Below are 43,958 nucleotides of genomic sequence, written 5' to 3' on the forward strand. Positions count from 1 at the left end.
GTTGACGAAAAAGGAAATATTATAATACCAGCCGACAAGGTAAAAGATGGTACAGAAGTAAGTGCAAAAGCTAAAGACGATTCAAACAAAGAATCCGATCCAGCAAAAGCAACTGCAACCACCCCATCAACAGAAAAACCAGCTGCACCAACAGTAAAAGCAAACGATGATGGAAGCGTAACAGTAACTCCACCAGCAAATGCAAAAGAAGTTGAAGTAACATATACACCAGAAGGTTCAGACACACCAGTAAAAGTTACAGCAACAAAAGACCCAGAAACAGGCAAATGGACAGTACCAGCCGATAGCGGTCTAAGCGTTGACGAAAAAGGAAATATTATAATACCAGCCGACAAGGTAAAAGATGGTACAGAAGTAAGTGCAAAAGCTAAAGATAAATCAGGCAATGAATCAAAAGCTGGAACAGCTGATGCCAAGGCTCCAAAAACACCAGGTAGCACTGGTGGCTCAACAGGTGGAATTACTATTCCAAGTACACCTACAAATCCAATTGATGGTGACAAGGAAGATGGAAAGACTGATGATAAGACCGATGGAAAAACTGATGGTAAGAATGACAGAAAACCAAATATTCCAGATGACAAGATTAAGGTTAAGGATGATAGCAAGTTAACTGATGATGAAAAGAATAAAATCATCGATGAGGTTAAGAAGGCTAATCCAGATGCAAAGAAGGTTGAAATAGACGATAAGGGTAATGTTGTCCTAACCTATGATGACGGTTTTGAGACAAGTATTCCTTATAAGAGTTTAGTTGAGAAGGTTGAGAAAGGATCTGTTGTGATTCCTTCTAGGGATAAATCTCATGCCCAAGATCCATTTAAGGGTAATAAGCAAATGAATCAAGAACCAAGTAGGGACAGACGCAACCTAGCAGGTGCTAAGAATGTGAAAACAGGCGTTGGCTCTGTTAGTGGTTTAGCAGGACTAGCAGGCGCTGCTCTAGCAGGATTATTTGCGACAAAGAAAAAAGAAGACGAGGAAGAAGATAAGTAAGATTTGACTTATTTTACCTCTCTTGAAAAACTCAAGGTTTTAGGACCTTGGGTTTTTCTTTTGGGGATTTTGGAAGGCGCTCTTCGAATATTCTGCTCCCCAATATATACGGTCTCTCGTCAAAGTCCTTCGGACTTTTCTGTCGGGATGAGCGTGGGAGTTGGGGATTCATATTATTTTTTTAAAAAAATCGTGTAAAACTTTGACTTTTTTTACAATATTTGTTGCAAAGCTTAGAGATTAGTGTTATAATTATATCAGGAAAACGTAATTTAAAGATACTGGCAAAGTTGCTGGTTGATAATAAGGACTTTTGTTGGTAGATTTACCAACATCGGTCCTTTTTTTCAGAAAATTATTTAGGAGAAGATTATGGTAAAAGTAAACGTTAACAATGAAATCAAGACTTTGAAAAAAGTTATGCTTCACAGACCAGGTGAGGAGCTTCTAAACCTTACACCTTTCTTGCTTGAGGAACTTTTATTCGATGACATTCCTGACCTTGCTAAGGCCCAGGCTGAGCATGACGACTTTGCAAAAATCTTAAGGGATAATGGGGCTGAGGTTGTTTATCTTGAAGACCTTATGGCTGAGACTCTTGACGCTAATGAAGGCCTTCGTGACAAATTTTTGGTCCAATATCTAAAAGAAGCTAATATCAAGAACGAAAACCTTTACAAGGAAAGCGAGGCTCTTCTTAAGTCAATTAAGGATACCAAGGCTTTTGTTGAAAAAACTATGTCTGGTATTACACTTAAGGAAATTGGCGGCTTCAAAAACATTGATAAAATTGTTTCTAATGAAGCTTATACAGCAATTTATCCTATGCCAAATCTTTATTTCACAAGGGATCCATTCTCTTCAATAGCTAATGGCGTTTCTATTAACTGCATGCACACCGTAACCAGACGTAGGGAGACAATCTACGCTGATTATATCTTTAAATACCACAAGGAATACGGCGGAACAAGGGATTTCTACGGTAGAAATACTGGCCACTCTATAGAGGGTGGAGATATTTTAAATATCAATAAAAACCTTGTTATGGTTGGTATCAGCCAAAGAACAGAGCTTGAATCAATCAAGACCTTAGCTACAAATCTAATCTTGGCTGACGATAATGAAGTTAAGGAAGTTCTTGCTGTAAATATCCCAGTAGAAAGAGCCTACATGCATCTTGATACTGTATTTACACAAATTGACCACGATGCCTTTACCTATCATCCAGGCATTATGTCCACCTTCCATGCTTACAGATTTACTGCAAGGGATGGAGAAATTGTATCTGAACAATTAGACAAGAGCCTAGAAGACCTCTTAAAAGATGCTCTTGGCCTTGACCATGTCAAGCTAATCCCATGTGGCGGTGGCGATCCAATAGCAGCCCTTCGTGAACAATGGACAGACGGATCAAACACCCTTGCCATCGCTCCAGGTAAGGTAGTAGTTTACGATAGAAACAATGTCACAAACGACGTTTTGGAAAAAGAAGGCTTTGAAGTATTAAAACTTGACTCTTCTAACCTAACAGTAGGTAGGGGCGGCCCAAGATGTATGTCAATGCCACTTGTTAGAGAAGACTAATTTGGGGTATATAAGTATTAGACACTTTTAGAAGGAGGTTCTTATGGGACTTTTAAAGAAAATAATTGTTGCAAAAGGCACAAAAGACCTAGCCTCAAACCTTGCTAGAAAAAGCGTTCAAAACAAAGGAAGAAGGAAAAAGATGTTTAATAATAAATACAAAAACAAACCAAATATTATTTCTAGACTTGCTAAGGCAGCCTTCATGATAGGTGCTGGTGCATATCTTCTAAAGAAAAACCAAAAAGAAGTAGAAGAAACTGTAAAAGACGCAAAAGAAAAGGCCAACAGAGCCAAAGACGACTTCATAGATGCCTTTAATGGTGAAGACTTGAAATAAAAATTGAAATTTAAAAAATCCGGTCATCTGGCCGGATTTTTTTGTTGGGAAATTTGTGGGCTAGCTAAGATCTGTCATTCCGACAGAGAAACCGTAAGGTTTTAACGAGGAATCTTATTTTTGACTTTTCTATCTAAATTTTAATTTTTTTGCATATTAATGCATAGATTAATTTTGCATATAGTTTCAAATTACTATAAAAAATACATATAATTCATTGGTTATAAATCCCTTAATTACAAAAAACGTTTTACTTTTTGGAATTTAGAGGGTCTTAGAATTTATCCATTTATACGTACAAAAATTAATAAAAATGCCCTTGATATTGGTGATTTTTGATGTTATAATCTACCTGTTGAATAATTATTAATACAATAGGAGATGTTAAAATGATAAAAATCAATGTACCTTACGATCATACAAGCATGGAGGTCGCATTAGAAGATAAAAACTTTGCAGGAAAACTAGAAGGTCAACAAACTCACTTTGTTGCAGAAAAGTCTCAAGAAGACTTGGTTGAAGAATCTCTAGATAATCCAATCGGACAAAAGAGTCTTGAAGAACTTGTTGTTGGCAAAAAAGATATAGTAATCATCAGTTCAGACCATACTCGTCCTGTGCCATCAAAAATTATTACACCTATTTTACTAAGGAGAATCCGCAGCGCTAACCCAGATGCTCGCATCCGTATCCTTGTAGCAACAGGCTTCCACCGCCCATCAACTAGGGAAGAATTGATAAATAAATACGGTCAAGAAATTGTAGACAACGAAGAAATCGTGATGCACGTATCAACAGATGATAGCTCAATGAAAGAAATCGGCACTCTTCCAAGTGGCGGAGCTTGCATAATCAACAAAATTGCTGCGGAATGTGATTTGTTGATTGCTGAAGGCTTTATTGAAGCTCACTTCTTCGCAGGATTTTCTGGCGGAAGAAAGGCGGTTTTGCCAGGGGTTGCTTCCTATAAGACAATCATGGCTAACCACAGCGGTGAATTTATAGATGATAAAAATTCAAGAACTGGAAACCTAAAACACAATTTAATCCATGAAGATATGGTTTATGCAGCAAGAACAGCAAATCTTGCCTTCATTATTAATGTTGTATTGAATGGTAAACATGAAATTATCGGTTCCTTTGCAGGTGATATGGAAGAAGCTCACAAGGTTGGTTGCGATTTTGTAAGAGAACTTGCCAGCGTCAAAAAGATTGACTGCGATATAGCTATTACAACAAATGGTGGAGCTCCTCTTGATCAAAATATTTACCAAGCTGTAAAGGGTATGACAGCAGCAGAAGCAACTGTTAAAGAAGGCGGAGTAATTATTAGCTGTTGTGCTTGTGGTGATGGTCACGGTGGTGAAGGTTTCTATCACAATATTGCCGATGTAAAAGAAGCTAGAGAATTTGAAGAAATGGCAATTAACACACCAAGGCTTGATACTGTGCCAGACCAATGGACTTCTCAAATTTTCGCCCGTATCCTTTCTCATTATCATGTAATATTGGTATCTGATAAAGTAGACGAAAAACTTGTTACTGACTTACACATGCAATTAGCAAGAACTATGGATGATGCTTTAAAATTAGCCTTTGATATAATGGGCGATGATGCTAAAGTAGTAGTTATTCCAGATGGTTTGGGCGTAGTTGTTGAAGATTAATATATAAGGAGCGAATATGATTTCAAAATTAATAGCAGAATTTTTAGGAACTGCCCTTATGATAATATTTGGTGTGGGCGTTCACTGTGATGAGGTGCTTAACAAGACTAAATACCAAGGTTCAGGCCATTTATTTGCAATTACAACATGGGGCTTTGGTATTACTATAGTTTTGGTAATATTTGGTGACGTATGCATTAACCCAGCTATGGCATTTTGCCAAGCAATCCTAGGCCTTATCCCTTGGACTTATTTTATACCATATGTTATAGTTGAATGTTTGGGCGCATGTTTCGGAGCTTTGATTTGCTACGTCCTATACAAAGATCAATTTGATTCATCCCTAGACGTCGACCCAGTAAAGGTAAGAAATATATTTTCAACAAACCCTATATTTAGAAACCTTCCTAGAAACTTCTTTGTAGAGTTTTTTGCAACCTTTATCTTCTTATCATCAATATTAGGTCTTGTAAAAAACCAACCAGATTTTGTGCCAATAGGTGTGGGCTTATTAGTATGGGCAATCGGTATGGCCCTAGGTGGTCCTACAGGATTTGCTATGAATCCAGCCAGAGACCTAGGTCCAAGACTTGCTTATAGCCTTCTACCAATCAAAAACAAAACAGATAATGATTGGCAATATGGTTTGATGATTCCAGGTCTTGCTCCATATTTTGGAGCTATCGCAGCAGCCTTATTTGCAAGGTTTTATCTAGGTTTTTAGGAAAAATAATTTTATTAAGAGATAAAAGCCAAGACTTTGGCATAAATGGTTTAGAAATTTAATAATAAGGATTTGAGCGGAATGCAGGATTAATAGAAGATTAGCATTCCGCTTATTTTTTATTTTATGCCTATATTTTTACTTAGTTTTTCATTAATTTATCCTTAATTAGAAAACTAAGATTTTTCTAATAGCAAAAAAAGCCCCACAGGGGCCTTTTTTTATTCATTTGTAAGATTTAATTTCTTTAAAATTGTCATAAATCCTGACAAGATTACTGCTACCACAGATGCGAGGACCATGCCTGATAGCTCTATAGAAGCAAATTGAATTTTTAGGCCTGATAGACCTGCAATGAAGATTACTGATGTCAAAACTAGGTTCATTGATTTTGAATAGTCGACTTTTTCGTCTACCAAAAGCCTGATGCCGCTGGTACCGATCATGCCATATAAGAGGAAGGTGACCCCGCCGATTACGTTACCTGGTATGGTTGAGATGAAGGCTGCAAGTGGGCCAAAGAAGGCCATGATGATTGATACAACGGCAGCTCCTCCAATAACCTGGACTGAGTAAACGCCAGTAATAGCCATAACGCCGATGTTTTCGCCGTAGGTTGTTGTTGGCACGCCTCCAACAAGACCTGATAGGGCTGTAGAGAAGTTGTCGGCAAAGATTGACCTGTGAAGACCCGGCTCTGTGAGTAGGTCCCTATTTACAATATTTGATGTAACAACCTGGTGGGAAATATGTTCGCTTGTGATAACAAGGAGGACTGGGAGCATGGCTAAAATTGCATTTAAGCTAAACTTTGCCATGTGGAAGTTTGGCATGGTAAAAAGTTTCGCTTCCAAAACTGGTGTGAAATCAACCATGTCAAAAAATATTGCTGAAATATAGCCAACCACGATTGCAATTAGAATTGGGATTGTTGAGAAAAATCCCTTAAAGGCAACAGATCCTATGATGGCTGTGAGAAGGGTAATTCCAAAAACTATGAAGTCCTTGGCTTGGGCTGTATCTGTCATGAGATTTGCGCCGATTGCTCCGCCTGTGACGGTGTTGCCCGCAAGCTCAAAACCGATTAGGGCCACAACTGCACCCATGGCAGCTGGTGGAAGGACAACGTCAATCCAACTTGTGCCAAATTTGTAGATGATATAGGCCATGATGCAACCTAAAATTCCGACTACAACAAAGGCACCTTGCGCATATTCAAATCCTTGTTTTGCAATAATAGCAGTTCCTGGTGCCAAAAATGCAAATGAAGAACCCAAATAAGCCGGTGCCTTGCCTTTTGTTATTAAGATGAATAATAAGGTACCAATCCCGTTCATTAAAAGAACAATACCTGGATTAATTTGAAATAAAATAGGGACTAAAACAGATGCTCCAAACATTGCAAAAGTATGTTGCAAAGAAAGAGGCAAAAGTAGCTTAGCTGGAACCTTTTCATCAATGTGATAGATTTTCTTTTCTGAATTCATAAACATTCCTTTCTTTTTTTATCCTAAACTTCCTAAACTATACCTTCAAAATTACCAGTGTCAAAGAGTTTTTCTTATCCAAGATTAATGGTAGTAAAAACTTTGTAGGCAAAGTTTTTACGGTTTTCAAAATTTCTAAAGTGCAAAGCACCGCAGCAAAAATTTATGAAAAACCTTATGTAATTTTTTACAAGTGACGTGACGAATAGGAGCGTTAATTGTAAAAAGATTACGTTCCTTAATTTCTTATCCGAGATAAGCTATCTATCTTATATGTGATAATTTTATTTACAGTTGAATCTTCGTAAAAGGGGGACCCCTGGGGAACGTTTCGCACGTTCCCCCATCGGGTCCCCCTTAAACCCCCTTCCGTTACCCCCTCCGGGCGACCCCTCGCGGGGAAAAAGGAGTTTGCCTTCGGCAAACGTGTTGGTATGGAGGAGTCCTCGTTTAGGAATGATATTTGTTTAAACTTTTAAAATCCCAAGCCTCCTAAAAATTGCAATCTCGTCTGACTTGTGCTATTCATTTAAAAATAAGTTCACAGTATCTATTGTATTTCTATTTGTAAAAAGCTGTCAGTGCAATTTTCTTAACGGAGTCTTGGGCTTTTAAAATTCATGGTCTTAAGTTTTTAACTCTTTGTTTTAGAATGCAAAACACATCTAGCAAAGTTTGGCGAAGCCAAACGAGCCCTGCAAAATCTGGAACTTCGAGACCAATTCTCCTATTTATCAGGCAAAGATTTCTAATCAAGAAGCCCGTTAAAAAATCGCATGTTTGAGCGTAAGCGAGTTTGCGATTTTTAGGGCTTCGTGGATTAGGAATCAGTTAGGAAAAAACATAAGCTTATACAAGGTTATTATCTCTATTAAAGAGGTTTGCCGTAGTCAAACTACTGGTTTCGCACTCCGCATAAGGAGCCGCTCGGGGGTGTAGCGGAAAGGGGGTCTGGGGGAACCCAGTGAGGGACCCTGCGGAAGGTCCCTTGGGGCTCCCCCAGTTACGGAGCAGTAATGTCAATGACTGAAAAAAATTATAAGATGCAGTTAATCTCGGATTGAAGAAAAAAAGATGTTAATCCTGGATTAATAGACTCACCTAGTGAAAAAATATTGTGGTATAATAAAAGAAATAAAAAGAAAAAAAGGAGTTTATATGGATTTTTCTTTAGTTCCAGTTGCTGACAATACATTTTTTAATTTTATTTACCTTGGTCTTGCTTCTAATCACAAGAATCTTATTGCCATGTTTAATACCAGGGGCAATACTATGATCAAGGAGTCCCTTGCGGCTGGTCTTGATATAGATTATTTAGATAAGGACTACATAGATGACAAAAAGACCTACAAGAGGGCTTTTCTTTCTGAATTATTAATCGGTGGGCTTAAATTAAATAAGGTTCCAGTCCTAGTTGCGAAAGATTCTACCTTTGACCTTGGCGCTGATCCAATGGGTAATACCAACGATTGCGATATGGTCCTAGGTTGGAATGTGATTTCACAATTTGCTTGGAGGGCCAATCCAAAAGAGGGCCGTTTTGAAGTCCAAACTTCAGTCTTTATGGAACCTAATAAGGAAAAGACCAACCAACCAATCATAAACATTGGTTTTAATGACAGGATTATAAAGGCAGCTATCGACACATCTAGGCCAGTGACCATCCTTTCGCCAAGCCTAGCCAAAGAGGTGATTGACTCTGACAAGGAAGTAAAAGAGACCCTTACCATGCTTGGGGAATCTCTTGACGACATTGCAAACCTCAGCCGCTTTATTTTCACAAATGATAATAAGGAAGTAAGGCTTGCTTCACCACAAATTGAGCCTGCCCTTGAGGGAGCTGACATCCAAGTTGTTTTCGGTGCAGACCTTCTAAGGTCAACAAACTGGGCGATTTACGGCCCTACAGGCTATATCAGACTAGAAAATTTCTAAAATGTTTACCATAAATGAAATAGAAAATATTTATAAAAGCCATGCATACCCAGAAAGGGCAAAAAAGATGTCGGCCTATATGAGAAATAAATTTGATTTTTATGGGCTGCCTGCAGGGCTCAGGCGAGATTTATCAAAGGCCTTTATAAAGGAAGGTAAAAAAGCGAAATCTATTGACCGGACACTTTTGACCGGCCTTTTTTCAAATAAATATAGGGAAATAAACTACCTTGGCCTCGATCTTTTGAAGGCCCAAAGCCATCTTTTGACAATAGGTGATTTTGAAAACCTAGTAGATCTTGCACAAATCCGCCCATGGTGGGATACTATCGACAATATCGATTCCGTAATAGGTGGGCTTGGACATGGGGACAAAGTTTTTGAAGAAAAAATCCTAGATCTTGCCACAAGTGACAATTTTTGGCTCAGGCGAATTGCTATTGGCCACCAAAGAAAATATAAAGACCAAACTGACCCTGACCTTTTGGCAAAAATTATAAAAATTAATCTAGAAATCCCTGTTAAGGACAAGGACGAAAAGTTTTTTATAGACAAGGCCATAGGCTGGGCCCTGAGAGAATATTCCAAAACTAATCCGGCCTGGGTTGGTTCTTTTTTGGATGAAGAATCAAAGGCCTTAGCCCCTCTAACCATTAGGGAAGCAAGCAAGTGTATGAAATAACTAAGATTTTTTTAGAAATAATCATTAATAGTTAACAAATATAAAATAGTTATTGTAAATAATTTGAAATGTGATAAAATATAGGTAAGCGGAGGAAACTATGAAAATCAGAAAAAACAATTTAGGATATGGACTCCTTTCTCTAGCCCTAGCTTTAGCTTTTCCTCTAAATGCTAATGCTGATGAGATGAATCTTACTCCTGTTGATAGCCTAACAGAAAAGGCAGACACTGAACTTATAAGTGGTGATGAAGTCAACATGGAAGATAGGCGTCCTGCACAAAATCCGACAAATATAATAGAAGTTAAATCGGCAAACAACCCACAAACACAGCCGTTAAGTAATTCACAGACTATTGTAAACACTAAATACAAAGCTCAACTAGATTTTAAATCGAATATAAATTACATAAGTCAGAAAGGCAAAGAAATTGAAGATAAGATTGATGTAAAAGCTCATCAAGTAGATTTCAAAGAGGGCAGTGATAGAGAACTTTCTTACACCTTTGAAATAAAAGGCAACAAGTCCCCTGAAGACTACACAATTTCAATATTTGCCCTAAAAGATGGCAAGGTTAAAAAATTTGACCTAAATAATTTTATAGCTGATGGAAAAGCCATCCAAGCAGGTCAAGAAATGGCAGAATCTTGCAAACAAATCGCAGGTAATGGCGTTTATGGTTTTAGGATTAATACCCAAATAAAAGATAAATGCATTGTCAATGCCCAAGTAAATCTTGGGGAAGAAGACCAAGCTGGCGATTATACCCTATATTACGCAGTTACAAGCAAGGGCAAAACTACTTTTGGCAAGCTTGATGCAAAGGTTGAAAAAGACCAAGACAAGGGTTTCGCTATAGCAAGGGATGGGGAAAATAGGGAAGCGACCTATTTGGACCAAACTAAGGAAAATCCTTTTGCAAGTCTTCCATTTACAAAAATCCTCCTAAACGACACAGACGAGGAGAAAAATCTTACAGATTATTTGGAATCAAGCCAACTTGATTATGGTCCATATAAACTAGTGGCGACTTATGTCGATCCAAACACCCAGGAAGCAAAACAGGTAGAAATAGACAATCCAAGAGATTTTAAACTTCCAGCAAATTCCTTATTAAGATTTGACCTAAGAGAAAAAACAGACACAACAAATCCTATCGAGGATGCCGAAATCACAGCCTTTGACCTAGATTTCACACAAGAAGGCAAGGCAGAAGTTTCCCTAGCGAGCCTAATAAATAAGAAGGGAAACCAAAACAGGGTCTTAAGTCCAAATATGGAAAAACTTATCCAAACGGAAAAAGCTTCTCTTAGAAAGCTATATCCAAATATAGACTCAGAAACTCTTGAAATGATGAGCTTATCCCAAGCCATCAGCAAGCAAAATGCAAAACTTAAAGGCTTGATGGACAATGGAGCTATTATGGCTTCGCCATTGGCGCAAATCCAAAATTCACTTATGCCAATAAATAAAAAGCCAGAAGAAAAGAAAAAATCTGTAGTAGAGATTAATGCAGAAATAGAAAAAGAAAATAGAGAAATCAAGGCACTTACTGAAGAACTCAGGGAAGTCACATCAGACATCTATGAGCTCATCCAGCAAGCGCTCCTAGACTATGAACTAGATAGTCTGGCAGCCCTTGAAGCAAGTGATCCAGAAGCAGCCAAAGAAGAATACAAGAGAATAGCTCAACTTGTTAAAGAAGCTGAGGCCCTAGGCACAAAGGCAAATCAACAACTTATAGAACTAGATGAAATAATCCTAGTAGATAATGATTCTGATCCAATTGTGGGCCGAGGAGGAGATAAGGTAGTCCTAAATCTGGGCAAACTTACACCATTATCAATAATCTCAGACATAACAAAAGATTCTCCGCTAGAAAGCGAAAGGAATTTCTCTAAGAACTTACAAAAGAAGCTAAATGAAGCCATTAAGAAAGTCCAAACAGTGACAATAGGCGAAAAAGACGACGCAAAAGCCGAAGGGAAACCTGGAGATCAAAAAGAAGATCCAAACAAGGCAAAGGCTGAAAATGAAAACAAGCCTAAGGACGAAAAGAACTTAGAAGAAAAACCAAACAAGGAAGAAGATTCTAAAACAAAAGAAGAAATAAATCCAAAAGACGAGACAAAAACTGATGAAAAGGCCAAGGATGACAAAGCATCCAAGCCAGATGATAAAGCCAAAGTTGATGGAAAAATAGACGCTAAAAGTGTTATTGAAATAGATAACAAAAATGAAGCTAAGAATCCAACCAAGGCGGGAGAAACCAATGAAAAAACCGACAAGAAAACAGACGAAAAAGTAGATAAAAAAGATGACGAAAAGAAAAAAGACAAGAAGGAAAACTCCCAACCATCAAAGAAAAAATCATCACAAAAAGTCTATACTCCAATCTTTATAAGATATCTTCAATCCTTGAACCTAAGAAGCAGATTAATAGATAACAAATGAAATTAGGAAGAAGGGGGCTAGGAAAAATCCAGCCCTCTTCTTAATAATCTAATCTTAGATTGATATATTTTTGATTATTTATGGCCTATTATTTATAATTATTTCCTCGGGAAATTTGATATAAATTTATACTATATATTTATAAAAACAAAGTAAATTATAAATAAATATAAAAGAGTATTGGCAAATAACCTAGTTTCACTAAAGTATTTAAGAAAAAAACGAAAAAACGAGTTAATAATTTACAAAAAAACACAGAAAACCTAGTAACCAAGAGACTTTTCTCTTGTAAAAATCTTCAAAATGTTATATTATAATAGTAAGAATTATAAAGAAAAATTTAACTCAAACGACATTTAACAAAAATTTACAAAAAAAACTAAAAAATAATTGAAAATATATCAAAACAAGGATTTAACTATGAAAATGATAAAATATCGGATAAAAGTGAATATAGCTAAGATAAAATTTCCAGACAAAATTATCGACAATGAAGAGAAAGGAAGGAGGTTATTATGAAAGGGAAAATGAGTCTACTAACTAGAAAAATATTTGCATCAATTGTTGCCATATCTATGTCAATCCCACCTACAGCTTTTGCAAATGCACCAGAGCCTGTAGTCTACGATGCAAATTCGTCTATCATGGGCCTTGCTCCAAAAAAGGAAGATCAAGCCAAGGTAGAAAACACAGACCAAACAAAAATAGAAAAAGATTTGGGTGACTATAGTCTAGAAATCACATCGACCCTCGATGAGTCATTGACAAAGATAGACTACACAATCAAGGCAAAAAGAAAAAACCAAGCCAAGAATGAGAACCCAAACCAAGTTAGTGATGAAAATCTTTCATTAACCATAGCAAAGACACCTACTTCAAATATTAAAGACATCAAATTAATATCAGCAAGTGTGGATACAGAAGAGGCCCCAGAAATCAAAGGCGACCTAAACAGTCTCACCCTAAAATCTAAGGCAAATGATGAAATAATCTACAAGCTTAGAGCAGATGTGAGAAAGGCCAAAGACGGCAGGTCCTATGAGTTGATAATGGGTCTAAAAGATGATGCGGCAAATATTTTTGCCTACACCCTAAAGGCAGAAACAGGCATCAGGCTAGTAGACAATGAAGAAGTTCAAATAATAGAATTGATTCACAAAGATGAAAAACTATCAAAAGCAAAAGGCGACTACAAAAAAGAAGGAATACTTGGTGGCCTATTTGCAAGTCATGACACCATCACATGGACTGACTACATAGTAAACGTAGAAGAGAATAACAAAGAAATCACCTATGATTTCGACCTTGATCAAAACCAAGAAACAGCAAATTCACAAATAGGCCTAGACTATTATGAACAAGGCGAAAACGGTTTTGAAATCAAAAAGGAATTTTCTCAAAAAATAGACTTTTCAAAGAAGGTTAAATTCGAAATACCAAAAGGATTTATTGCAAAACTTAGCCTACAAACAAAAGTCTCAAAGAAAAACACAAAAATCAAATCATATTCCCTAAATAATAGCGTGCTAAAAAACCCTATATATATAGAAGGAAATGAAGAAGAAAAATCAAACGACGAAGAAGACCCTGCACCGGCCGACAAAACCCAAAAGCCAGCAGCAAAACCAGCAGAAGATAAAAAACCATCTACCGAAATCAAAGTAGATGATCAAAAATCAGAAGAAAACAAATCAACTGAAGACAAAAAAGAAGAAAAAACTTCTGACACACAAATCGTCGTAACAGATGCTAATGGCAATGAAATCCCAGTAGAGGAAAAAGAAATCCCTCAAAAAGAAACAATTTCAGCCATCATCCTAAACAAGGATAGCCTAATAGCAAAATTAAAATCAGAAGGCAAACTAACAGGCAATCAAGAACCTGCTATCGAAAGTCTTGCTAATAATCTAAACTCCTACAACCAAGGCAAGATAACTGACCAAGACCTAAAGGACTTCACAAAAGCCCTAGCAGCCAACAACAAAATCGAAAAATCTGACCTAAGATTTTACCTAGAAGCAATCCTATCTGGACTTAATAAACAAAAAAACAAGGTAGCTAATTTAAACTACGATGAAATAATCACTTATGCCTATCCAGAAAAGAAAGAAAGCCAAATCAAGGTAGATGACAAAAAAACTGAAGAAAAACCACAAGATAAAAAAGAAAATCCAACTAAGGATAAGTCTTCAGTAGAAAAGTCAGAAAGCAAACCAGCTTCTGAGAAAAAAGTAGAAAAACCAGCTGACAAAAAATCAGAAATATCTGATGACAAAAAAGCTGAAAATAAATCAGCCATCAAAGTCTTTGATGCTAATCTTGATAAGCTAAAAAAAGAAGCAAAAAAGGAAGACAAAAAAGAAGCTGGACTTGTTGAAGGCCTAAAATCCTTATTAGGACAAACCGAACTCCAAAAGGCAGACAAGGAATTAAAGAAAGCCCTAGCCGACAAAAAAAACGGCCTAGAAGAAATCCAAAATCTATTAGATAGCTTCGAGAAAAAATACAAACTCTCAAAAGCCGACCAAGCCAAACTAATGGATGACAATGGCGATGCTATAAGAGCCCTTGTGGAAAAAGACAGGAACGAAAACTTCAGACCTCACATATTTGAAGTAAATGAAAAAGGTCTAAACCTAGATGGGAAGAAGTTTAATATAAGAACTCGTTTTGATACTTCAAATAGAGTTGGTCCAATTAAAAAGGGCCAATCCTTCAATATCCACCTAGATAAAAAGCTGATGGTAAATGACCAATCTAGCCTTGAGCCAATCACACACAATGGTAGGGTAATAGCCACACCATCATATGATAGTGCGAATAAAATTATTACCTACACCATTACAGAAGATATCAATGACAATATCCAAGTTCCACTAAATATACCAGTGGACTACGACAAAACTAAAATCACCCTTGATTCTGACGGCACATTTACAGTCACAAACAAGGTGTCAGGACTTGGAGTTCAATCACAAAAAGATCTTCTTCCACAAAGAATTGACAAGAATGGAAATCCAGCAGGATCTATTATAGAACCTGGTAGAGATGATGTAATTAAAATTATTGACGATAAAAATGATCAAAATTACCAAGTGCCTATAGATGTTTATGCAGATCCAGAAATTATAGATGGTAAATTGACAGGTCTTAACTGGACTGTTAGAGTTCACTCAGACACAGATTTAAAAGCACTGGGCTACCATCTAAATCTAACAACAGTTAAAGGCTCAGGACTTGGAAAAATTGATAAAGTAAAATTAAACAATAAAGATGTAACATTAGATAATAATGCCATTATAGGACAACTTGGAATAGTTGACTCAAAGCATCATACTTTGACGGAATCAACCCAAGATCTTCAATATAATTTCTACACTAAGGTAGATAATGTACAAGGGAATTATCTAATTGATATTACAATATATCTTGCAGCGAAAGATAAGGCTGGAGCTGTCAGATACAATTTTGAAAAAGGATTCACACAAGAAGCTATAAATAAAGCAACACCAACCCGTGTTGGTATAAATAATAGAACTACCATTCAAGGTAAATTTTTACCGAATGACAAGGCACAGTGGACTATCACAGATGCCATCTCATCTGGAGATGAAAAAAATAATGGTATGCCTCTAGCAGACAGAACTCCTGGTGGAGCTCAAACTATAACAAGTGGTAATAGTGCTGTTTATGGTTTAGACACTAATGAAAACAGTCCTACCCGTGGGAAAATGATAGTTAAGAAATCAGAACATACTACTAATAAGTTTCCACCATCAAAAGAAACTGATCCAGATGGCAAACAACCAGTAGGAAACATTGCAGTTTATGAATGCGACACTAATATTACACAAGGAGATAAAAAACCATTAACACTTTCTGGAGTTGAGATTTCTAAGTATAGGGATCTATATATCGACCAACACTGGAACCTTCCACAAGGCTACAAAAAAATGCCTGAGCAAGACATCAATGTTGTTGACAAAAGTGGAAAGACTAATTTAGGCAGTGTTCATGTAGGTGAACAAGAAACTGGCAAGCAAAGACTTATCAAAGTTCCTAATGTTAAGTATTGGAATATAAATGAAAAAAACGAAGCCAGCCCTATTGATTATAAAATAAACCAAACTTTCCCTACAGATAATGTAACATATGGTGGTAAAGAATATAAATACAACGAAAACACAAGTTACTACAATTATAGTGACAAAAATCACTTTATTTTAAACTCTCTAATGGAGATAGATAATAAGAAGCCAGCTACTTTTAAAATAGTAAAAGTAGACAGCAAGACTGGTAAGAAACTCCAAGGAGCAAGCTTCCACTTGTTGGGAACTGGAATAAGTGTTGTAACAGATGCGAACGGTGAAGCTACTTTCACAAATATTCCACCTGGAACCTATCAATTTACAGAAACAAAGGCACCAAAAGGCTACAAATTAGATGGAGAAAACAAGACTATAACAATATCAGACAATGGTGAAGTTAGTGTATCTGGGAAAAATGCTGATTTCTCACAACCGGCAGGTAAAACAGAAGTAGTAGAACATAACAATTCTCCGAACTGGCCAGACTACATGAATGCTATGCATTATGGAAAAGTCGATGAAAATGGAGATGTAGAATTCTACCTATACCTAAAACCAATAGCCCCAAGACAAAATGGAGGGACTGATAGAAATACAAGACTTAACATTTCTATTCCAAATGTTAGTATTACAAATGTAACAGCATACGATGTATCTCCAGGATTTAGACCATATGTTAAATCTGCAATGGAAGGTCAAACTGCAAATAATTTACAACTTGGAAATAATGTAATAAATGCCAATCACAAGAATAAGATTACAGGTGATCCTAATAAAACAGATTCTTATACAGGAAGAACTGGCTATCAAATCTACTTCCCTAAAGAAAGATTTGCAGGGGACTGGGGATTCTTAGTAAAAGTTAAGGCTAATATTGGTCAAAATAATTCGGCCACCCTATATTACGATTGGCTAACCGATGAAAATACAGCAAATCAAACTAATCTACAAAAAGTTGTATCTTTAAGCAAAAATACAATTGGGGCAGATGATAAGCCAACAATAACTATTAAAAATACTCCATTCGAGAAAAAACCAATAGAAGTTTTCAAATTTGCCAATACTTCTACTGATGGAAAGAGAGATAGACTTTCTGGAGCTGAATTTGTATTAAAAGATAGCGAAGGAAATGTAATTGCAAATAAGATAACTGACGAAAATGGTAAGGCTATTTTTGGAGAATATCCAGAAGGAAGATATACTATCGAAGAAGTTAAGGCTCCAGACGGATATGAGAAAAACGGTGTCTACTTCGAAGTAGAAGTTAATGAATCTAAAGAAGTAAGGTACATTAGTCGTTTTGAAAATTCATCAGCTACACCAGTCCCAGGTCAAGATTACCATATCGAAAAGGGAGATGAAATTGGTGAAACTAGTACGGAAATAGTAACTAGTGTAAACCAATGGCTTGACTATAACGAAGGACAAGCATACGGTCGTGGTGAAAGACCAAAAGTATGGGAAGCTTACAGATATGAATCCTTAAAATATCACGCAGACATAACTTTATCTCAATCAAATAAAGGTGATAGATTTGAAATTCAATTTGATCCAAACCTCGACTTCACTCAATACTTCGCAGGATTTCCAAAGATAAGAAAAGGTGGAAAAGACATTGCAGATCCATACTTCGACTACAATACAAACCTATTGACTTATGTTTTCAATGGAAATACTGATGGAGGAAAGACAACAGCTACTATTGACCTTATAGGTATGATACCAAGTAAATATTATGCCAAAAATACTGGCACCTATCCATTTACTATAACAGTAGAACCAAAGCAAACAGGTATATCAGGTCAAAAACTAGATAAAGACATAAATGCCTTCTTCGACGCCCATGATTCAGGTAACAACGAACCTGTACAAAACTACTACTTTAGAGAAATCTATGAAGAAAATGGAGAGTATTATGTAGATGTAATCTCCTACTACAACGTAATAGGCGATAGAAATCCTTATAAAAGAGTTAATCCTAAAACTCTTAACTATAACTGGATAACAACTAATTTCCAAGGAGGAAATATTGCTGATTGGGTAGGAGAAGGTACTAAACCAAGACAAGAGCTTGACAGGGTAAAAATCTACCGTACTGAGGCAAATGTTAGAGTAATTCACGATGCTTTTAATACTTTGGTTAACGATTATATGCCACAATCCATGGGCTTCAGGGCAGAACAAGAACCTAATATTTACAGACCGGTTTTCAATGCTTCGGTTGATCCAAATCAAAATGCGACCATATCACAAAATGGTATTACATTGGTTTATGATAAGGGTCAAATCAATCCAAGTGGAAAGCTGATAGACAATAAGAATCAACCACTTAAGATAAAAATGCCCAACATTAATAATGGTGAAGGTTATGTTATTGAACAAAGGTTTAAGATTCCAGACATAGATGCTTTCAATAAAAAATGGAGAGCCTATGTAATGAACAACGGCAATCTAAAATCAGCCTTCGCAAGTGGAGCCAACAAAAGTTTTGCAAAAGGTGACCAAACTGGTGGAGAAACTCCAAAATATTATAAAGAAGATGTTGGTGTAATAAATAAGAAATACACACCAGGACAGTTTAAGATAATAAAATCAAACCAATCCGATAATAGCAAGCTTGCCGGAGCTACATTTGAATTAACAGATGCTAAAAATAATTCCATCTATAGAACTTCAGATAAAAACGGTGAACTTAGCTTCACAAACCTTGCTCCTGGCTCATACACCCTAAAAGAAACCAGGGCTCCAGATAACTTTGTCAAGTCAGAAAAGAAGTGGTCAGTAACTGTTTATTCAGACGGATCAGTTAGGATTACTCAAATAGGTTTAGTTGGATCTGATGAGTCATATTTTGGAAACAACGAAAATATTATTATCATGCCAGTATCTAACAAACCAAGTGGGACAGAGTTCCGTGTTTATAAAAAAGATACTGACGGAAAAGCTCTTCAAGGTGCAGAATTTGTCATAAAAAACAAAGAAGGTACTAAAGTTATTAAAACTGGCAAATCTAATATTAATGGTTTTGTAGAATTCAAAGATCTACAAGTAGGAACCTATATTATAGAAGAATCTAAAGCTCCAACAGGCTACAAGGAACTTAAGAAAAAATGGGTTCTTGTAATAGACAAAGATGGAAATAAAAAAGTTTATAACTATAGAAAAAATTCTGGTACAACATCAGATCTAGACTCAATCCTAGAAAAACCTAATGTTAATTGGGTTGATGTAAAAGGCAGAAGTCTAGAAGGTTGGACCGACTATGACAACAGACGTACAGGCTGGACAGGAAATAACGTCAATCCATTTAAAATGGGTACAAGAATTGTCGGTATAAATAGAAATCCAGGACAAGGTCAAAAACCTTATGTAATCCAAAGATACGTAATAAACCCAGAATCAGTAAGTATAGGAAAAACTACTGCAACAATTCATAGGGAAAAACCAGAATATCCAAACATGGATTGGTATAACGGAAATGCAGTAGCGGGAACAGATTATCAAGTATTTAAACTTAATAAGCCAGTAACAGGAGTAATCTCTGACATCAGACTTGCAGAATATGGTGCAACAGAAATCACAGGCGATGTTACAAAAGAGGTAGATGATTCTCGCTTTGGCGAACCACACAGACTAAAATTAAACTTACCAGAAACTGATAAACCACTTGTTATTGACGTTAAAATTCCATATAAGGAAGAATATGGTGGAGTTGGTACTGGTATGGACTGGACAGAAAATGGTATAACATACTGGAAGTCCGACTACTACGAAAGAGCAAGTGTAATCAAAGAAGCATCTCCTGTAGTATCAAATGATGGTAATATCATTGGTTCATATGTAGGAGAAGGATCCTTAGATGTAACAAACGAGTTAAAAACATTTGATTTTAAACTTAAAAAAGTTAAGCACAGCGACAATAAAAAAGCAATCGAAGGTGCGAAATTTAGATTAACTGGACCTGGCGAAGGTGGAGAAGAAAGAGAAATCACAACTGGTAAAGACGGTATAATCTCCTTTGACAAACTAAGACCAGGAATCTATAAATTAGAAGAAATCGAACCAGCACCAGGCTATGAAAAATCAAATGTAGACTGGACTGTAAGAATAACATCTGATGGCTCTAAGTATATCAAGGTTAATAAACAAGAAGGTCTTACAGCAAATACTAATCTTGTTGCTCCAAATGCCAATGGAATAAATAACAATACCACAGTAAGAACTTTAGCCTATAGGAGTCTTTTAGAAAATAATAGCCATATGTTAGCTAATAAATACTTAGGAGAAAGTCCAAGTTTAAAATCTATGGATGAGTTTAACACAAGGGAAAGATTAGCCTTAGCTGAAAATACACTAGAATTTTCAGAAGAATCAATTCCAACTCCTTTAAGATCACCAAGCGATTGGCAAAAAGTTGATCCAAGTGCTTCTATTGGAAGAAGAGACAGGATTCAAGACAAGAACTTAGGAAACACAAAAATCACTGAAATTAATAAGGTTGATAAGAAGTTTAGACAAGTTTTCTTACTAAAAGACGACTATTCTTCTTATACAAAAAGAGAAGTTCAATTCCATAGAGAGCCAGAAAAATATGGTATAGATTTAAGTGATGGCAAGACTACTTATAAAATTTATCAAGTAGATCCTAAATCAACCTTGGATAATCCAATCAACAAAAAGGATATTACAAATGCTTGTACACAATCTTATCCAACACCACCTGGCAAGCAACAAAGGATTAAGTCTGAAATACCAGCGACAACTAGAGGACCTTTGTATGTTGAAATAGAAACATACTATAATCCTATATTCGGAATTGGCTTGGGCGTTGATTATGTTTATTCTATGGGAGCTTCAACTTTATGGATTGCTGACTCTTATGATAAAGAAGCTTCGATAAATAAGAACCTAGTTTCATCATATGAGCTAAATATTACTAATGGAGCAAATGGATCTGTTACAGCAGAAAAAACTACTGATCTTAAAAAAGACGAAAAAGTCACATTAAGTATTAGTCCAAGTGATGGATACCAACTTGACAAATTAACAGTAGCTGGAGTTGATGTAACAAATAAGGTGGCAGATGGAAAATATTCATTCCCAATGCCAGCAAGTAATGTCGCAGTATCTGCTACATTTAAAGAAAAACAAAAACAATATGGTGTACTGATAGCTAAGCTATATAATGGTAAGATTACAGCAAATAAAAAGAAGGCTATTGCTAGAGAAATAATTACTTTAACAATTGAACCAGATCCTGACTATGAACTTGCTACTTTAAAATACACAGATGAAGCTGGAGAAGAACACAACATAGATATGCAAGCTAAGTCATTTGTAATGCCTGCATCAAATGTTCTTGTAGAAGCAACATTTGCAAAGAAAGCTGAACCAAAAACTAAGCATAAGATTTCTACAAAACCTACTGGCAAAGGCAGAATTGAAGTAGATAAGGAAGAGGCAGCCGAAGGAGAAAAGGTAACATTCACACTTATTCCAGAGGATGGAAACAAAATAACAGGTCTTTCTGTTGTAAAATCTGGTAGTGGACAAAAAGTTGATATAGTTGATGGGAACTCTTTTATAATGCCAGATGAAGATGTAACAATTAAGGCTACATTTAAACCAATATCACAGAATGTTTATCCAATAACAGTAGAACCATCAAAAAATGGTAAGGTAAGCGTAAATGCTATTGCAACAAAAGGAGAAGAAGTTACAGTAAGTGTAACTCCAAATGAATACTACGAACTTGATACTTTAACCGTAACTGATATAAATGGTACTTCAGTACAAGTAAATGGACTAACGTTTACAATGCCAGAATCAGGGGTTAATATTTCAGCTACTTTCAAAGTAAAAGAAATAAAAGGACCACAAGAAGGCGAAATTCCTATACCAAGTAATGGCGAATTAATAAAAATCACCAACAAGCAAACAGGTCTTGATCTTAAAATATTCAAGAGAGATTCTAATAGTAGACCTCTTGAAGGTGGTAAATTCACTTTAAAGAAAGCAACAGATGATAAATATACAACTGTAGATACTACATTTAAGGAAATAGAAGGATTCTCTAGAAAAGATGGTAAGTTGGTATTTACTGATAGTGAAGGTAAATTACAAAGTCTAGCCTTAGAACCCGGTTACTATCTACTAGAAGAAACAGCATCTCCATCAGGATACAAAAAAGCTCAAGCTCCTTGGAAGATTCATGTATACGAAGATGAAGAAACTAACCAACTAAAGGCAGTCTACCAAGGACCAGATGAAACACCAAACTCTTTTGTAAACTCTGACAAGGCTTTGGATAGTTTTGGAAATAGTACAGGAATAAAAACAACTGAAAATGGTATTAAATACGCAGCTCGTATTACTCATATGAATACAGAAGGTAAGACTTATATTCAAAGAATCTATATTGATACAAGAGCTTACAATAAACCTGTCAATGTTCAAATAACTCCAAAGCATAAGAGAGAAGAATTGGACGCTCCGGGTCAACCACCAAAAATTGGTTATAATGAAAAATATGGTGTAAAGACAGCCTACAGGTCAACTTATAAGATAACTGGTCTTAATGGAGATCCAGATAAGGCAAAACTAAATGACATCTTTAGAAACTACACTATAGCAAATGACGATGTATCAGTAGTAAACACAGCTAGGTGGAGACCATTTGATTGGGGCTTTGACGAAGACCAATTAAACCTTGACCCAGGCGTTTACTACATTGATATCGAAGGTTTCTATGATGATAATATTACAGAAGAAAAAATCGGCAAAATAGAAATGAATGTTGATTTCAAGACACCAAGATACTTCTGGCAAGCAGATGGTTTAAACCAAAATAGAACTCAACACTATAAACTTGGAGGATCCTACCAAGCAGGTGCAGAAACTTTCGGCTCTGTATACCAAAAAGACACATATGTAAATGGAGAACTTAAGAAAAAAGGCACTCCTACTCCATGGGGAGCAAAAAAACCAGATGGACAAAAATATGCAAACTGGTTGAGCAAGAAATTTACTGATTCATATGGAAATCCGAGAAATGCTGGTATAGTTGCAGTGCCTTATAATGGTATTGATAAAACCATTGATTCAGTCACAACAAGTATAAACATCAGACCACTATATACTTCTAATAAGAAAACCCAGGTCGGACCGGAAGGTATGGATATAGTAAACGAAGAAGAAACTTATAATATCACCTTCTCAAAACACGGAAGAGATAATGATAAGGAAGATGTAAATAGTGAAGAAGTTACAAAGAGAAGACTTGAAGGAGCAGTATTCAAGCTTCAAGAATATGTAATCAATGGTTACAAGGATGTAGAAGGTTCTACTATTGCATCAGCCTTCAACGGCTACTTTGGATTTAGAGGACTAAAACCAGGCAGGTATCAACTTATAGAAGTAAAAGCTCCAGAAGGCTACAAGCCAATAAATGGACCACTTCTACGATTTACAGTAGAAACAATCAAGACAAACTCTGGTAAGATTGTAGATCCAGAATCTGGAGAAGTTGTAGATATCAAATCTATAAAGGTAAAATTTGCTGAAAATGACGAAAAAGCTTACAATTTAAGTGACTTAAATATGGTTAATCCAGACAATAAAAATGAAATCATAAAAGTAAGCAGTGTGGATTCAAAGAAAATTAGCATTAAGGATAGTAAGATTGTAAACCCTACTACAAATGAGATAGTCAATTTAAATGATTTAATTATTGTAGTTAGTGATGGTCACGGATATCCTATCAAGCAAATTAAAATCGTTGATGGATCAAGTGGTTATATCTCATTAGAATATGACAAAGCAAATGGCGTATATCAATACGTTCCAGAAAAATCCACATCTGCAAAAGATGGTAAGCTAGTTGACTTTGTAACAAGCGCTACTGCCAAGAACATGGGTAAAATCATAAACGAAAAACCAGGTAAAGGTGAAATCACAGTTAAGAAAGTTGACCAAAAAGGCAAAGAAATAAAAGCCACAAATCAATTACCAGGAGCAAAATTTAAGTTAACTAACATATCAACTGGAGCCAAAGAAGAAGGAACAGTTGGTGAAGATGGAACTCTTGAATTTACTCGCTTACAAATAGGTAACTACAGACTTGAAGAAGTAAAATCACCAGATGGATATATCAACAATAAACAAGTATGGAACTTCACTGTAGGTGGTGAGGGACTAGACCCTTATGCAAAAGATGCGCCACAAAGAAGAAAAGATGTATCAAGCAGCATAACATTATCAGAATCTAAACTGAGTGTATTAAATCCAGAAAGTAAAAAAGATGATTTACAGTCTGATAAACAAGATGAAATGCATCCTCACTTTGGAGAAGTATTTGAATTTAATAACAAATACACTATTGATTCCAACTTAAAGATTAATCCTGGAGATTATTTTGTACTAAAATTAAGTAACAACATCGACCTCCACGGAATAATGGAAACTCATATAGATAACCTTGATATAATTGCAGATGGAGTAGGTACAATAGCCAAAGCTGATTATGATAGAGAAAATGGCACAATAACTTATACTTTCACAAATTATGCTGACACCTATAACCTAGTAGAATTTTCTAATAAGCTAAAAGCATATATAAATCTAAATAAAGTACCAAAAGCAGGGGACCAAAGCATTGAACGTGGAGTTGTTGTAAATGATCAGATAAAAGATAAAAAAGAAGATACAATCAATGTCGTATATGACTCAATGACTGCAAAAGAAAAATATCAAGCGACTGATGGAAATTGGTACGAAATGACCCAAGATCACCTAAACCTTGGATCAAAGATTATTAAATTTAATCCTGATACGGGCGAATTTGTTCATTACTACTATGTAAATAGGGATAGGAGCAAAACACCAAGATCAACATTCTACTACTATTCAAACCAAAATATAGAAAACTTGAATATTGATTACTACCTACTTGATGGTAATGCAAAACTTGATGACTTGTTGCCATTATCATTTGGTGTAAACGAAGAAAACCCTAATCTTCCTAAACCTGTTCAAATAAGATCCAGAACATATCTCGCTGCAGGCCAAGAAGAAAGCATTACTTTTCCAGGTGGATTAAATTCAAATTCTACTTATCTGTTAAAAGTTACAGGAAAAGTAAGTGGAAAAGATAAGTCGTCCTATGTTGGTCATGGTAAACTGCAAATGATAGATGATCCTGACCGTTATGTAACAAGATGGGATAAACAATACTTCTTTAGAAATGAAGCTACAGCAAAAGCAAACTTAGTAATTCAAGCCGTAAACCCAGAAAACAAAATCAAATTCAAAAAAGTTGACCAAGACGGCAACGCTCTAAAAGGCGCTACATTCCAGCTTCAATATAAAAATAACGAAGGACAATGGGTGGTAGATGCGTCTAGAGATAAAACAAGTGGCGATGACGGAGTATTTGAATATACTATGCTTAAACCAGGTAGCTACAAAGTTATTGAAATCACTGCCCCAACTGGATATAAAAAGGCAAAAGATCCAGTAGCGGAATTTGATGTAGATGAAAATGGCAGAATCATAAGAAAAGATAATACTCATAACCCAGTAGGTGGAACAGCAGAAGATGCTTCAAACAATGAAGAAGACGGTATAAAACCTATTGAGATAGTAAATAAGAAAGAACAAAAGATAAGCTTTGTTAAAGTCGATTCAGGTAACAAAGAAACAAAACTTGCAGGAGCTGAATTTAAAGTATTCTATAAGAAAGAAAAAACTGGAGAATATTCTGACACTGAGCTTAAATTATATCAAAATACTAGTGGAGATAAGTTAGTCTTAAATAAAGATGAAACTGCTCCAGAAGGATATAAGCCAGTAGATAAGTTCACCACAGGAAAAGATGGTAAGATTGAGTTTACCTTCTATGAAAATGGCTACTACGCTCTTAAAGAAGAAAAAGCACCTAAGGGTTATATAGCTCCAAAAGATTTTGTAAAAGAATTTATTTATAAAGATGGAAAACTATATGAAGCAAGACAATCTTATATGTCTATGTCACTAAGTAGAGCATCTTTAATGAATCGTATAACCTTTGGTTGGTATCATGTGGATACCTATACACTTACTGTAAACCCAGATAATATGATGATTGATTATCCAAAAGCTGATGGAGAAAACTCTAAGTCAATCCTAACTCTGTCTGGATTTAATTCAGGTGGAACAGTCAAGGTTTATCTAAAAGCAAAAGGACAAGAAGTTCAAAAAACAGGATATGTACCTACTTTCAATTTTACTAATAATAAAGATTTGGTAATTGATTTAAATAAAGCCATTGCTTCAATCAAAGCTGGTTCTGATAAAACTGGAACAACAGATATCAAGTCTGATGACTCTATAGTTTTAGAAATAAAAGAAGAAACTTCATGGAATACTGAGGTAAAGAGAAATATTAAACTAGATATCAAAGATAAAAATGCCAACCAGTTAATCTCTGAAAATAAAGACATTACCGTGGAAGCAAGCTTCGCAAGCGGAGGAGATAATGTATATTTTGGAACTAAAAAGTTTGATAGTTTACCAGAAATTAAATCAACAGATCCAATTAAAATCGAAAATAAGAAGGGTGAATATCCATTCACAGGTGGCCCTGGTACGTGGATAGGCTTCACAATCGGAGGTCTTGCAGTTATGATAGGTGGAGCTTATATCTATCACAAACGTAGAGAATCCATTGAAGCAAATAGCTAGAGAAAACCCAAAGGGACTCGGGAAGAGTCCCCATGCGGAGCACTCGCAGCGAAGCGAGAGAGAAAATGTGCCGTCCCGACAGAAGGAGCGAAGCGACTGACGAGGGACCTCATAACCGCTGGACCAGAATGAACGAAGAGTTATATTCAAAACCAATAATCAGCGCCGTCCCGACAGAAGGAGCGAAGCGACCGACGAGGGACCTCACAAACGCTGGACCAGAATGAACGAAGAGTAATACTCAAAACCAATAATTATTAGGCTCTTGCCTATGATTATAAAGCCAAAACCATTGCCGCAAGTACTGGGCGATGGGACTGGCAAGCTCAATTGAGCTAGAAAGAATGTTACAAATCCTCGATTTATGATATAGTAAAGAAAAGGAAAGCTTGGCTTTATAGGCAAGAGCCTAAGGCAAAGCTAAAAGGGAATAGACCCTTAGACAATAGAAAACCGAACCATTTATAGGCCGCCCCGCTGGTATATCCCAAAAGGACGCCCCCTATAAGCAGCTGGCCCACCAGCACGAAAGGCAAGTCGCAGCCTTTCTGAAAGAGCAAGCCCGTCCGGCTCATGGAGGACCCTCCACGGAGTGGTCGAGCGAAGCGAGACAATGTGTAATACTTTTTAGTGTTAAATATCGAGCGCCGTCTCTGAAGCCCTATCCCAATTTGGTGAAACCAAATTGATGGAAGGACTGATGCAGAGCAGAACGACGCCAAAGGCGGAGGAGAGACCTCACAAACTCAGGACCCCTCATACGAAGGTGTATACTTGAGTGTCATTCTGAGCGAAAAGGAGCCTGTCTCGAGCGAAGTCGAGAGAAAGAATCCCACAAACTCGATGCCCCTCAAACTCAGGGAAATCCAATGATAGTTAGCACACACCCTGTCACCCACAGCGACAAGACAAAAAATATAAAGGAGAACAAAATGAAAAAGAAAATTTTGTCATTATTGACCGCATTCGCAATGGTCTTCGGAATCCTCGTAGCACCATTCACAAGTGCTAAAGCAGCTGGAGATGAAGTTCCAGGAGCTGCTACTACTTCAACAGCTGACAATGCAGAAACAGAATCTGTAACAGTTCACAAGATTTTGATGACTGAAGAAGGTTTAAAAGCTCACAAGCTTGATAAAAAATATCAAGGCGGTAAGCTAACAGACCTAGAATCCTTCTTTGAAGTTGGTGCAAGAGATATCGATGGCGTTTATTTTGCATGGGCAAAGAAAGATACTGACGGAAAATACTATTGGATTAAAGAAGGTGGACAATTTACAACCACTAAAACTGAAGTTAATGAAGCCAAATTAGATGAGATTCCAGCTGATACTCTTGGTGGTGAGACTACAAGCGGTGAGGGTAAACAATTTACAACAACAGGCTTTAAAGGTGAATACAAAATATTTGAAATTCATTCAAAATCAACATATCGTGGCGAATCTTACTATGATAGTGAAAATAATGAGTTAATTAAAAAAGCTAATGGTAAATACATCAAAAAAGCAGACAAAGCTAACCCTAATGCACAAGAAATCAATGAGGCTAATGTAACAAAAAAACCTGGCAATACACTTACAGACATGAAAGCAGTACCAGTCATACTTACACTTCCTCTACGTAATGAAAAAGGTACTGTAACAGAAGCTCACGTATACCCAAAGAACACTGAAGAAAAACCAAAAATAGACAAAAACTTCAAACAAGGTAATTCATTAACTAAAAAAACAGACAATGAAAATAATCTAGGTGCTGGCGCTGTATATGAAAATTATACAAAAGAAAAAGCTACTGCATCACAAGAATTAGACAAAAACGTTCCATACGAAATTAAAACTGAAATCCCAGCTCAAGCAAAATATGCTCAAGCATACTGGGACGATATCATGACAAAAGGTCTAACATATAATAAAGACCTTATGATAACAATTAATGGTGAACCAGCAGAACTTAATAAAGATTATAAATTAACAAGAGATGACGAAAGAGGATTCAAAGCAGAATTCACCGAAGAAGGATTAAAGAAAATCAATAACCAAGCAGCAGCAGTTACAGTAATGTTAACATACTCTGCTAAAATTAACAAAGATGCAGTAATCGACATTCCAGAATCAAACAACGTTAGATTCTTCTATGGTAATAACAAAGGAAAAGGAAATACTCCTGTTCCAACAAACCCAAAAAATGGAGAAATAACAGTAGAAAAAACTTGGGATAATGGATCTGCTTTTGAAGATGGTGAATGGGCTAAATTCAAACTTGTAGATGCAAACACAGGTAAAGATGTGACAGCTGCTGAACTTGACACAGTTGATGGATATACATTTGAATCTGTAGTAACACTACAAAAAGGTGGAAACACTACTTATACTTGGAAGGGTCTAAAGGATAACAAACAATATAAGGTAGTGGAAATTGAATCAAAAACACTTTCAGACGCTGAATATGTTAAAAAAGCTGACGGTTCAATCGAAGTAACAAACCACAAATCAAATAACCCACAACCATTAGAACCAACAACACCAAAAGTTGTAACCTATGGTAAGAAATTCGTCAAAGTTAACGAAGAAGACGAAAGACTAAAAGGCGCTAAATTTGCTATTAAGAATTCAGAAGGAAAATACTTAAAAGAAAAAGAAGCGTCAGCTATTAAATCAGACCAAGATGCAGTAGCAACAGCTAAAACAGCATTAGATAACGCTGTAAAGACATACAATGCCCTTCCAGCTGCTCAACAAACACAAGAAGAAAAGGCTAAAGTTACTACAGCTCAAGAAAACCTAAATAAAGCAGTAGTAAAAGCTAATGAATTCTATCAATGGGTTGATGCAACTGATGTAAAAGGTAAAAACACACAAGGTGTTAAAATAATTGAATCAAATGACGCTGGTCAATTTGAAGTAACAAGACTTGACAAAGGTACCTACACATTAGTAGAGACTCAAGCACCAACTGTGAACGGCGTAAAATACGCTGACAGAGCTGATATTGATTTCGAAGTAGGACCAGGAACATATAGTTCTGGTGATATCGTATATGATAATACTAAAGAATATAAAGTATTAAAAGCAAATGCGAAAGATACAGATGAAATCACTCAAGATGCAGACATTAAAGGAATTACATTTGCTGAAGCTAAGAAGAAATTTGATGCTAATGGTGATGGCAAATTAACTGTTAAAGAATTTAATGACGGAGTAAACGACGCTCTTAAAGTAATAAATAGAAAAGTATCAATCCCACAAACAGGTGGTATTGGTTCTCTAATCTTCATAGTTGCAGGTGCTGCAATCATGATAGGCGCATTCGTAGCCTACAAAAAATCTCAAGCTGTTGAAGCTTAATAGATTTTAGAATTAAAAATAAGCCCAATCGCCAGTACGTGGATTGAGTTATACAAGAAAAGAGGAGAAAAAATCTCCTCTTTTTCTATACCAAATTGACTGATATTTTTTATACACAAGAAATTTTTAAACATTTTATAAAGACTATAGATTGCCCCAACCGATTGATAATGATATTAGGATAAAAAAGTAGGTAACGGATCACCAATCTTCATCGTAACAGGTGTCCTCCTCGAGCCGGACGGGCTAGACTTCCCAAAGGCGACGGGTCTTCCCCCCCCGACCCGACGAACTGACTGCACATGGCAGGCGCATGTCTCAACTAGCCGACGGGTTTACCTCCGGTCGAAACGGGTGGTGGGTTTCTAGGCATGTTGACAGAGTATATAAAGCAATACCACCTCGACAGAGCGGAGCGACGAGAGGTCTCTATTATTATCTTTGGAATGGGATTTTGTGGATGCATCGGGATGTCTTATTAGGATCTTATTTTATGTAGATAATAACGATGTATTTACGAAACCAATTATGTAGGGAACGATAGAGGTCTCTCACTCCTTCCAGTTGTTCGACATGGGTTGAGGGTTTGAGTTTTTCTTGGGTTTTCATATATATTAATTATTATATGTAAAAATGTATAAAAAAGATTTTGGGGACTTTTGAAAGTCTATGTCTTAAAAATATAAGAGAAAGAAAAAATCCACCCACCTCGACAGAGCGGAGCGACGAGAGGTCTCTATTAATATCTTTGGAATGAGATTTTGTGGATGCATCGGGATGAATTTATTTAATTGCTAGTATCATTACTTATTATTAAAATATTTCAATTATTAGGAGAAATCTTATATAATAAAATAAATACAGGAGGGGTTTATGTATTATGTCTATATACTTATGAATAAAAGTAATGAAAGGTTTTATGTTGGCCATGCTTATGATTTAAAAAAAAGAGTGTGGGAGCATAAGAACCACGTTGACCCAGAAGCTCATACTGCTAAATATAATATTACAAAGCTTGTTTACTTTGAATGTGGAGATGATTTTTACGAATCAAGGGCCAGGGAGAAGCAGATAAAAAAATATAGTCGAAAAAAGAAGTATGCTTTGGTAGAGAAGGATAATCCTTATTTTAGTGAATTGTATTATGATTTGTTTTAGCGATGGCGTTTTGTTAGATAATAACGATGCATTTACGGAACCCATGATGTAGGGAACGATAGAGGTCTCTCACGTCCGTTCGAGACGGGTGATTGTTTTCTAGGCATCTTGACAGAGTATATAAAGCAATACCTCCTCGACAGAGTGGAGCGACGAGAGGTCTCTATTATTATCTTTGGAATGGGATTTTGTGTGATTAACTTAAAAGGTATGGTTATAAAAATATGAGAATCTTTTCTTTACAGAATTTTTAAAATAAATTTTAATTTGTAGAAATAGTAAAATTGGTTTTTATATTTATTTTCAATAATTGAATTTTGTTTTCTATTGGTACTAAGACTTGGGATTATTTTTATTTTTTGTCGAAAAAACTTGACTTATTGGTTATTTATCATAGTATTTTCAAAGCTTTTGTGATATAATAGTTATAACTAGAAGAAATTTATTATATTTATTTTTGAAATCAAATATATTGCAAAAAACTATAATAAAATGCAAGTTTTGTGCGTTTTTTCCTTGGTTTTTGATTTTGCCTTGGTTTTTGGATTCTTGGAGGAATTATGAAAAATATACTTAAGACTAAGTACATATCTTTTCTATTAGCTTTGGTCATGGTTGTGGGGATTTTCCTTCCTTGCGGCGGTGCTTTAGCTAAGGAGAATGGGAAAAAAGATGATAAGAGTTCGACTAAGTACTCTATAAATATTGATATAACAATTAATAATAAAAAGGAATTGAAAGAAAAGTTGGAAAAGGGTCAGTATATAGAGGCGTCTCATAGGGAAGTTAAGGTTTATAAGCTTAAGGTCGATAAGGAAATGACTGATGAAGATAGGCTTAAACTTGCCAAGGATTTTGATGGCCTAACTATAGCAGAGGCTGAAAAGAAGCTTAAGGATGAGAAGAAGCTTGATAAAGAGATCCCATCTGAGAAGAGCAAGTATTTTTATGGTGATAAAGCCTATGATAAAATTGATCCGAAGGCTATTAAGGACTTTAAACTTGATAATTTAGATCTAGATAATGAAAAGATTGAAATTAAAGATCTTGATGCTGGATATTATCTAATTAAGGAAACTGATGAGTCTAAAAAGATTCCTAATAAAAAGCTTGTTACCCAAGTTGTAAAGATTCCTGGGGAAGGAATGACAGGTAATAGTTTAACTGTCGTTGCCAAAGAAGAGCAAAAAGTTAAGGTTAAGCCAAAGGATATTAAACTTATTAAGGTTGATGCTAATAATAAAGATGTGAAGCTTGATAAGGCAGAGTTTGAGCTTTATAAAAAAGGTGATACAAACCCTGTGCATGTTGACGGCAGTAGAGGCAATTATATTTATAATGAAAAAGGAAAAACTACTGTTCTTGAAACTTGGAATGGTGGAGAGATTATAGTACAAAATCTTCCGGAAGGTACTTATTATTTCAAAGAAACAAAGCCTGCTCCTGGATATCCAGAAAAAGGTAATAAAGGTACTTTGTCCAAGAATCTAAAATTAGGTGAGTCTGACACAGTTGAGAATAAGTCAATTCCTATCCTTAAAAAGGTAGTTGAAGGTGATGAAAATAAAACTCTCGACGGTGTTGAGTTTGAAGTATATAAACAAGATGGAACCAAGCTTTCTTTCAAAAAGACTAATTCTGGATATGAAGTAGATCCAAAGTCTAATGATAAACTTGTTACTAAAGACGGCGGTTTTATCAATATTACCAATCTAGAAAATGGAAAGTATTATTTCAAGGAAAAAGAAACTCTTAAGGGTTATATTTTATCAGATAAAAAATATGATTTTGAAATTAAATCTTTTAATCCTATCAATGAAAAAGGCGAGATTAAAATAAATACTGTTACTAATAAACCAGAAAAACCAACCCCAAAGACTCCAACAGGTGGTTTTAACTTTGTTAAGATAGATTCTACCAAGGATGAAAATAGGCTTGGGGGTGCTAAGTTTATTTTGATGAAGAAGGTTGGATCTAATTTTGAAAAATATCTTGTAAATGGCAAGGAAGTGAAGCTTACTTCTAAGGATAATGGGGAGTTTGCGATTGATGGGCTTCCTTATGGCGAATATGCCCTTAAGGAAGTTGAAGCTCCAAAAAATCACACTATCACAAACGAGCTTACTCCATTTACTGTGGATGCGGCGAGTTCTTCCCTTCCTGCAAAGAAGATTGTAAATGAGCCTTATACTCCAAAAACTATTGTAAGTAAGACTAACACTATTACAACAAAATATACTCCTAGCGAAATTACTAGGATTGTGAAGACTCCGCTTGTAAAAACTGGCGATATTAGAATCGTGGTTATGGCTATAGTTGGTTTTATTCTCCTTATTATGGGTATCAAACTTGTTAATAGCGGCGAGAGGATGCAAAGAATATAAGATATGAAGGATCCTTCATTTGAGGGGTCCTTATTTTTAGATTTTAGGTTTAATTTGAGATTTGAAATCTTAAAGTAAAATATTATTGAAGCTTGGGGCTTTTTGCCCTTTTTTACATAAAGGATTAGTATGGCGAAGAAAAAACCTAAGGGAAAAAAAGTTAATAAAAAGAAATCACGTTGGGTCTTTAGGCTGATTTTCTTGCTTGGATTTTTGGTTATGATTTATCCTTTGATTTCAAGGCTTTATTATAGGATTGAATCAAATGAACAGGTTGAGACCTTCTCAACTGGGGCCAAAAAGCTTGATACCAAGGAAATCGACAGGAGAATTAACCTTGCTAAGGCCTTTAATGATTCGCTTTCTGGCAAGATTGCATCAGACCCATATACTAGGAAACAACAAGAGGAGGGCCGTAAGGAATACGCCCGTATGCTTGAAGTTGAGGAGATGATTGGGACTGTTGATATACCAAAGATTAACCAAAAGCTACCGATTTATGCAGGTACAAGTGAGGATATTTTGCAAAAGGGTGTTGGCCATTTGGAGGGTACTTCCCTTCCTATCGGTGGTAATTCAAGCCATACGGTTTTGACTGCCCACTCAGGTCTACCTGAGGCGACACTTTTCACCCACTTAAACCAGTTGGAAATCGGGGATAAGTTTTATATTGAAAATATCGAGGGCATTATTGCCTACCAGGTTGACCAGATTAAGGTAATTGAGCCTTCAAATTTTGAGGACTTGATGATTAGTCCGGGCCACGATTATGCGACTCTTTTGACCTGTACACCAATCATGATCAATACCCACAGGCTTATTGTAAGGGGCCACAGGGTACCATATGTGCCAGCGGTTGATGAGGAATTAATCAGGGAAAGCAGGAATAACTGGATCTTCAGGACCCTATTCTTTGCGGCCCTTGGCTTAATTATTCTATTAATTATCCTGATTTTGAAATTAAGAAGGGATAATAAGGAATATTTCAAGAAGATTAGCGAATTTACCAAGGGCGGATTTATGAAGCCTAGGACAAATAGTGGACAAGGTGACTTGTTCGATAACCTAGCGGGTGAGGATGACGATTATGTCTAAGCAGACAAGGTCTAGACTAATCTTCATGGCGATTTTCACCCTTGGACTTTTGATATTTTCCTATCCCTTGATAAGTCAGAAGTATTATGAAATCAAGGCGGAAGACGAAGTTATAACCTTCACCAAGGCCGCCAAAGAACTTGCGCCAGAAGACCTCGATAAGAGGATGGCTCTGGCTGCGGCTTATAACCGTACTCTTGACCCATCAAGGCTAGCCGACCCTTATACCGATATGGAAAAGGCAGGTCGTGCTGAATATGCCAGGATGCTTGAAGTTGAGGAGATGGTTGGCCATATTAGGATTCCTAAGATTCAGGTTGATATTCCAATAAGGGCGGGTTCGAGTGAGGATGTCTTGCAGAAGGGTGCCGGCCACTTGGAGGGTACATCTCTTCCTATCGGTGGAGATTCGACCCATACAGTTATCACAGCCCACAGGGGCCTACCTAATGCCAAGCTTTTTAGAAATCTTGACCAACTTGCCTATGGCGACATATTTTATATCACAAATATTAAGGAAACTATTGCCTATAAGGTTGATAAAATCCAGGTTGTAGAGCCTTCGGATTTTGAACCGGTCCTTGTAGTTGAGCGTAAGGATTATGCGACCCTACTAACCTGTACACCTTACATGATCAACTCCCACAGGCTTTTGGTCCGTGGGGTGAGGATTCCTTACCAGGAAGCAATCGACGATGGTGTTGCAAACACTCCAAGGGCAAGGTTTGACTTTTTCAGGATGGTTTTGGTACTCATACCGATTATAATTATCCTTTTGTTGACCCTTTTTAGGGAAAAGAAGAGGACCGACAATCTAAGCAAGGAGCTGAGAGAAATTGAAGAAAGAAATCAAATTAACTAAAAAATCCTTTTTGGGATATATATTAATATTGCTAGGCCTAGTGCTTTTGACCAGCCCTTTGGTTTTGAGATCTTACCACGATTTGAGGGCCAAAGCTGAGAAAAAATCCTTCGAGAAAATCGAAGCTGCAAAGCCGGCAGAAGAGATTGAAGAAGAAAATAAAAACGCAGCAGCCTACAATGAAATGATTAAGGATACTGACATTTCCGTGGAAGACCCATTCACAACTGAGGATTACGAAAATAAGTACGAGATGTTTAGGACAACCAACACACCTTTTGCCTATCTTTCTATACCAAAGCTGGATAAATATTTGCCTTTATACCTAGATGCGACTCTTGAACACATATCAAAGGGAGTTGCCCAGGTAGCAGGAACTGCTATTCCTGTTGGTGGCAAGGGTACAAGGTCAGCCATAGCCGGCCACAGAGGCTGGTGGGGCGATACCATGTTTTTATATGTGGATGAACTTGAAAGTGGCGACTATATTTATATAGAAAGAGCCAATGAAACCATGCGTTATGTGGTAAGCGATAAGGAAATTATCGGGCCATATGATTGGGCAAAGCTTGCTCCAAGGGGAGATCTTGATATGATTACCCTTCTCACCTGTAGTCCATTTTTGCCACCAAGACCCGATAGGCTTTTGGTAAATGCGATTAGGGACGAATCTGGCCCTGCAGAAGAATTTAAACTTCCTTCTGGAGAATTTGTGGCAAGTGCCAATGACGCAAAAGAAGGCAATGGTCTTGTAAAAATTACAAAGACAGCAACCCTAATAGGTGGCATTGTCGGCGTCCTTGCTATAATCTATACAGCAATGAGATTTGGGAAAAGATTGAAAGCTGGATTTGAAAAATAATATTTAAAAGCTCTTAGACTTTATTTTATAAAAAAAATATAGGCTATGGGCTTTTTTAATCTAAATTTTACATGGGAAATGCTAAACTAGGAAAAAGGAGGAAAGAATGAAGAAGATATTTAATAAAAAAATTCTTATTTTAGGCATCCTAGTTTTAGTTTTTGCAGGAATTTTTCTTGCAAAATCCTATGCCAATAAGAATGACGGATATGAAATAGACCTAGGAGTAAAAATTAAAAGTGATGAGGAAATGGCGAGGGCAAGCCATAGGCAGGTCGCTTATTGGAAGGTCAAGGAAGATGGGATGGGGCCTTGGGATATAATGAGGCTTGCCAAGGATTGTGATGAGATGAGCCTTGGAGAAATTAGCAAAAAACTTGGAAGTGAGCCAAAATATTCAGAAAAATCCCAACTTTATTTTGACGGTAAGGCATACGATCAGATGACTTCCGCCATGTATGAGAAAGATAAGGGAAAGATTAAGGAAAAAATAAAAATAAAAAATCTAGATGAAGGTGCCTACCTAATCAAGGAAACAGACCAGTCTTTTAAGGAAAGCGAGGTCAAGGAAAAGCTCAGAACAAGAATAGAATACGTTGGCAAAGAATCCGCCCCAGAGGGAATTTTGGACTTGGGTGAGGAATAAAAAATTAATGATTGAGAAAAAAAGCAAACGCAAATAATTTTGCGTTTGTTTTTGCGTTTCTTCTATTAGAATTTTTTAAATGTTGTTAAGTTTTAGCCTTAAAATTCCTGGAAGTCCGCACGTTTTGACGATGAAAGGAATATTATTAATATTTATAAACAAAAATTTATTGACAAAAAACATCTTTTAAAGTAAATTAATGAAAGCTATACTTTAGCATGATAAGACGGTGTATTGATACAATATGTACTTTAATGATGAGAATTCAGCTTGGTTTTGAATTGACTTGATATGTTACAAAAATAAAGGAGATTTTATGGAAATTTTTAAGAGTATTATATCAACGGTGAATGGGTATTTATATTATCCGATATTAATAATTATCCTATTAGCCTGTGGATTTTATTTTACAATTAGGACTGGTTTTATCCAGTTTAGTTTATTTTCAGATGCTGTTAAGGTTATTGGGGAAAAACCAGCGGGCAAGGATGATGTTTCAAGCTTTCAGGCCCTCATGGTCTCTACCGCATCTAGGGTAGGAACTGGAAATATTGTGGGAGTTTCTAATGCCATTTGCCTAGGTGGGCCAGGAGCGGTTTTCTGGATGTGGATTATCGCTGTAATTGGCGGAGCCTCAGCCTTTATAGAATCGACTTTGGCACAGATTTTTAAGAAAAAAGCCAAGGATGGGTCGTCTTACGGTGGTCCTTCCTATTATATAGAAGAAGGTCTGGGATCAAGAAAGCTTGGCGTGGTTTTTGCCATTGCCCTTATTTTGACCTATGCAGTTGGTTTTAACATGCTTGCGTCTTTTAACCTCCAAGATTCTTTTAAGGCCTACGGATTTTACCAAAAAGGGATAACTCCATGGATAATCGGGGGAATCCTAGCACTCATAGCCGGTTATTGTATCCTAGGCGGGGGCAAGAGGATTATAAAATACACATCGATAATAGTTCCAATAATGGGTTTGATTTACGTATTTATGTCTATTTTTATGATTATCCTTAATATCAAAAACCTTGGGCCAATGTTTAAATTAATCATAGATGACGCCTTTAATTTCAGGGCGATTTTTGGCGGTGTGGCAGGATCGTCCATGGTTGAAGGAATCAAGAGAGGTCTTTATTCTAACGAGGCCGGTATGGGTTCTGCACCAAATGCGGCAGCAAGCGCTGTTGTAAGCCATCCAGTCAAGCAAGGCCTTGTTCAAATGATTTCGGTATTTATAGACACTTTAGTAATTTGTACAGCAACAGCCTTCATGGCCCTAGTATCAGGCATCGCCCCAGTTGAAGAACTTGCAGGAGCTGGCTATGTCCAAGAGGCGCTCGCAACAGTCATCGGACCTTTTGGATATATATTCATCACTTTTTGCCTGGGACTTTTCGCCTTCACAACCCTTTTAGGCAATCTCTATTATTGTGATTCTTGCCTAGCCTACCTAAAAAAGGAAGTCCCATCTAAAAACTTCATGCTAGCTTTTAGGATAATAGCCACAGTCATGATATTTTTAGGAGCTGGAATGGAAATGAAATTCGCCTGGAACTTGGCAGACCTACTCATGGGAATCATGGCAATTATCAATATCTTCTCAATATTTGCCCTAGGAAAATACGCCCTAGGTGCTCTAGAAGACTACAGAAAACAAAGAAAAGAATCCAAAGACCCAGTATTCGTGGCAGCAAACATCGGATTAGATGGAGAAAGATTAGATTTCTGGAAATAAAAACAAAACTCGCCAGCATTAAAGTGCGGCGAGTTTTTTGGTGATCTTATTTTATGGAATAATACCCAACCCCGTCTATTACTTCTTCTTTGATTTTGCCTAGTTTTACTAGGTGTTTTAGGTGAGCGGCGGCTTCTCCTACGGCAAACCATTTTTGACTGGCTGGGAAGTCATTCCAGTCCTTGGCCTTGATATCCCATTGCATTTGTTGGGTGATTTGGGTGGTGTTGGCTTTACCTAATTTTTCTATAATTTTTAGGCAATCGGCAAGCCTTTCTTGGTGGTGGGCGATAAGTTCGTCTATCCTAGCATTTGTATCTTCTACCAAAAACCTGTGTGCAGAGTAGAGGTGTTTGATATCTAGGTCTTTGATTTTTTTGATGTTTTCTAAATAAATCCCAAGGCTATCGCCAAATTCATCGCCCCAATAGGTAATGTTTGGGGTTATTTTTCCTAGGATGTGGTCGCCGCAAAATAGAATCTTGTGGTCTTTTTCGTAAAGGCCTAACATGCCTGGGGTGTGGCCTTCTTCGTCGATTGCTACAAAGTTATAGTCGCCTATGGAAATTTCCCAGCCTGGTTTGATTTTTGTGTGGGGAAAGGCTTCTTTTGGCCTATTTTTGTAGCCTGGGTGGTCTTCGATTTTTAAATTCTCAGGTCCTAGGCCTTGGAAGTGGGCGTTTTTTATTATATTTTGCCACTGGAAATCTTCTTTGTTTATCCCATTTTCGACCATTTTTCCGTCTTTTTCTGATATATAAATATCGCCAATTCCCTTATCATCTAGCCATTTGGCAAGGCCTACATGGTCTGAGTGGAGATGGGTTAGGAAGAGCTTGGTTTTGAGTAGATTTAGGTCTAGTCTTTGGATTAATTCTTCCATATTGACCCTGTTTTCTGGATTGTTAAAGCCGGTGTCGATTATCATGGCAAAGTCCTTTGACTTTATGACATATATATTAATTGATTTGAGGGGATTTCCTGTAAGGGGAAAAATCGCTTGGTAAATATTTTTATAAACTTCTGTAATTTGCATATTATCCTTCCTTTGTCCTTTCTTGATTTTTACCCAAAAAGAGCCTTAAATATTTATTATTACTTTAAGGCCTTATTTTTTATTACAATTTGGAATTTATTGTGATATAATATATATAATTAGTATAAGTGGGCTTAGGTCCATTTGGAAAGGATTAATGCTTAATGAAAAGATTTGGAAAATTAATTTTGGCCGTCGTTCTTGTTGGGGCGATTGGCTTTGCAGGCTTCATGCTTGGTTCTAATGTTGATTTGGGCCACGACATGGGGGCAAAAGATAAAGAATTGATAAGTGAGATGGATTCCTTAAAGGGTTTACTCGATAAAAACTTCCTTTTTGATTACAAGGACGAAGACCTTTATAATGGAGCTCTTAAGGGTATGTTTGCCAACCTTGGCGATCCTTATACTTCATATTATCCAAAGGACGAGTACAAAAAGCTTATGGAAAACCTCGATGGAAGATATAAGGGAATTGGGGTTACAGTTTCTGCTTCTAAGGAAGGTTTGATTAAGGTTGTCCAAGTGTTTGAAAATTCTCCAGCTAAGGAAGCTGGTATGAAGGCTGGGGACTTTATCAAGTCTGTTGAGGGAACTAAATTTGACGCTAGCGAGCTTGAAAAGGCAGTTTCTTTAATTAGGGGCGAAGCTGGTACTAAGGTTAAGATTGAAGTCTTGAGGGTGAGCGAGAAAAACCCTAAGGGTGAGGAAATCCCAATGCTTGTCGAAAGACGCGATGTGACTGTTGATACAGTTTATACAAAGACTTTAAATCTTGGTGGCAAAAATATTGGTTACCTAAGACTTTCCGCCTTTGACGATGTTACTTGGGATGATTTCAAGGCCCAATATTCAAAACTTAAAAATGCTGATATTGACGGCTTAATTCTAGATTTGAGAAATAACCCAGGTGGGGCCCTTGATGTTTGCCTAGATATAGCCGATACCTTCCTTGATGAGGGAGTGATTGTGACTACTGAAGATAAAAATGGCAATGTCATCACAGAAAAATCTGATGCTAACATGGATGATATACCAATGACAGTACTAATTAATGAAAATTCTGCATCTGCATCAGAGATTTTAGCTGGAGCCTTAAAAGACAGGGGCAGGGCTAAGATTGTTGGTACCAAGTCCTTTGGTAAGGGTATTGTTCAAAAACTCTTCCCACTTGAAAATGGAGCTGGGGCTAAGATTACCATTAGTGAATACAAGACACCAAGTGGTAACAAGATTAACAAGATTGGTGTTAAGCCAGATGTTGAAGTAGAAAATAAAAATATGGATTTAGACCTAAGTGAAAACGACTTTAATAAGGATCCACAATTTTTAAAGGCCTTGGCTGAGTTGTTAAAAGAGATTAAATAAAAATGAGGGCAGACTCCTGCCCTTTTTATGTGAGGAGTCTTATGAAAGATTTAAGAATTTATGAGATTGGGCCTATGTTTTGCGGGGAAAATGGCCATATTACTATGAGAAGTCTTACTAGCTTAATGGTTGATATATCAACCATCCAGGCGGAAAGGGTAGAAAAAAATCTAGAGTTTATTGATCATAAGGTTTGGCTTCTTTATAGCTGGGATATTGAAATTTTAAAGCCGATAAAAGAAGGGTGCGAAATTAAAATTACAACAATCCCTACCCACATGAAGAGATTTTTTGCCTATAGGGATTTTATTGTGGAAGGAAATGGAGAAATTTTGGCAAAGGCCAAGGGAACGTTTATCCTATTTGACCAGGATAAACAAAGGGCGGCAATAATTGACAAGAAAGTCTTGGCAGCCTATGGGGAAAGTCCTGAATTTTATACTGGAAGGAATTATAAAAAGATAGGGAATTTTGAAAAATCAAAGCTAGTCTCAATTAGAAGGGCAGACTTTGATAAAAACCTCCATGTTAATAATGGGGTTTATTTTGATTATATCAAGGAAATTTCAGGCCTTGATGAGGGAAAGATTTCCTATATAAAAATGATTTACAAAAATCAGATAAAAAACGAGAAAAAAGTTGGACTTTTTTATAATAAGGGCCAAGATAAGATTGATTTTAAAATAGGGTCAGAGATTGACCACGCATATGGGATGGTGGAATATGTATAAGGAAGGATATGGAAATATACCAAACAAGGACAAGGTAAGGTGCATGCTTGATGAGGCCTTTAGGGAAAATCCCGGCGGATGGATAATCCACAGTCATGTCATAGGGAAAACTTGCGAAAAAATCGCAAAGGAAATTGGCCTTGATCCGGAAATTGCCTATGCAGTCGGATGTCTTCACGATATTGGCAAGGCCTATGGCTATGAGGATTTGGCCCACATGATGGAAGGTTACAGGATATTGAGGTTTGAATCATATTTTTACCCAGCAAGGATTGCCCTGGGCCATGGTTTTGTGACTGATGATTTTAAGTCTTACCACGGAAGGGCAAATGTGAGCGAGAGGGACCAGGAATTTATAAGAGACTACCTAAAAAAACGTGACATTGATATTTATGAAAAATTAGTAATTCTTTTAGATAATTTAATCAAGGATAAGTATCTGGGGCTTGAAGAGAGGGAGGCTTTGAGGAATATTCCACAAAGTCACGAAAGAAAAGACCGACTTGAGATTTTAAAGGCCTGGCAGGATGAATTTGAAAAAAACTTGGAAAAGCCTATAAAAGCCTATTTACCAAGGCCACGCTACTATAAATTCCCCTATAAACTTCTAAGAAATGAAAAATAATATTGCATAAAGCCAAGATTTGAGTATATTATAAGTGAATTTATTTTACCAAACCCGAAGGAGGTCAGTTGACCTCCTAATTTTTTTTATAAAGAAGGGGCCTATGATAAAAAGAGAAATCAACCACATAGACAGGAAGACCCTTGAGAAATGGATAGAAGATGAGTCTATGACTGAAATTTTATCCGAGAAGGCAGATAAAATCCGTAGGCAAATCTACGGCGATAAGGTCTATCTTAGGGGGCTAATTGAAGTTTCTAACATTTGCAAAAATGACTGTTATTATTGTGGTATAAGAAAATCAAATACCCATGTGGACCGCTATAGGTTGGGCAAAGACGAAATCCTAAGTGCGGCAGAATTTGGTTACAAGCTCGGTTTTAGGACCTTTGTTATGCAGGGCGGGGAAGATCCAAAGTTTACCAAGGAATTTATGGTTGATGTGATAAAATCTCTTAAGACGATTTACCCTGAAGTGGCCATAACACTTTCTCTTGGAGAGAGGTCTTATGAAGACTACAAGGCTTTTTTTGACGCTGGTGCTGATAGGTATCTCCTAAGAGAAGAAAGCTCAAATCCAGACCATTACGATAAGCTCCACCCAGAGCCAATGAAACTTGCTAGTAGGCAAGAGTGTCTTTATAATCTCAAAAAAATTGGCTACCAAGTTGGGGGAGGCTTTATGGTTGATAGCCCCTACCAAAAGACCGATGACTTAATCGAAGATATTAGGTTTCTTGAAAGGCTAGAGCCTGATATGGTTGGTATTGGGCCATATCTTGTAAGTCACGATACACCTTTTAAGGATTTTAAGGATGGGTCTTTTACAAAGACCTTAAGATTAGTTTCGATATTGAGGATAGTATTCCCTTATGCCCTAATACCTGCAACTACAGCCCTTGGCACAGTTAATCCAAGGGGCAGGGAATTGGGACTAAAGGCAGGGGCCAATGTACTTATGCCAAACCTAAGCCCACAAACAGCCAAAAAAGCCTACAATCTTTACGATAATAAGCTAAACACTGGTCTTGAAGCAGCGGAGGCTAAAAAAGACTTGGAAAAAGAAATAAAATCTTTTGGATATAGGGTTGTGGACGAAAGAGGAGATGTGGCGGATTTTGAGAAATAATTGGCTTATAATTTTAATAAATGAAAAAACAAGTATAATATTACATGAGGTCAACTATAAATATTGATTACCAAATGAAAAGACGAGCCACCAACTCGTCTTTTCAAATTAATAAGAATTGAAAATATAAGATTATTAGGTATAATGATATTAACCATGGAGTTGAACAATATCATGGAACCAAAAAAAGACGAGCTGCAGACTCGTCTTTTTTTATTGTCCACTTTAGTGAGTTGAGCGAACGAAAGAGAGCGAAACAAAAAACCACCTGCTATGCAGGTGGAGGGATTTA

22 protein-coding genes and 1 pseudogene are annotated in these 43,958 nt (G+C 36.6%); 21 read left to right on the plus strand and 2 right to left on the minus strand.

Annotated elements, in window-relative coordinates; genetic code table 11:
• From AC1EJ5_RS09030 to larD, 5 genes and pseudogenes are all read left to right on the plus strand, one after another.
• Nucleotides 1–1,017, plus strand: a pseudogene (locus AC1EJ5_RS09030) (hypothetical protein); the annotation flags it as partial.
• 372 nt (nucleotides 1,018–1,389) lie between these two features.
• Entirely contained in the window at nucleotides 1,390–2,601 is a 1,212-nt protein-coding gene (locus tag AC1EJ5_RS09035) for an arginine deiminase (RefSeq protein WP_479815791.1), read from the plus strand.
• Between the two features lie 43 nt (nucleotides 2,602–2,644).
• Entirely contained in the window at nucleotides 2,645–2,941 is a 297-nt protein-coding gene (locus AC1EJ5_RS09040) for a hypothetical protein (protein ID WP_311487324.1), read from the plus strand.
• Between the two features lie 389 nt (nucleotides 2,942–3,330).
• Nucleotides 3,331–4,608 carry a nickel-dependent lactate racemase gene (gene larA, locus AC1EJ5_RS09045; RefSeq protein WP_479815793.1) on the plus strand — a complete coding sequence of 426 codons (1,278 nt, stop codon included), beginning with the start codon at nucleotides 3,331–3,333 and terminating at the stop codon, nucleotides 4,606–4,608.
• A gap of 16 nt (nucleotides 4,609–4,624) precedes the next feature.
• Nucleotides 4,625–5,332: a D/L-lactic acid transporter LarD gene (gene larD / locus AC1EJ5_RS09050; protein ID WP_223417938.1), complete on the plus strand. Its 708-nt coding sequence runs from the start codon at nucleotides 4,625–4,627 to the stop codon at nucleotides 5,330–5,332.
• 221 nt (nucleotides 5,333–5,553) lie between these two features.
• On the opposite strand, the gene uraA is transcribed toward larD, so the two are convergent.
• Nucleotides 5,554–6,819, minus strand: coding sequence for a uracil permease (gene uraA / locus AC1EJ5_RS09055; RefSeq protein ID WP_311479879.1), 1,266 nt, complete (start codon nucleotides 6,817–6,819; stop codon nucleotides 5,554–5,556).
• A 1,158-nt stretch (nucleotides 6,820–7,977) separates the two neighbouring features.
• On the opposite strand from uraA, the gene AC1EJ5_RS09060 reads away from it, so the two are divergent.
• The 12 genes from AC1EJ5_RS09060 to AC1EJ5_RS09115 all read left to right on the plus strand — a co-directional run bounded on the left by AC1EJ5_RS09060 (nucleotide 7,978) and on the right by AC1EJ5_RS09115 (nucleotide 38,778).
• On the plus strand, nucleotides 7,978–8,754 hold the full coding sequence (locus AC1EJ5_RS09060; RefSeq protein WP_479815795.1) for a hypothetical protein: 777 nt from the start codon (nucleotides 7,978–7,980) through the stop codon (nucleotides 8,752–8,754).
• Nucleotide 8,755: 1 nt separating this feature from the next.
• Nucleotides 8,756–9,436, plus strand: a complete 681-nt coding sequence (locus AC1EJ5_RS09065; protein WP_479815797.1) for a DNA alkylation repair protein — start codon at nucleotides 8,756–8,758, stop codon at nucleotides 9,434–9,436.
• 100 nt (nucleotides 9,437–9,536) lie between these two features.
• Nucleotides 9,537–11,891: a hypothetical protein gene (locus AC1EJ5_RS09070; protein ID WP_479815799.1), complete on the plus strand. Its 2,355-nt coding sequence runs from the start codon at nucleotides 9,537–9,539 to the stop codon at nucleotides 11,889–11,891.
• A gap of 515 nt (nucleotides 11,892–12,406) precedes the next feature.
• Complete coding sequence (locus AC1EJ5_RS09075) at nucleotides 12,407–26,698, plus strand: SpaA isopeptide-forming pilin-related protein (RefSeq protein ID WP_479815801.1); 14,292 nt, start codon at nucleotides 12,407–12,409, stop codon at nucleotides 26,696–26,698.
• Between the two features lie 932 nt (nucleotides 26,699–27,630).
• The gene (locus AC1EJ5_RS09080; RefSeq protein ID WP_479815803.1) at nucleotides 27,631–30,042 is read left to right on the plus strand and encodes an isopeptide-forming domain-containing fimbrial protein; all 2,412 of its coding nucleotides are present in this window, start codon (nucleotides 27,631–27,633) and stop codon (nucleotides 30,040–30,042) included.
• An 873-nt stretch (nucleotides 30,043–30,915) separates the two neighbouring features.
• Nucleotides 30,916–31,200, plus strand: coding sequence for a GIY-YIG nuclease family protein (locus AC1EJ5_RS09085; protein WP_479815805.1), 285 nt, complete (start codon nucleotides 30,916–30,918; stop codon nucleotides 31,198–31,200).
• 560 nt (nucleotides 31,201–31,760) lie between these two features.
• On the plus strand, nucleotides 31,761–33,584 hold the full coding sequence (locus AC1EJ5_RS09090; RefSeq protein ID WP_479815807.1) for an MSCRAMM family protein: 1,824 nt from the start codon (nucleotides 31,761–31,763) through the stop codon (nucleotides 33,582–33,584).
• A gap of 129 nt (nucleotides 33,585–33,713) precedes the next feature.
• Nucleotides 33,714–34,679: a class C sortase gene (locus tag AC1EJ5_RS09095; protein ID WP_479815809.1), complete on the plus strand. Its 966-nt coding sequence runs from the start codon at nucleotides 33,714–33,716 to the stop codon at nucleotides 34,677–34,679.
• Nucleotides 34,672–35,541 (plus strand): class C sortase, encoded by an 870-nt coding sequence (locus AC1EJ5_RS09100; RefSeq protein WP_479815811.1) that lies wholly within the window; start codon nucleotides 34,672–34,674, stop codon nucleotides 35,539–35,541. The genes AC1EJ5_RS09095 and AC1EJ5_RS09100 overlap by 8 nt, the downstream gene beginning before the upstream one ends.
• A complete protein-coding gene (locus AC1EJ5_RS09105) occupies nucleotides 35,516–36,403 on the plus strand; it encodes a class C sortase (protein WP_223417922.1) in 888 nt (295 codons plus the stop codon). The genes AC1EJ5_RS09100 and AC1EJ5_RS09105 overlap by 26 nt, the downstream gene beginning before the upstream one ends.
• A gap of 106 nt (nucleotides 36,404–36,509) precedes the next feature.
• The gene (locus AC1EJ5_RS09110; RefSeq protein WP_479815813.1) at nucleotides 36,510–37,049 is read left to right on the plus strand and encodes a hypothetical protein; all 540 of its coding nucleotides are present in this window, start codon (nucleotides 36,510–36,512) and stop codon (nucleotides 37,047–37,049) included.
• 316 nt (nucleotides 37,050–37,365) lie between these two features.
• Entirely contained in the window at nucleotides 37,366–38,778 is a 1,413-nt protein-coding gene (locus tag AC1EJ5_RS09115) for an alanine/glycine:cation symporter family protein (protein ID WP_479815814.1), read from the plus strand.
• A gap of 46 nt (nucleotides 38,779–38,824) precedes the next feature.
• On the opposite strand, the gene AC1EJ5_RS09120 is transcribed toward AC1EJ5_RS09115, so the two are convergent.
• Nucleotides 38,825–39,814, minus strand: a complete 990-nt coding sequence (locus tag AC1EJ5_RS09120) for an MBL fold metallo-hydrolase (protein WP_479815816.1) — start codon at nucleotides 39,812–39,814, stop codon at nucleotides 38,825–38,827.
• Nucleotides 39,815–39,978: 164 nt separating this feature from the next.
• On the opposite strand from AC1EJ5_RS09120, the gene AC1EJ5_RS09125 reads away from it, so the two are divergent.
• The 4 genes from AC1EJ5_RS09125 (at nucleotide 39,979) to hydE (ending at nucleotide 43,666) form a co-directional block, all read left to right on the plus strand.
• The gene (locus AC1EJ5_RS09125) at nucleotides 39,979–41,181 is read left to right on the plus strand and encodes a S41 family peptidase (RefSeq protein WP_479815818.1); all 1,203 of its coding nucleotides are present in this window, start codon (nucleotides 39,979–39,981) and stop codon (nucleotides 41,179–41,181) included.
• Between the two features lie 41 nt (nucleotides 41,182–41,222).
• Nucleotides 41,223–41,912, plus strand: coding sequence for an acyl-[acyl-carrier-protein] thioesterase (locus tag AC1EJ5_RS09130; RefSeq protein ID WP_479815819.1), 690 nt, complete (start codon nucleotides 41,223–41,225; stop codon nucleotides 41,910–41,912).
• Entirely contained in the window at nucleotides 41,905–42,537 is a 633-nt protein-coding gene (locus AC1EJ5_RS09135) for an HD domain-containing protein (protein ID WP_479815820.1), read from the plus strand. The genes AC1EJ5_RS09130 and AC1EJ5_RS09135 overlap by 8 nt, the downstream gene beginning before the upstream one ends.
• A 103-nt stretch (nucleotides 42,538–42,640) precedes the next feature.
• The gene (hydE, locus tag AC1EJ5_RS09140) at nucleotides 42,641–43,666 is read left to right on the plus strand and encodes a [FeFe] hydrogenase H-cluster radical SAM maturase HydE (RefSeq protein ID WP_479815822.1); all 1,026 of its coding nucleotides are present in this window, start codon (nucleotides 42,641–42,643) and stop codon (nucleotides 43,664–43,666) included.
• Nucleotides 43,667–43,958: the final 292 nt, after the last annotated feature.

This window comes from Anaerococcus sp. C0059F3 (assembly GCF_056590475.1).

Coding starts and splice junctions, on each gene's coding strand:
- AC1EJ5_RS09085 (WP_479815805.1), top strand. CDS start 30,916: ATGTATTATGTCTATATACTTATGAATAAAAGTAATGAAAGGTTTTAT.
- AC1EJ5_RS09125 (WP_479815818.1), top strand. CDS start 39,979: ATGAAAAGATTTGGAAAATTAATTTTGGCCGTCGTTCTTGTTGGGGCG.
- AC1EJ5_RS09040 (WP_311487324.1), top strand. CDS start 2,645: ATGGGACTTTTAAAGAAAATAATTGTTGCAAAAGGCACAAAAGACCTA.
- AC1EJ5_RS09110 (WP_479815813.1), top strand. CDS start 36,510: ATGAAGAAGATATTTAATAAAAAAATTCTTATTTTAGGCATCCTAGTT.
- AC1EJ5_RS09090 (WP_479815807.1), top strand. CDS start 31,761: ATGAAAAATATACTTAAGACTAAGTACATATCTTTTCTATTAGCTTTG.
- AC1EJ5_RS09060 (WP_479815795.1), top strand. CDS start 7,978: ATGGATTTTTCTTTAGTTCCAGTTGCTGACAATACATTTTTTAATTTT.
- AC1EJ5_RS09120 (WP_479815816.1), bottom strand. CDS start 39,814: ATGCAAATTACAGAAGTTTATAAAAATATTTACCAAGCGATTTTTCCC.
- AC1EJ5_RS09075 (WP_479815801.1), top strand. CDS start 12,407: ATGAAAGGGAAAATGAGTCTACTAACTAGAAAAATATTTGCATCAATT.
- AC1EJ5_RS09035 (WP_479815791.1), top strand. CDS start 1,390: ATGGTAAAAGTAAACGTTAACAATGAAATCAAGACTTTGAAAAAAGTT.
- AC1EJ5_RS09135 (WP_479815820.1), top strand. CDS start 41,905: ATGTATAAGGAAGGATATGGAAATATACCAAACAAGGACAAGGTAAGG.
- hydE (WP_479815822.1), top strand. CDS start 42,641: ATGATAAAAAGAGAAATCAACCACATAGACAGGAAGACCCTTGAGAAA.
- AC1EJ5_RS09130 (WP_479815819.1), top strand. CDS start 41,223: ATGAAAGATTTAAGAATTTATGAGATTGGGCCTATGTTTTGCGGGGAA.
- AC1EJ5_RS09115 (WP_479815814.1), top strand. CDS start 37,366: ATGGAAATTTTTAAGAGTATTATATCAACGGTGAATGGGTATTTATAT.
- AC1EJ5_RS09100 (WP_479815811.1), top strand. CDS start 34,672: ATGTCTAAGCAGACAAGGTCTAGACTAATCTTCATGGCGATTTTCACC.
- larD (WP_223417938.1), top strand. CDS start 4,625: ATGATTTCAAAATTAATAGCAGAATTTTTAGGAACTGCCCTTATGATA.
- uraA (WP_311479879.1), bottom strand. CDS start 6,819: ATGAATTCAGAAAAGAAAATCTATCACATTGATGAAAAGGTTCCAGCT.
- AC1EJ5_RS09080 (WP_479815803.1), top strand. CDS start 27,631: ATGAAAAAGAAAATTTTGTCATTATTGACCGCATTCGCAATGGTCTTC.
- AC1EJ5_RS09065 (WP_479815797.1), top strand. CDS start 8,756: ATGTTTACCATAAATGAAATAGAAAATATTTATAAAAGCCATGCATAC.
- AC1EJ5_RS09095 (WP_479815809.1), top strand. CDS start 33,714: ATGGCGAAGAAAAAACCTAAGGGAAAAAAAGTTAATAAAAAGAAATCA.
- larA (WP_479815793.1), top strand. CDS start 3,331: ATGATAAAAATCAATGTACCTTACGATCATACAAGCATGGAGGTCGCA.
- AC1EJ5_RS09070 (WP_479815799.1), top strand. CDS start 9,537: ATGAAAATCAGAAAAAACAATTTAGGATATGGACTCCTTTCTCTAGCC.